The following is a 46,159-nucleotide window of genomic DNA, read 5'->3' on the forward strand; positions in this document are numbered from 1 at the left end:
ATTGAACATAAATATCACCCTCCCAATTAGTTATCTATATTATACCAAATTAACGCGGTGAAAAGTTAAAGTATTCAGATAAAAATAATAGGCTGCCGAGGTTTCTCGACAGCCTGAGAAAGGAATCCCTTTCTCTTAACGATCATCTTGTATTTGATTATGCATTTTTTTGCTCCAAATTATTTAGGTATTCAATAGCTTCATCAAACGTATCCACTGGGATTATTTCCATATCAGTCCCTATCTTTTTCCCTGTTTCAACAGCCTCGTTATAATTTGATGCTTGATCCCCCTTTTCATTTGGTGCAAAGAAAATGTCAATTCCTTCTTTATTAGCAGCAACAATTTTCTGTGATATACCACCAATAGGACCAACTACCCCTTCAGCATTTATTGTACCGGTACCAGCAATTTGATAACCTTTCGTTAAGTCACCTTCGGTTAACTGATTGTAAATTTCAAGTGACATCATGAGTCCTGCTGATGGACCGCCTATTTCCTCCGTCTCAAGCTCAATTTCAGGTTCTACATCCATTTGTCGATCTGTCACCAGTGATATTCCCAACCCTATTTTTTCTGGTTGATTTTGGAATGCAGACAAGGTTATTTTGGCTTCGTCCCGTTTTCCTTCTCGCTCAAAAGTTATAATTACTTCTTCTCCCTCTTTCTTTTTTGCTACATATTCAATAAATTCTTCAGCAGTCTGAAACTCTAATGAATCTACTTTATAAATCCGGTCTCCCACCTCTAATTTTGATGCAGCAGGCATATTTTTTATCACCCCATCTACATAAATACCATTGAATGAATATTCGACTTTTTTATTTGCTTTTTCATACGCAACAGATATAGCGGCTTCTTGAGACACTTCCATCATATGTAATTGTCTGTTCATGTAATCTTTATCTGACTCATCTTCCCTCTTTATGTCTTCTAAAGGGTGAATGTAGTAAAATTCGTTTACCTTTGCCCACACGTATGTTAAAGGATTTGCACGTCCAAACCGAACTGTTGTTAAGGAAAAGCTGCCTTTTTCATCATTAAAACCATTTTCCACCTTAATTATTGGTTCAAGCTCAGACGCCATACCAGGTTGGGTAATGTAAAAAGGAAGCTTTATGAAAGACATAATTAGCAACATAATTGCTAATACCAAACCTGAACGCAAAATTGTTCTACTCTTCATCAGAGCAATTCTCCTTCCACTTCTCAATTAAATCTTTTATTTTAGGAATATGCTGTTTAGCTTCCAATTCTCCTATCTCAATGATTTCCTTAATGTTAGTAAATGCCCGTGAGCTGTACTGTTCAACATGTGGTCTAATCATTACATCAGAAGCAATTTCTCTATGATGTACTAGTTCATCCTGCATAATATCCAGACTTTGAAGAATTACATCAAATATTGAGGTGATATCTTCATTTTTTTTAACATGTGATACATCCACTGCTATCACAATATCAGCACCCATAGATTTCACAACTGACACAGGCACCCGGTCTACTACACCACCATCCACCAATAGTTTACCATCAATTTTTTCAGGAACAAAGATCCCTGGAATAGCAATACTAGCACGAACTGCTTCTGCAACAGGGCCACTATTAAATATAACCTTTTTTCCATCATATAAATCTGTGGCCACAACGGCAACAGGTATATCTAATTCCTCAAATTTTTTTTGGTGAGTAAATAATCGAATAAGTTCTTTCACTCTGTTTCCAGAAATAAAGCCCATCTTTGGAACAGTGTAATCTAGATAATATTTTCGCTTAAATGCTAGGGCAAATTGATATAGTCTTTCCAAACTAATTCCAGCAGCATAGAAACTTCCGACTAATGCCCCCATACTACTTCCCGCAATAAGGTTAATGGGTATTCCTTCTTCTTTTAGTACCTTTAATACCCCTAAGTGTGCAAAGCCTCTTGCTCCACCTGATCCAAGCGCTAGTCCTATTTTAGGATCTCGTTCCAAGGAGAGTCCCTCCTTACTTTGTCTATGTTTATCATGATATCAAGAAATGATTGTACATTTATTTGAACCTTTTGTTAGGACTATATTATTCAAGCATGATCAAACTAATGTATAAACTGGTGCAACATTCTTATGGTCTAAAAACTACACCTATTCACGTATATTGAATTAATGAGAACTGTACAAGTACTTGAATTTTTATTTCTAAGTACTTGTTGCTTAAAAGATACTAGGGGGCGTCATATTTTGGGTTTTTCATCAAAACTAAAGACAATGTTCATCGCCATATTTATTAGTGGTTTAACGATTGCGATTATTCTCAATCCTAAGGAATCACTCGATGCTTCTCTAAGAGGCTTAACCATATGGTGGGAAGTTGTCTTTCCATCATTACTTCCCTTTTTTATTGTATCAGAACTTCTTATCGGATTTGGGGTTGTAAGATTTATAGGAGTTTTATTAGAACCATTAATGAGACCTGTATTCCGGGTTCCAGGGGTTGGTGGATTTGTATGGGCAATGGGAATGGCCTCCGGTAATCCGGCCGGTGCCAAGCTTACTGCCAGAATGAGGCAAGAAAAACAACTTACAAAAATTCAAGCGGAGCGATTAGTGTCTTTTACAAGCTCCTCAAACCCTTTATTTATCTTTGGTGCTGTGGCAGTAGGTTTCTTTGATAAACCTTCCCTTGGGATTTTATTAGCAGCTGCACACTATCTAGGAAATCTTTGTGTCGGCCTTACGATGAGGTTTTACGGTAAATCTGATGAAACATTTAAAAACGGTAAGAAGAGGTTTTTCCCCTCTCCTACACACGCATTTAAGGAGCTTCATTCAACAAGGATCAACGAAACCCGACCTCTAGGAAAAATGCTTGGAGATGCTGTTATTTCCTCCATACAAACCTTATTAATGATTGGTGGTTTTATAATCCTTTTTTCAGTATTTAATAAAATCTTAGCCATCATTCAAGTTACACAGCTGATCGCTGTTGTTTTTTCTGGTGCCTTATCACTTTTTCATATCGCTTCAGATCTTAGTGTTCCTTTAATTACCGGCATTTTTGAAATTACACTAGGTAATCAACTTGTAAGTGAGACAAACGCTAGTTTGCTTGAGAAAGTTATGATTGCAAGTTTTATCTTAGCCTTTGGAGGATTATCTATTCAAGCCCAAGTTGCAAGCATTTTAGCTGATACTGATATTCGGTTTAAACCTTTTTTTATTGCAAGAGTTTTGCAAGGTATTTATTCTTCTATTATCGCTTTTCTTCTCTTTAGGCCAATATATCTCAATCTAGAATCATTTAACACTAGTGAATTACCCGTTATGTTAATGAAACATGGCCCCGGCTTGGCTAAAGATTATTGGGAAATGATTGTACAAAGTGGTCCGCTAATAACAATTATTTCGTTACTTTTCTATATTTTTCTATATGGTAAAAGAAATGTCTTTACGAAAACGAGTTAATTGTACAACAAAAGGTGAGGGGAGGGCCTCACCTTTTATATGTTTGAAAATTTATTTTTCAATGCCATCTCCACAACCTCAGGGACTAATTCTGAAATATTCCCTTTGTATTTAGCTACTTCCTTTACAATACTTGAGCTTAAAAATGAGTATTGATTATTTGTCATCATAAAAAAAGTTTCAATATTTTCATCTAGTACACGGTTCATAGACGTAATTTGCATTTCGTATTCAAAATCTGATACTGCTCGTAAACCACGTAAAATAGCTTGAGCTTTTTTTTCACGAACATAGTCTATTAATAAACCCTTGTAAGATTCGACAATAACATTAGGGATTTCTTTTGTTACCTCCCGAATAAGTTCACACCGCTCTTCTACTGTAAAAAGAGGTTGCTTTGACGAATTATTTAGCACACAAACATAGACTTGATCAAAAACCTTTGCTCCCCTTTTTATAATGTCAAGATGTCCGAGGGTAATTGGGTCAAAACTCCCGGGACATACAGTAATACTACTCATTACGATTCCTCCCCCTTTTTATATTGATAAATTGAAATTGAACTCATTCCATATGTTTCATGCTTTACTTGTATAAAATGCCCAATTTCATGATCCAGCTGAACATCTGATCCATGTTCAGTAATAATGAAGCCATTTTCAGTCACGACATGATTATCACTGAACTTTTCAATAAGCGCTTTCAACTTTTGTTGCTTATACGGTGGGTCTAAAAAAATCAAATGAAATTGAAGGCTTCTTTTAATGATAGCCTTAAGTGCTCTTTCCGCATCATTTCGATAAACTTCGAAACTGTCTGCTTTTATCTGACATAGTTCTAAATTTTTATGTATTGTTTGAATTGCCTTTGTCTCACGATCAACAAAAACACATTTCTCAATTCCTCTACTCAGTGCTTCAATGCCTAAGCCACCACTTCCAGCAAAAAGATCTAAGGCAATACCTCCATCAAAGTAGGGGCCAACCATATTAAAAATAGCTTCTTTCACTTTATCGGTTGTTGGCCTGGTTGTCACACCTGGTACAGCTTTCAACTGGCGACCCTTAAAATTTCCTGATACAACTCTCATCTGTTTCACCACTACTTCTAATTTTTACTTTTTAATATTTGTATTATGCATCAAAAAACTTGATTTTTCCCGCTTCCTATTGAGAAGATATTTGTTTCCTTATACTCTCGTTCATAATAATTTTTACCGATCGTATAATGTGGATTGAAATTAATTAACCTAAAGAATCCACTTTTCAAGTTTCACTTTATCCTACCACAGCCATTCTATAGGATACAATCATTTCCTTTCTAGACGTACTTAGTCATTAAGCCTATAAATACCTTAGTATCTAAATAGAATTTTTTTGAAATTATCATGTATACAGATAGATGAAATGGTGATAATGAGTAGTAACAACATCGATTCGTTGATGTTGTTGCCAACCGCGGAGAAGACTTACGTTTCCCCATAAGTCTTTCCTCCGGTTTCTCCTCTCCCTTTGCCTTCAGCCTTTAGGAAAAAGGTATTGAAGGACCCTGCAGGATTTACCTGTAGGGTTTTTTTTGTATTGTTCAGCAATTCAACTAACCTAACAGATATAAATAATTGAATAGGTATTTAAATTAGAGTCCTACCCTCTTAACTTTTTAATTGGTTCATGCTATAGTGATATTCGGTAAAATGTACGGATAAAAGATCATTAGGGGGATAAATATGATTCAACGATTCATTGAACTTGGTGAAGGATATTCGGATATATATGAATTAGTAGAAACTTCCAAGGCTAATCAACATAGAGTAACTCAGTTAATAGCATTACATACGAAACGTAACACAAAAGAAGTTACTTCACTTGTTGTTATTATGAAACCAACAGAACCTGGAAATTTTCAAGCTATTTATATTTGTCGTGAGGGAATTTCTAACCCCAATTTTATTACAAACAAACGTTATGAGTTATTTAAAGAGCTTGCAGAATTATTACATAAACAAATTATTGAAATTGAAGTTAAACCTTCATCAATGTTTAACGAAATAGACTTATATTACCAATATTTAATTGGTATTCTCCGTTTAAATCACTTCTTACCACCATTACAGTGAACACTTTCATAAAATAGCTGTAAATAAAAAGAATGGTTGAAGGTGACTAACCCTCAAGCATTCTTTTTTGTTTTATAGCCCTATCTTATAATCGTATTCTTTCGCTTTATCAACCTTTGATTCAAATTCGAGCTTTAGAAATGGTTTATATGAAGGTTCAACATGTTTAACAAACGAGTACGATGACAGTCTTTGAGTCGTTTGCTCCACAACATCCATATTGCAATAAAGCACAACATATTTTAATCGCTTTGAAACATAGTGTACATTACCAAACTTCCTAAGCATTTTTAATTGCTTTAATGTATGAAGCCAAACCACAATACCTTGACGCTTTTCAAACATACTCATTCTCCCTTAATATCTAAACAGAATGTATAATTAAATCTAATCATTAAAAGTCTAGCAAAAATTTCGACTTCAAACAATATTTTGACAAAAATTAAGCAGAAAAACACGGTTACCGCCAAAAAATGGCGGTAATCGATGCATTTTCCTATACATTTATCCTTAAGTAAATAATACGAGTGCTAGACTCGCTTTATGAAACTTTACAGCCGCAGCTTCCTCCTGTACCACAACCCCCACCACAGCTTGATTCGAAAAATGGATTCCCGGTAGGAACCTTTATATGAACAGAAACAGCTTGACCTATTTGAACACTGATTTCATCTAGTAGGGACTGAACTTCGTTTTCCGCCTTTTTAAAATTTGCGACATGATCATTTAAATCCACGGTTCTTTTAACATCCCTCAACTCTTTTGTAATTTTCCGATAATCTGGATGATATTTACCGAAGCGTTGAACATCTTCATATAATTCCTTAATTTTCGTAAATTCACTAATTAGTTGCTGTGCTTCTGTATCATTTTTTAATATATGATAACAACGGCGATACTCTTTTACAATTTCTGATTGAAGTACCCAGCTCGCAAGTTGTTCTGCTTGATCTATTATCTTTGTGCTTTCAAGTGTAGCAAACATAGAGTTTTAGCACCTCCGTTACCCATTTTAACACGAATAACAGAAAATGAAAAATAAAGAGCGTCATCACATGATTGGGCTTATCTAATGTTAACGTCCAATGATTTTTTCAATTGATAATCAGATGAATCATTATGAACAACCTTTATCATAAGATGATGTTTTCCCTTCTCTAACCCCTTTATAATAAAGGCCGCTGTGAAGATCTCATCGACTTTTTTACCGTCAACATACACTTGCATATGGCCTTCTCCGTTCATATTCGCCCCACCTTTTTCCGTAAAAGTAAAGGATGGGATATAACATTCCACATAAATATTTTGACCTCGTACATGGTGATTAATAACTATGTCTTTAGGCTGTTTTAGACTAGAAACTTCAATTGCAGATTCTGATGCTTCCACAATATCAAGCGGCACAACGCTCATGCTTCCTTTCGGTCTGGGCTTATCCTCAACACACCCTGATAAAATACATAAAAAACATGCAAAAATTAAAACAAAACGATTCATATTCATTAGCCTCCTTTATTTTTATTGTTTACAGAGACTTAGAAAAACATGAATCGTTTCAGAGAACTTATTGGATAACAATACTCAACCAAGTTCTTAATCTTGTTGTCTCATAGATTGAAACATCGCGATCATCATAGATGCCATCTGAACAGAGTTAGAAAATTGTTGAACTCTGTGTGGAATTGTTTTTTGATAATAATTCATCATATTTAGCTCCATCGAATCAAGATCACTGGGATTTCTGGAAAGTTTTCGATACCAATACGGTTGTTCTCTTATAAATCTTACCCGTTCTTCATTTGCCTGAATGTATTCTTGAACATCCTTTCTCATAGCTTCCCCCTACCTTATCAATACTTACTTTATTAATCCTTTCTAAATGAAAAAGGATGTTGACTTGAGGCAGAAGAGTTCTGTCCAGATCCTTTAGAACCAAATTGATCAAACAATCCTTGTAATGTCGAAATCGTGCTACTCATATTGGTTAGATGATGATTAACGGTATTCATATCCATTTTCTTTACAGCAGTGAATAATTGATTCATGAAATCTGCTTTACTTGTTTCGTCTTTTTCCTGTGTTTCATTAGATTGTTCGTCTTTATATTGTTGCCATATCATATCGTTTTCTCCAAGTAGATACCAATCTTCAAATACTTCTTGCCAGTCTTTATTCCCTTTTCGAACTTCTTGAATAAGTTTTGGATGCTTTTTCACAAAATCTTTAAACTGTTGAACGGATGGATGGTTTTTTTTCGATGTCATTTCCTCACCTCATTGATTCATTTGCCTATAGTATCTTATTTTCTAATCAGCAAAACTGTTCGCCTAATATTTTTTAGTATTAATAAAATAATGTGGAATTGAAAATCAAATGAAATATTTGGTAAAATAATACTAACCAAAAGGAGAGGGTAAAAAGATGAAAAAAGAGAAATTGCTGCAATTAACTAAAGAAGTACTTGATCAAGCAAATGAAGAAGATCAATATGTAATTGAACTTTTATTAAAAGGGTTAAAAAAGATACAATATCATGAACAAGGATCCTACATAGGTGCTCTCCTTCACGCCACATCTGAATATAGAGATGAGCAATTTTATATAAAAATACCCAATACACCTATTATACAAAATGCATTAAATATTGTTCATGGAGGGATTACAGCTACGCTGCTTGACTCAGCAATGGGCGGACTCGTTCATCACGTACTTCCACCTGATAAGGCGGCGGTTACGACCGAAATTAAAATAAACTATGTTGCGCCAGGTGTTGGAAAAGAACTATCTTGTACCTCACGTGTGATTCATAAAGGAAATAAAACAGTTGTCACAGAAGGACAGGTATTCCGGGATGATGGAACTTTAATTGCTCATAGTACCGCTAGCTTCTTTATAATAAACAGGCAATAGTCATTTGCTATTTAAAAAAATAAGGTGTCAAACCATTCCCCTTAATGAGTTTTGGTTTTGACACCTCTTTAAAATACTTACTTAATTTGAATTCCAGGTTGTTATAAAATTTTGAGTGTAGTATAGACCATCTACACCGACCCCTAGATGAGTAAAATCTTCATTCAATAATGTATCACGGTGTCCCTTGCTATTTAACCAACCTTCGCTAGCTGCAATGCCATCAACATACTGCGCAGCAATGTTTTCTCCAGCCATTTGGTATTTTATCTCTTGCTTTGACAATCTATTGACAAGACTTCCCTCAGTTGGAGATTCGTGTGCAAAATAATTATTTTCTTTCATGTCCCTGCTGTGTAAAAATGCAACTTCTGAAGTAGCTTGATCCCATTTTACTCTTTCTAAACCATGTCTTTTACGAAGCATATTCGTAATAGATAGAATTTGTTGTTCTGCACCCTCTTCTATTCTCTCCCATTTTTCATCCGGTATTTCTTGAGGCTTAATTAACTCACCACGATAAGTCACTTCATAAGATCTCTGTTTTATAAAAGTTTCAGCGTCTAACAATCGAATACTTGATAATATACCATCAAACTTATCAATATATAATTGAACATATATATCGCCCATCTTTATCGTGGGTCTGGTATTCATATCCTCTTCTGAAAATTCAAATCGATAGGAGTTTCCTTCAAACTCTAATGACAGACTAGACGAAACAGGTTGAATTTTAAACACTTCCTGTACAGATTGTCCAATTTGAAAAGGATTCACATTAACCTCGCTACCAATTGCATAAACTGTAACAACTCTTTGATTTAATATTCCTATTTGGATATATTCGTTTTCAGATATATCGTAAATCCACCAATCATAATCATAGGCAGAAGGATCAATCCTATCAGGTTCACCAAGCAGGGCTGTAATTTCCTCTGAAGATTTTTCCATTAAAGACAAAACACCTTCATTTGGTACAGTTTCTTTACCCACATCCGAATGCTCTTCTTCCGAGTTTGTTAATTCCTCATTTGAGATTTGCACATTTTCTTCTTCATGTTGTTCATTCGGAGTATATTGGCCGTAATAAATAAATAGAGTATAACTAATAAAAATAATAACGAAAATGATAATTGTCCTACTAATCACACGCAGTTTGCCCACCTCCCTTTAATTACCTTCTGTTTTTCTATCATTATATGTGACCTTAGAATAGATATTCTGGTTATAGATTCCAACATCCTTGAACATAATTAAGCTTAACTAAGCTCTTTCTTTCATTATTACCACGACAATTAAATCTAAAACATGAACAAAAGTCTTACGAATATTGCCTTACTTCCTAATCTTTTTACTTTTATTGTACCAAAATTGTGAGTAAATGGTGATTAAAAAGCATTGTATTAAATCATAATTAAAGAGAGATTCATTAATAACTTTCTATAAAGATGTAATATTCATGTTTACTCTGTTTTTCTTTGTTTTTTTGTTCTCTTCTTCTACAACTGCTAGTAATGGTCTGGTAAGGTCAACTAACTATTATTGGGAAGGAAAACATTTCCCAATAATAGAAGTTTCACTTTGCCACACCAATAACTGGCAGTAATATTTAGTTTAATTATAATTTTTAGGACTACTCTGTTTTTCTTTGTTTTTTTGTTCTCTTCTTCTACAACTGCCAGTAATGGTCTGGGTAAGGTCAACTAACTATTATTGGGAAGGAAAACATTTCCCAATAATAGAAGTTTCACTTTGCCACACCAATAACTGGCAGTAATATTTAGTTTAATTATAATTTTTAAGACTACTCTGTTTTTCTTTGTTTTTTTGTTCTCTTCTTCTACAACTGCCAGTAATGGTCTGGTAAGGTCAACTAACTATTATTGGGAAGGAAAACATTTCCCAATAATAGAAGTTTCACTTTGCCACACCAATAACTGGCAGTAATATTTAGTTTAATTATAATTTTTAGGACTACTCTGTTTTTCTTTGTTTTTTTGTTCTCTTCTTCTACAACTGCCAGTAATGGTCTGGTAAGGTCAACTAACTATTATTGGGAAGGAAAACATTTCCCAATAATAGAAGTTTCACTTTGCCACACCAATAACTGGCAGTAATATTTAGTTTAATTATAATTTTTAAGACTACTCTGTTTTTCTTTGTTTTTTTGTTCTCTTCTTCTACAACTGCCAGTAATGGTCTGGTAAGGTCAACTAACTATTATTGGGAAGGAAAACATTTCCCAATAATAGAAGTTTCACTTTAACTTTTGCACGTATTTAAGCTATAATAAATTACGTGAAAAGGCTTTAGGAGGGAATTTAGATGAGAATGGAAGATACAGGTATAGAGGGTATTAAGATAGACTTATCACGTTTAGATGAACTTATGGATGAGATTGGTTTAGTTCGTGCAGGGCAATGGGATTATGAGCGAGTTACATATGACCGTAAGATTGAAACAAAAGGTGATATTTTCTACCTCCGTGTTCAGGCATATGCTGTTGAAGGAGATATTGGCGGAAGACATGCTGTTGTAAAATTAATGACACCGCTTTTAGGCAAACATTATTATCCACATGGTGTTGAATATGGAGAAGGGGAAGAATTTCCTGTAGCAGTAGTCAACACAAGCAAAAACTTACTTTCACAAGTAGCAGAAGAACTAAAAAAAGTTCAATCTTAATATCTACAAATACTAAATATGATAAAATAAAAAAGCAAAGGACTAGTCCCTGCTTTTTTATTTTTGTGACTCACATAATTTAATTCTAGATTTATTGTTATTACTTTTTTTGTTTTAAAAGAAAATTAAATACGTTGCATTAGAAAGGGGTTCACTTTTGACCACCATCTTAAACAGAAAAACTCTAATATTTATACTATCGGTTATTATTATTGGTGCAATCACCTTCCTTATTTTGCCGATATCAATTCCACTTATTGTTGCTTTTATAACCGCCCTTTTTCTAGAACCAGCAATTAGATTGCTTCAATACAGAGGAAAAATCAAACGACAACTGTCTGTAGTAATTGTCTTTTTATTTTTTGTGATATTGATAGGTATGATTGGTTATGTATTAACAACTAAAGTAGTTGGTGAGGTCGTTCAAATAGCAGAAAATACACCTACATATATCAATGAGATTACAAAAGTTTGGGAAAATATTGAGGACGACATTGCTAATAAAACACAAGATCTCCCACCAATTTTCGTGGAAGAAATCAGTAACCAAGTAACAAGTTTTCTTCAAAAGACTAGAACAGAATTAACTAGCTATGTCAATATAGAAAATGCCAAGGCAGTAATTACAAATATCCCCACTTATCTTGTTAATTTAATTGTCTACTTAATTGCTCTTTTTTTGTTTATGATAGAACTTCCAAGGTTGAAAACTAAAGCTTATTCATACTTGACGGACAAGACGGCAGAAAAAGTCTCATTTATGATATCAAGATTGGCTTATGTAGTGGTAGGATTTATTAAGGCTCAATTCTTAGTAAGTATAATCATATTTGTCACTTCTTTAATCGGGTTATTATTCATTACACCTGAAATTGCATTAATTATGTCCCTAATTATTTGGATAATTGATGTTATACCTTTAATTGGATCTATTATCATTATGGGACCTTGGACATTATATCACCTTATTACAGGTGATGTTGCACTTGCTGCAAAGCTAGGTATGCTAGCAGTGATATTACTAGTAATAAGAAGAACTATCGAGCCAAAAGTAATGGGCACCCATATTGGACTTTCCCCTTTAGCTCCACTTATCTCCATGTACCTTGGAATGAAGCTATTCGGTGTTTTAGGATTTTTTATTGGTCCTATGATCCTAATTATTTATAATTCTGCAAGAGAAGCAGGATTAATCAAAATCAATTTTAAAATATAGAAGTGAAAGAAAGAGAAACACATTCTCTTTCTTATTCCTCCTCTTTTTGAATTTCCCAAGTAAAGAATTCGCCATCTTTTTTTGTACAGATTAAACCTAATTTATCAAATAGTCGTATTGATTCCTTGTCCTGTACTTCACATTCCATTACAACCTTTTTCACAGCCATCTGATATGTTAACCAGTCAATAAATGCATCAATGGCCTCATATGCTATTGATCCATCTGTTGTAGCTTCTTCAATATGATAAGTTAACCTTACATTTTGTTCTTGAACTGGTTTACCTTGCATCACAATATCTCCAATTATTTTTTTCTCTTCATATAATATAATCATCCATACACCACAGTCTAAATCCTTATCATCCATTTCTAAACTTTCGATATAGTAAGGCAAGAAACCACGCACATAAGCAGACGGCCAACTAGCGGGAATTTCTATGGGAGAACGTTTATCAAGTTCCTTTCGATGGAAAACTAATGATTTGGCAATATCAAGCGAACAGGGTATTATCATTAACCGATTTGTTAAGATTTCAATCAACCCATCCTCTCCCCTCTTTGTATTTTCAGCATACTTGGGAGTAACTATATAATCCATACATATTCATCATTCCATATACAAATGAGGAATTTCACCTTGAGGTAAACTAAATAAGTTCAGAATAGAAAAATTCCTAAAGGATACCTTTTAGAGGGCAAAAAAAATGGTTTAGAATATTTTATTCTAAACCACCTTGAAAATATGTTTAAAAACCTAATATTGCTTTAATAACCGATGTTGTTTCTCCACCGTGATAAAAAACATATAAAAGTAAATACACAGCAACACCTGTTATGGCAGTGAAAAACCATACAATACTTGTTATTGGACCAAGTTTACGATGCTTTTGGTAATTTTTTTTGTAACCTGTTATTAAAGATATAATACCTAATACAGCACCGACAGTCGCTAATGTAATATGAAAAACAAGAAAAATTGTATAGTAGATTTTGATTTCATCTGGACCCCCAAATGCTGTGTTACCAATAAAAATAGTTCTTGAGGCATAGATAATAAAGAATATTATTGCCGCAATCGCAGCTCCAAACATAACTCTCATATGTGCTTCAATATTACGCTGTTTTATTAAATACCATCCAATTGCAACTAATATTGCACTAAGAACGATAAACGAAGTACTTATAGTAGGTAAAATAGGTAAAGATGTATTCATACATGAAATCCTTTCTTTTAATACAGCTTTTAATTGGTATATCATATGTAAAGACTGACGAGCATATAGTCAGCCTCATCACTTTATTTTATAGGATCAGGTGAAAATTTCTTATTTAAATCAATCTCATCTTTTTCCCTTTCTCTACGAGCCCATTGGAAGAAGATATAGGCAAGAATAGATCCATAAACAATTTCCTGGATAATTTTCATAAGGACACCACCCAGTTGTTGATCTTCGACAATTGGTAATGTGTTAAACATTTCCGGACCTGTTAAATTCAAACCTGACAGCATATCAGCGGGTACACATAACTGCAATGCATTCAACCATGCTTGTGGTTCGGAATAAGTTAGATAAAGAGGGTCACTTGCAAAAATAATAAGAGCACAAGCGGGTGTTAATAACACACCGTCAGCGAAAATATAGCCAACTTTTTTTATCCCTGTTAGTGACTTCCAATCTGGTAATGTAGTAAGTAGTGGCCACCACATGCATAATGCTCCAAAAAATATAAGCGTTGTCATGACTGAATGATAAATAGGATCAGTTTTCACAAAGTCAAATACTAATGGAACATGATAAAGAGAAAAAATACCATTAAAGAAGATAAGTGCGACAATTGGATTAGTAAAAAGTTTTATTACAGGCTTTACAATTGGTCTGTACAATATGGATTTCCATAACCAGTCAGGGATTCCTAAAATAAGTAATGGCGGTACAACCAAATATAAAACAGCCATCTGTGTCATATGTGCACTAAACATAATATGTCCCAAAAGATCAACAGGACTACCTTTACTAATATAAAGAAAAAGTATCGCTAAAACAAACAGCAACTGTTGCTTGAGCGGAACAGTTGAGCTTTCTTTAAATTTTGTTCTCCAAGGCCCTATAATCATAAAATAAAGCGCAGTGATCAATAAGATCACAACAATAAAATATGGACTCCATAAAGCACGAAATCCAAATATATCAAAGCTCATTAAAATATCAGCTCCTTAAGCTAGTCCTTCAAAGTTATTATACACTTCCATATATTTTGTAGCAATGAACGTTCTATGACAAATGTCAGTCATAAATAATGCACTAAAAAGAGCAATTGGCGTCTATTTGCCAATTGCTCTTTCAAAATAATTACCACCAAATAATAGTAACAAACGCTAGCACTGTTAAGGCAGCTACTCCTACTCCTGAGAATAAGAAAAGTGCTGGAGTCTCATGACCTTTGTGACTCATATGCATGAAATAATAAAGTTGAAATATTACCTGTATCACAGCAAGAGTAATGATAAATGGAATCTTAAACCATTCCCCAATTCCATCATAACCAACAGCGATAAAAGCAACGATTGTTAAGAAGATCATCATACCAAAAGTAACCACTTGGTGTTTCATATCTTCTGCATTTTTCTTACGACGATAGGCTAAGTCTACTTTTGGGTTTGCTGAATTGTGATTATTTGCCATCAGTTTATCCCACCATTCCCATTAAGTATACAACTGTAAAGATAAACACCCAAACTACGTCGATAAAGTGCCAATATAAACTTGCTACGTAATATTTAGGTGCATTGTATAAGCTTAGTCCACGTTTTGCGTTTCTTACAATTAGTGTAGTGATCCAAAGTAGTCCGAATGCAACGTGAAGTCCATGTGTTCCAACTAATGTATAGAAGGATGAACCAAGTGCACTGTCAGTAATTGTAAAGTGAAACTCATGAACATAGTGATTGAACTCATAAATCTCCAATATTAAGAAGGCTAATCCTAAAAGAACTGTTATGATCAACCACAATTGCATTTTTCCAAAATTAAAGTTTTTCATGTGATACATTGCGTAAACGCTTGTTAAACTTGATGTTAAAAGTAACATAGTTGCTGCAAACACAAGTGGTATCTCAAAAAGTTCTTGTGTTGTTGCTCCTCCTGCGTTTGATTCCCTTAAAGCTAAGAAAGTTGCAAAAAGAGTTGCAAACAACACAGTTTCTCCACCTAGAAATAACCAAAAGCCAATAAATTTATTTTTTCCTTCGAGGGTAGCTTTTTCAGGCGCAGCCGGATAGTTTTCAGCTGTTAATTTCTCTTCAACAGATGCCATTATGCTTTCCCTCCTTTATCTTCATTAAGTAAATCTTCTTTATGGATGTGATACCCATGATCATCAATTACTGAACGTAAGAACATACATCCAAACGTAATTAGGAAACCTACAATAATTGCAGGAAGTCCCCATCCGAAATCTTCACGGTACATTAATCCAAATGATACGATGAATAAACCAAATGACATAATAAACGGTAAGATTGAACCATTAGGCATATGAATGTCACCAAGTGGTTCTGCCGGTGTCATTTCTTTATTTCCTTCCATCTTTTCAATCCATAATGGATCTAAGCCACGGACAAGAGGAGTTTGTTTAAAGTTATACTCAGGTGGCGGTGAAGAAATTGCCCACTCTAGAGTTCGGCCGTCTCCCCAAGGATCTCTTCCAACCTTTTTACCTTTGACAGCAGTAATAACAATGTTAATTAGTAATAGAATTGTTGCTGCCGCCATTAAGAAAGCACCTATTGTACTTATAAAGTTCCCCATATCTAAACCTTGACCTGGCAGGAAAGTAAATACACGACGAGGCATACCCATTAGTCCAAGGAAATGTTGAATAAAGAATGTTAAATGGAAACCTGTAAAGAATAGCACAAAGATGACCATATTTAACTTTTCATTTAACATCTTACCAAACATTGTTGGCCACCAGTAAATAGCACCAGCGAATAATGAGAATACTACCCCACCTACAATTACATAGTGGAAGTGAGCTACTACGAAGTAACTATCGTGATATTGATAGTCTGCTGCAGCTGCTGCAAGCATTACCCCTGTAACCCCACCCATTACAAATGTAGGTATAAATGCTACTGACCATACCATAGGAGATGTAAATCGAATTGATCCACCCCAAATAGTAAATAACCAGTTGAAAATTTTAATACCTGTAGGAACGGCTATAGCCATTGTAGCCACTGCAAAAATAGCGTTAGCAATTGGTCCTAATCCAGTTGTAAACATGTGGTGAGCCCAAACCATGAATCCTAGGAATCCAATTAATACAGTTGCAAATACCATGGATGAATATCCAAACAAGCGTTTTCTAGCAAATACCGGAAGAATATCTGAAAAGATACCGAATGCTGGTAAAACTAAGATATATACTTCAGGGTGTCCGAAAATCCAGAAGATATGTTCGAATATTACTGTATTACCACCTAATGCAGGATCAAAAAATGCTGTACCAAATAGTCGATCAAACATTAAGAATGCTAAACCTACTGTTAATGCAGGGAAAGCAAATAAAATAAGTGCAGATGCAACAAATGTAGTCCATGTAAATAATGGCATACGCATATATGTCATACCAGGCGCACGCATATTGATAATTGTAACAAGGAAGTTAATCCCTGCAATCAATGTACCTAAACCTGAAACCTGTAAACCTAATAGGTAAAAATCAACACCATGCCCAGGTGAATCTAATGCAAGTGAAGCATAAGAAGTCCAACCAGCATCAGGAGCTCCACCTAAAAACCAACTTAAGTTTAAGAAAACCCCTCCAAAGAAAAATAACCAAAAACCTAAAGAGTTTAAAAATGGAAACGCTACATCACGAGCACCAATTTGTAATGGTACAACCGCATTCATTAATGCGAATAATAACGGCATTGCAGCTAGAAATATCATCGTTGTTCCGTGCATTGTTAATACTTCGTTATATAAACCTGCACTAACAAAATCATTATTCGGAACAGCTAGCTGAATGCGGATCAGCATTGCTTCTAATCCACCAACAAGGAAGAAGAAGCCACCGGATATCAGGTAAAGGATGGCGATTTTCTTGTGGTCTACTGTTGTTAAGTAGTCCCAAATCGTCGCACCGACCCCTTTTTTCTGAGTTAACGTGCTCACAGTGTTACCTCCCTTTTCATTTTGCTCAATAATTAATTACTAGAGACTTTTAATCCCATTAAGTATTCAGTAAGAGCATCAAGCTCTTGATCCGTTAATTCATCATATGTTCCTGTCATATTATTAGCAGGCTTATATGTCTCAGGATCTTCTAACCATTTTCGAACATTTTCTTCATTATGTTCTAGTACACCTGCTACACGGGCGCGTTCTCCAAACGTAGCTAAGTTAGGAGCAGTTCTTGCTGCAGCTGGTCTTTCATCTGTTGGAGAAACTGCATGACATGCGATGCAACCTTTTTCTTCAAACAGTTGCTCACCTTGAACAGCTAAATCTGTTGAAGCAACGGATTTTGCATTTTCCATATCAGAGATCCATTGGTCAAACTCATCTCTTGAAACAGCTTTCACTTTAAAATCCATTAGTCCGTGTGAAGGGCCACATAGCTCAGCACATTTACCGTAGAAATACTCTCCAGCTTGGTCAGCTCTTTCTGAGTCAAATGTTAACCACATTTTGTTTACATTGTCTACGTTAGTATCCATTTTCCCACCTGCAGATGGAATCCAAAATGAATGCTTTACATCTGATGCAATCAAGTTAAAGTAAACTTTCTCATCAGTTGGAACAATCAAATCTTGACTTGTAATTACTCCGTAGTCAGGATATTCAAATTCCCACCAATAAAGATTTGCACGAACGTTAACTACGATCGCTTCTTCAGGCTTACGGTTCTCATCATCAATTGCATCTACTTCTGCAAGTTTAAATGTTGCAGAAACAACTGGAACAGACAAGACAAGCAGTAAAAGAATAGGAATAACAGTCCAAATGATTTCAAGCTTATGATTCCCTTCAACTTGTACAGGAATGTTGTTCTCTTCCCCTTTACGTCTACGGAATCTAACGACAACGTAAATGAAGATTACTGTTACGACTGCAATGACAACAACCATAATAAGTGTACTTAACACCATCAGGTCATACTGCATATCCGCTACTTCACCAGCAGGCTTAAGCGTGGAAAGAAACGGTTCACCACAGCCGGCCAAGACAAGCGTCAATAATGCAAATAGTGAAAATAGACGCCACTTTGTCAGCCATTTTCTCATAGCCAAATCAAACCCCTCTTTCAGTAATTTAAAATTCCTATCACTTTAACATACAGGAACTTTTTATAAGTAAATTCTTATTAAGAAAGAATTTATAAATTAAACAATGGTAAAAAGCACCATTGATACAAACAAGATTGTTAAGTAATTAATAGAGTAAACAAACATTTTTGTCGCCCATTTTAATTCCAGGTCTTTATTATTAAACCCTTTTATTCCAAGTATAATCCAGCCCAAATTCAACAAAGTAGCTAGGACTAAAAAGCCAATCCCAAGTTCATATAAATAGAAAGGTAATGGCAGTAGACATACAATCCATACCATGATTTGACGTTTTGTAATATCAAATCCATGAACAACAGGAAGCATAGGAATGTTTGCAGCACGGTACTCGTCAGTCCTTCTCATTGCTAATGCTAAAAAATGAGGTGGCTGCCATATAAACATAATTAAAAAAAGCACCCATGCCATAACACTTAGATTTGAATCAATTGCCGCCCATCCAATTAAAGGTGGAACAGCACCTGATATACTACCAATTACTGTATTAATTGTATAAAGACGTTTTGACCACATTGTATAAAGGAATACGTAGGTGACAACTCCAACCATTGAAATGATAGTAGCGGTTATTGTTGTCATAAGCATAAAAGCAAGTCCTACTGTTAATAGAAATATCCCTACCCATAACGCATAGAAAGGATTCATTTTTCCTGTGACAGTTGGTCTTTCTTTCGTTCTCTCCATCAAATAATCAATATCTCGGTCATAGTAATTGTTAATTGCACATGATCCAGCAATAACCAGCGAAGAACCGATTAAAGTAAATAAGACAACGTCTATATTGGCTAAAAATCCTTTATCACTAAAATAAAGAGCTAGCCAGAGACCAGTAAATGTAGTGATTGCATTGGAATTTACAATCCCTACTTTTATTAGTGCAAGGAAATCTTTCCACAAAGTTGTTTCTTGTATATCATTTGAATGGTGCGTAACTGTTGCATCATTCAACGCTTTTGTTTCGGCCAACTATATACCTCCTTCCCCCTTCATTACATTAGGAATTCGTATATTCCTCTGTAAATCACTTTCCTATTTTATTTTAGAGTAATTCTGATAATGACATCTTAGAAAACACTATATGAAGGCGGTTCCAACATATAAATTTTCTACATCTTATGATACTAAAAAAATGATAATTTAAAAACGGTCTACTTGATATTAAAACATAATTCTTCCATCAATTGTGAATAATTTATGAAGTATTTTTGTCGAAATTGTGAAAGGGTATTTCATAATTTCATACGAAAGAAATTACTATACGCTTAGGTTACCCTATTTATCATAATTTCTTAGTGATTTCTTTTTTAAACAAGGTGTTTATGTATAAAATCGAACACATATCTAGTTCTAGCAAAATCCTTCTGAATATTCAACCCTTTCTATCCAAATAAGAAAAATTTTTTATAAATTTTCATTATGTTTTCCATTTCGTGTTACGTTCGTATCCATAAGGAGTAAAGCGCTTTACAAAAATATCTAATAACTTTGTGAACTTTTCCTTCATTTTATTGTCTTTTTCTTCTACATTGTGTACTATACGATGAGTATTTACTATTATTTATATCAATTATATAAGTAGGTGAACATTTTGCAACGTGCTCTTAAATGGTTCTCAATTTTCACAACCATTATTATGTTATTCGTGTTAATTGGTGGAGCCCTTGTGACAAAAACTGAGTCAGGTGCAGGATGTGGAGATTCTTGGCCATTATGTCATGGTGAGCTTGTTCCGAGCCAAATTACTTTTGAACTTGTAGTAGAATTAAGTCATCGACTTGTTAGTGGACTTGCTGGAATAGCTGTTCTCATACTTTCAATTTGGTCATGGAAAAAAATCGGCCATATAAGAGAAACGAAATTTTTAGCTATTCTTTCTATGTTTTTCTTAATACTACAGGCTTTGATTGGAGCAGCGGCTGTTAAATGGGGACAATCTGACGCTGTACTTGCTCTCCATTTCGGGATTTCACTTATATCCTTTGCATCAGTGTTGCTTTTGACATTACTAATTTTTGAAGTGGATAAAAAATTTGATTCGAAAGCGCTTATAATTGACAAAACAATGAAATTCCATATGGTCGGTATTATAGTCTATTCGTATATCGTTGTATATACAGGTGCCTATGTGAGGCATAAAGGCGCAAGTCTCGCATGTCCTAAATGGCCAATATGTAGCACTAGAGCTAACGGTCTCCCTACTACATTACACGAGTGGATCCAAATGGGACACCGAATGGCAGCAGCTATTATTTTTATTTGGATCACCTATACAGCTTGGCGAGCTCTAAAATATCATAAAAATCAAAAGGTCATTTATTGGGGTTGGATAATTGCGTTTATATTAGTTTCAATGCAAGTGACCTCCGGTGCATTGGTGGTCCTTACCGGGTTAAACTTATATGTATCTTTAGCACATGCCCTTATTATTTCGTGTTTATTTGGACTACTTAGCTACTTCCTGCTACTAGTGAGCAGGAGTAATATTAACGCTGAAATAAGTTCTACAAATGATCAAAACTTTTCCTAATAAAATATGGAATACATAAAAAGCAAAAATGAACATAAAAAAATCGCTCTGGTGATTATGTACATTTTTGTTTTTTATTTTTTTGTCAAACTATCAATTCAATCTCCTTTCAAGCATTTACCCTTCATATGCTAATGCTAAACACCTCATGCTTTTCTTTCCTTCCGAATACTCCTGTATAAAACATTCCAAACAAAAAATCATATTATCATTCAAATTTATATAATAGAACAAAAATAAAAAGGCTAACTAAATAGTTAGCCTTAAACAGGTTAGAAGCTTTTAAATACCGATTTTTCTCTTGGTTGGACAGCCTTGATATCAGGTACATCTGTTTGTTCAGATCGAGTAGGCTTTTTATATATTTCTCTGTAATTCGTAAACATTGAGACATTTACTAAAAGCCCCATTGAAATTAGCAATAACAGTATTGAAGATCCTCCATAACTAATAAAAGGTAAAGGCACCCCCGTTATTGGAATAAGCCCTGTTAAACCACCTAAATTTATCATGGTCTGTATAGCAATCATACTTGAGATCCCTACAGCTAAAAGTGTACCGAAAGGATCCTGACATTTACGCGCTACAGCAAACCCTTTTAATACAACAAAAGCCAACAGAATTATTACAAAAAGCACACCTAAAATCCCAAGTTCTTCAGCAATAATTGCCATAATAAAGTCTGTATGAGATTCAGGCAAATAACCATACTTTTGAACACTTTGTCCTAAACCAAGACCTTTAAGCCCGCCAGATCCGATTGCATAGAAAGAGTTCACTAATTGATAACCTGCTCCCCCTTCGTTCCCGAACGGATCAGAAACACCTGTAAAACGACTAAGCTGTTCATCACTGAAAAATCCTTTTATAAAAATATACGGAGTCATTAGCAATGCAAATAAAAGTAAAAAAGAAATAAGTTTTAACATACTTTTAACTGCCATACCAGATGAAACTATCATACAAACAGCTATCATTCCAATGATAAAAGCAGTACCAAAATCAGGCTGAATGACAACAAAAAAACATATTAAACCTGTAAAAATAAGGGGTGGTAAAACACCTCGACCAAATTCATCAATATATGTCTGCTTTTTATCATACACTGCAGCTAAATAGATAATAACACTCAACTTAACAAATTCACCAGGCTGTAGACTCATTCCGCCTACTTTAATCCAACTTTGTGCATTACCGGCAACATGTCCAATAAAAAACAAAGAAATTAAAAGACCAATTGAACCAAACACAATAAACTTTAAAATTCGACCGTCTAAAAATGCTCTATATGGAAGAATCATCATGACCAAAAAAGCTAATCCGCCTGCAATAAGTGCAAGCTTTTGCCTTTGAAAAAAATGATCCGGTTCAAATCCATAACGGGCAACTGCTGTTATCATACTTGAACTGTATACCATTACAAGCCCGAATGAACAAAGTAATATAACAGCTAATATTAAAGAATAATCATATGATTTAATTATTTTTTTCACCATTTTTATCTCTTCCTTACTTAGAAACATGAAGTCAATCTAGTTGTTTTCATTTTACTATAACTTCGACTGAAAATGAGTAAAAACCTTTAAAAACATTACTTTATTCATATTTTTGAATAAATGATTAAAAAAACCCAAACTAATTAAATTAGCTTGAGTTTTTAGTCATTATTTTGTTGTAAATGCATCATGTAATGCAGACAACTCTCGCTCCAATGTATCGAGCAGTTCTTTACCCTCATGTTCCTCTACAAGGCCAAGTCTTACAGCAAAGTCTATTTCTCTAGATAAACCAAACATTTGTGTATCTAAAACCTCTTCATAAAGTGGACATTGAGGCATTGTTAAATTATCCATTTGAACCTTGATCAGTCTCATGATCTTATCAGCATCTGCCTTAAGTACCGCAAGTGCTTTATCTCGATGATTAACAGCAATCTCAGACGCCAATTTAATCCCTCCGTTTCCGAGCGATTACCCTATTATATATTTTAATATTAAGCCCATTAAGAGAAAAAAGCAAGGACAAACCGCCTAAAGAAAAAGTTTTGCTCAAAAAGAAAAGAGATAGTTAAGTAATTGTGTTCAAACATCCCAATATATGTGACAAAATTTACATAAAAGCTTATACTTATTTTGATGAAAAGGGGTGTACATTGATGAATTCAATTATTTTAATAAAAGGCAAGGTGGATTATCAAATCACTTTAGATCCTGGTGTTTGGATATTTGATGATAGAAAAATTGATCTAACAACTTATTTTCAACAAGACCAAGTAGAAAAAGATGAACTAGAAGAGTATACAAAGGCTGTTTCTAAACATTGGGAAAGGGAAATTAGAGAAGGTGCTGTTTTTCCTCCAACACTTAAAACTGAACAAAAATACGAAAAAATAAAAGTTTTAACTGGAACTTTTGGAATACCGTTTAAGCCTTTCCTATTGAATGCTGAGGTTCACGATGATGCTACAGAGGTAAAATTAATAACAGAAGATCAAGAAATTACAGTACCTCTTTCCGATGCTCACCAATTAATTTTCGGATTTAGCAAAGAAGGTAAACCATTAACAAATGATGGACCAATCCATGTCTATTTTGGAGATGGGTCAAATTTAAAAAATCCGATTAAAAACGTAAAAGAAATTATTATCCAATAACATCCATCGGAAAATGAGCCAACTATGATAGTTAGCTCATTTTCTTTTCTTTTACTAGAAATGATAGTCGTCAGAGCAAATCTGCTGCTAATTGAGCTAACCCTGAACGCTCACCCTTCACTAATTTTACATGTCCTGCAATTGGTTGATCTTTGAATTTTTCCACCACATAGGTTAGTCCATTGTTATACTCGTCTAAATACGGGTGGTCTATTTGCTCCGGATCTCCCATTAAAACAATTTTACTACGTTCCCCTACTCGAGTTAAGATTGTCTTCACTTCATGTTTTGTTAAATTTTGAGCTTCATCAATAATAATGATTTGGTCAGGAATACTTCTTCCCCTAATATAAGTTAATGCCTCTACTTCAATAGACCCCATACCTGCCAAAATGGCATCTAGTTCACCTGGTTTTTTCGTATTAAAAAGGTATTCTAAATTATCAAATATAGGTTGCATCCAAGGTCTGAGCTTCTCCTCTTTTTCTCCGGGAAGAAAACCTATATCTTTGCCGACTGGAACAATAGGCCGGGCAACAAGCAACTTTTTATAAGTGCCTAAATCTTCTGTTTGCATAAGTCCAGCCGCTAAAGCAAGCAATGTCTTTCCGGTACCGGCTTTTCCAATTAAAGTGACTAAAGGCAAGTCCGTTCTTAGCAAAAGTTCCAATGCCATAGTTTGCTGAACATTCCTTGGTCTTATCCCCCAGATATGATCATGGTCAAAAACAAGACGTTGGATTTTTTTCCCTGTATGATCTACCTTGCCAATTGCTGATGAAGATCCACCTAAAGCATCTTTCATAATGACAAATTGATTGGGATAGAAAGGGTGATTTGTAATTTCAGATAAAATCAGTTCATTTTTTTCGTAAAATCGATTTAAATTCTCCCCACTTATATATAAGTCGAGAAAACCTGAATAAATATGATCAATCTCAACCACTCGATCACTTAGAAAATCCTCAGCTATTAATCCAATAGCATCCGCTTTGACACGAACCAACGTATCTTTACTAACTAAAATTACTGTTCGTCCATCTTCCTTCGTTTGCTCCTCTAACGACAAGTTCTTTGCTACAGCTAATATTCGGTTATCATTCGTTTTCTCAACAAAAATCTCCTGCAACTGATGAAATGACCGATGGTTAAGTTCTATTCTTAATGAGCCACCATTCGTCAATGGGATCTTTTCATGTAATTTCCCTGTTTCTCTAAGTTGATCAATCAGCTTTGAAACTTGTCTAGCATTTCTGCCGATCTCATCCATATAGCGTTTTTTTGAATCCACCTCTTCCAAAACGACTGCTGGAATAACAACCTCATTTTCCTCAAATGAAAAAATGGAATTCGGATCTTGCAATAATACATTTGTGTCTAGAACATAAATCTTCCTCAAACCTCCGCCTCCTACTCCGTTGCTATTTTTTTATGGAGTGAAACAATTAGGGTAAAAAAAGTCAAGCTGTGAATGAAGCGTTGCTAAAATATATGAAAGAATGAATAAAGATAGAAGGTTTATTAGACAATAAAAATTAAAAAGCAGGAAAAAACCTCTTTCAGCACTTTCATATTGTTCATTCTAGAAACAAAAGTGTTATTTCAAAAATATTCCTGCAAGACTTAACACCATATTCTACCACTTAGTTCTTCATTAGAATAAAGGAGTGATGACATGAAATTTTTACTTACGATATTGTTAATTTTGACCCTCGCCGGATGTACTACTAATCAAGGTGCTCCAAAAACAGATCAAGAAAAAGATAATGGCAGCGAGCCGATTAACGTTAAAAATAGTGTAGAAGAACATGTAGATCGTAAGTCCGGGCAGGAAATTTCAAAACATCTTGTAGATCTTGCAAATGAAATTCCTGAAGTAAATGATGCGACAGCTGTAGTTCTGGGACCCTATGCTGTAGTCGGCATAGATGTTAATTCCAAACTGGACCGTAATAAAGTGGAGACAATTAAATATACAGTAGCTGAAAGTCTTATGCATGATCCATACGGAGCTAGAGCAATTGTAATCGCTGATGCTGATACAAACGTTAGATTACGTGAAATGGCCAATGATATACAAGAAGGGCGACCGGTTGTTGGAATACTTGATGAATTAGCCGCAATTGTCGGTAGAATAGTTCCGGAAATACCAAGTGAAATTCTTGATAATCAACAAAAACAACCTACCAACCAAAATAATGATCAGTTAAATGAAAAAGAACAACAAAAATTGGAAAAAGAACAACAAGATCAGTCCAACAATCATCTAAATCAGTGACGATAAAAAGACTGCCTATTTCCTATCTTAAGACCTTTTATCATCTTCTTGGGTAAAGTGATCTCTTGATGGTGATCATATGGCAGTCTTAGTTTTATATATAATTCTTCAATGCATCTAAAACTTGTTTATCAAGTTTTGCAGCTGCTTTTTCGTCATAGGTTTTTTCATATTGGGGTACGGTCGAAATTTTTGAACCATAGAACATAACATCTCTTACTTCTATAATAGATAGTTCTACCAATACTAGTTTTAATGGAACATTCTTTAATTTTTCAATATTTAGATGTGCATTTCCATTAATCGAGTATGTTGATTCGTTAGCGATTAAAGTTAAAACAACAGCAGGATGTTTCTTTATATTCTCAACAATTCTCGACTTTTGATCTATCGCAATTAATATACGATTTTGATCTGGTGCAAATACCCATGAAAGTGCACTTACATTTGGTGAGCCTGTTTCATGATCGATTGTAGATATTGTTACAAAACGTTCTTTTTGTAACTCCTGAAATAATGGATCGATGAGTGCTGTTTCTACTCTATTTGCCATTTCAACCCTTCCTTTCCACTTTATACAAATATCATACCTGTTTTTTTCACATTGTCCAACAAAATATATTCAACTAAATCTTTTCATCCTTCTGTGGTATAATAATTTTGTATAATCAACCAAAAAAGAAAATCCCTTATTTAATTTCATACAGAAACAAACTAGGCAGATTATCTAATAGAGGTGTTTTATGAGAGTGAAATGTGTTATATGTGACCTTGTAGAATCAATAGTGGATGAAACTTTAGTCGCAAAAAGATTAAGAAATCGCCCCATTCATACATATATGTGTACTACATGCCAGGATCGAATTACAGAGAAAACAAAAGCCAGAGTGGCAACTGGTAAGTTTCGCTTTTACCGTGATAAAAAGAATGACGACAATTGGTAAGAAATCGATTTGAATTCTTTCAGGATTCATCAGTGGTGTTGCTTTAGGTTTATGATTAAAAGTTACTCAATTAACAAATAAAAAGAGTAAGACCAGGTTTTGATTGCAAATCCTGGCCTTACTCTTTTTTAATTAACGAACATCTTCCGCTTCTTGATTTTTAGATTGATGAAGACGGATCTTGTAAATAATTAGAATTAGAGCTGCTACTACCAACCCTTCTGCAACAGGTAAAAAAATTCCTAAAAATGTCAGTACCGTACAGCCAAGCGCTAAAAATGTATATATAACAGCTGACTTTAATATCGGTAATTTTTTAGCAAATCCCAGCTTATAAACTAAAATTGATAGAAACAAAATTGTCAAGTACAACATCCACATTCCTACCTCTGGATGATCAATTACTCGATATAAGCTTGGAAAAAAAGACAATCTTTCTGAAACATCCATCAACTTGTCCTCCTTTATAAATAAAACGCAAGGCGCTTGGGCTAGACACCAAAAATAAGCACAAAATTTCTTATATCAATACACCTTAAAGAAATAGGCTGATTCAAAACCAAAGAATCCTCCAGTAGAATCAGCCTTATTACTTCAAATTATTACATACCAGCTAATTTCTTTTTCTTAGCTGCTTTTTCACGCTCATTTTTATCAAGAATTTTCTTTCTTAATCGAATGGATTCTGGAGTTAGTTCACAATATTCATCATCATTTAAATACTCTAATGCTTCTTCCAATGACATTATACGTGGTTTTTTCATCGTACTCGTTTGGTCTTTTGTAGCAGAACGAATATTTGTCTGTTGTTTCATTTTACAAATATTAACAACTAGATCATTTTCACGAGTATGCTCTCCCACGATCATTCCTTCGTATACATCAACACCCGCTTCAACGAATATGATTCCTCTGTCTTCAACACCTTGGATACCGTATGTTGTTGATTTTCCATTCTCCATTGAAACAAGTACACCTTGGCGACGACCGCCAACTTTACCTGGCTGCATAGGCTGGTAGCTATCAAAAGTGTGGTTAATAATACCAAAACCACGAGTTAAAGACATAAACTCTGTAGAATAACCAATTAGGCCACGTGCAGGAACATTAAAGATTAAACGAACTTGACCATTACCGTTGTTGATCATATCAATCATTTCACCTTTACGTGCCCCAATTGATTCCATAACACCGCCTGTATGTTCTTCAGGGACATCAATTTGCACTCGCTCAACAGGTTCACATCTTACACCGTCAATTTCCTTAATGATTACTTCCGGCTTAGATACTTGTAATTCATAACCTTCGCGACGCATATTTTCAATTAATATTGAAAGATGCAACTCACCACGTCCTGAAACAACCCAAGCATCAGGAGAATCAGTTGGGTCAACTCGCAAACTAACATCCGTTTGAAGCTGAGATAATAAACGTTCCTCTATTTTACGAGCAGTAACAAACTTACCTTCACGACCAGCAAATGGACTGTTGTTAACAGCAAATGTCATTTGTAAAGTTGGTTCATCAATACGTAGAATCGGAAGAGCTTCTTGATGTTCAACCGGACAAACTGTCTCTCCGACATTGATGTCTTCCATACCAGATACTGCAACTAGGTCTCCAGCTATTGCTTGCTCAACTTCAACACGCTTTAATCCTTGGAAACCAAATATTTTCGATACACGGAAGTTCTTAATTGAACCATCAATTTTCATAAGTGAAACTTGTTGTCCTACTTTCATTGTTCCTCGGAACACACGACCAATTCCAATACGACCAACATAATCATTATAGTCAAGTAATGCTACTTGGAATTGAAGAGGTTCTTCTTGATTGTCGACTGGTGCTGGAATATGATCGACAATTGCATCGAATAAAGAAGCCATATTTTCCTCTTGATCAGCAGGATCCGGACTAGTACTAGCTGTTCCATTGATCGCAGAAGCAAATACAACCGGGAATTCTAATTGATCTTCATTCGCATCAAGTTCAATAAATAAATCTAAAACTTCATCAACTACTTCTGATGGACGAGCAAAGTCACGGTCAATCTTATTAACTACAACGATTGGTGTTAAATTTTGTTCTAATGCTTTCTTCAATACGAATCTTGTTTGTGGCATACAGCCTTCATATGCATCAACAACAAGTAAAACACCATCAACCATTTTCATGATACGTTCTACTTCTCCGCCAAAATCAGCATGCCCTGGAGTGTCCATGATGTTAATGCGACTGTCTTTATAATTAATTGCTGTATTTTTTGCTAATATTGTAATTCCACGTTCACGCTCTAGATCATTTGAATCCATTGCACGTTCAGCAACTTGCTCATTTGTACGGAATGTTCCAGATTGGTGTAACAATTGGTCAACCAAAGTTGTTTTCCCATGGTCAACGTGGGCAATAATTGCAATGTTGCGAATATCATTTCGAAGTTTCACTATTTCATCTCCTAAAAATGTATAATAACAAGAAAAAGCAATCTAAAACCTATTCTTGCTGTATTCTGAGGTAATATATTCATTATTTCAAAATCACCTTCGATATTATACCATAAACAATCTAGAAAAGCTGAAAGTTTTTAAGTAAACTGTAGAAAGATGTAAAAATATCTGTTTTAAGGTTGGGAGATGTCTGTATAATGAAACCAGGAAAATGGATTTTTCTCGTATTAGCTATTTTAGCAGCTGTATGTATGGCTGGTATTGGAATTGCCATTGGCGAACGAAGCATTGTTGGGATCCTTTTAGCTATTATCGGTTTAAACGGAGTAATGGCTACAGGTTTTATTTTCAAAAGAAAAATGCGTGAAAAAGGTTTAATTTAAAACAAAAAGAAGGGATCAATTAGATTCCTTCTTTTTTGTTCAAAGAGGTAAAACTGAAATCATGTATTCCTTTTGTGTTCCTTCATCTTTCTCCACTTTAAATTGTTCAAAACCACATTTCCCTAAAAATTGCATCCAAGAATTCCGCTGAATTGGACAACCTGCAAACAATACTCTATAACCTTTTTTCGATAATACTTCCTTATAATGAGCTATTATCATCTTTCCAAAACCTTTGTGATGTTTTGAAGGATGAATTAAGATGGTTCCAATCCAAGGCTTTTCATTCGACGGTGACCACTCAATCATAAAGCTGACACCTACATTTTTGTCAGACTCATCACACCAGATTCTCCACTGTCCTTTATACATAGAGTAAGAAAGCAAATAAGTCTCCAGCTCGACACTCACACATTCCTCTTCCTGCCACTCCGGACTAGCATCTATTAATTCCTGAAAAAATGGGAGGTCTTTTGACTGAAGTTCCCGTGCCTTAATTTTCGTCACTTATTTAAATATTCCTTCAAAATATGTTGATGCAAATGCTTTTCACCGATAAAGAAGCTGTTTTTAGAGATTAGGTCTAGCGGCTCTCCATCTAGTGTAGACACGCTACCACCAACTTCCTCAATTAAGATAATACCCGCGGCGAAATCCCATGGAGCCAATCTCATTGTTATGTATGCATCTAATCTCCCTGCTGCAACATATGCACATTCAATTGCAGCGGAACCATAGGAGCGTGTTCCCCGTACTTTTTTTACAATTGGTACAATAACGTTATGATCAAATCGTTTATTTTCTGTTACCCAAACCGGATTTATACTTATAACAGCTTCCTCGATTTTAACTTGATCAAGCTTTGGCAGTGGCACTTCATTCATATAGGCACCATTCCCCTTAAACGCATGATAAAGCTCTTCATGTACAACATCATAAATGAGTCCTATGTATCCGACACCATCACCATAAATACCAATTGATATCGCAAAATTACGCTGTTGGTGAACAAAATTCATCGTTCCATCAATTGGATCAATAATCCATATAACTCCATTCAGATCCGTTACCTCATCACCATAGCCTTCTTCTCCAAGAATCCGATGATCGGGATATGTTTCTTGTATTTTGCCAATAAGAAACTGCTCTACTTCCTTATCCATATTTGTTACCAAATCATTTGGATTTGATTTATATTGAATAGAAAGTGTTGATTCAAATGATGATCTAATGTTCTCTCCGGCTTCTTTTATCCATTTTTTTGCGTGTTGATCAATTTCATGCCAATTCGTCATTTTGCTACCTCTTTTCTATGTATCAATCCTACTTACTATTTTTAGGATACTGTAATGAATTAACTGAAATCAAGTAAGAGTACCTTTATCGCGCAGATAAAAACGAACCTATTCGCGAGGTTCGTTTGCAGATAAACTTATCTCCATCTAGGCCTGGAGCTTCATCCACTCTTTTCTTAACTTCTCTAATTTTTGTTTACACTCTATTTTCTTCTTTTGATCTTTATTTTGCATTGCCTCATAAAGGGTGGCTAATTCGTAATCAAGTTCGAGTCTTAACACCCCAATACGATTATTCATCATTTTCTGACCACTCGTCTTTACAATTTGTTTCATTTTTACCGCCCCTTTCATTCTCTTGATTTTATAAGTAATAACTAAGCGATTTCAAAGAGTCAATTTAGGTTTTTAATAGTTTTTTTATATAATATGTGTTTATAAAAAAAGTTGGAACTGCTTAGACGAAATTGTGTATATACCTAGTAAATACCACCTAATTGAATGTTCAAAACGTCGTTTACGGTTCATAAATAGTAGGTCTTAACAAAGGATATGAACACTATTCATTGTGAAAAAGCCATTCATTGTATATAATTAATAATTATTATAAAAAGAGAATTTATCTAACCAGGAGGACACATACGATGAAAAAATTTAATGGTTTTACTACAGAGGACTTTAAGTCATTTACTATAGATGGTCTTGAACATAGGATGGATGCTATTCGTGAGAGAATACAACCAAAATTTAAAGAACTTGGACAAGCCTTAACAGATGATCTATCCGCCAGCCTTCAGACTGAAATGTTTTTGCATATTGCCAAGCACGCAAGAAGATCAGTTAATCCACCAAAAGACACCTGGTTAGCGATTGCAGGAAATAAACGGGGATATAAACAACATCCTCACTTTCAAGTTGGTTTATTTGATGACCATTTATTTATTTGGTTGGCCTTTATTTATGAGTTACCAAATAAAGATGGAATTGCTAAAACATTTATAACACATATCAATGAATTCAATAAGTTTTCTTCAAAAGATTACGTCATTTCTCTCGACCATACAAAAAAAGATGCAAAACCTTTTGAAGAAATTGACTTGAATCGTTCTTTGGAACGTTTTAGAGATGTTAAGAAAGCAGAATTTCTTATCGGCCGCCACTTTCGAGCAGATGATCCAGTGGTTCGAAACGGTGAAAAACTATATGAAATCATCAGGGAAACCTTTAAAGAGTTAACACCTTTATATAGACTTTCATTTAAGTAATTATTTTGGATAGATAAAAACCAGTTTTTCAAGAAAAAGGTACCATGTTACTAGAGTTTTTAAAACTAAAAAGTCTGATCCAAAATGATGGATCAGACTTTTTAACGTGTTATGACATTCTAATTGTATGTTCATTGCTATCTTTTGCCTTTTTTATAGCTTTGTATGACGAATATCCGCTGACTTCTTCAAACTCGTTGCAAATTGTTTTTTCTTCAGCTTTACTTGGAACAATTACTTTAAACCTTCTATAAACAGTAAGCAACTCGTTACGTTCAATTCCTTTTTCATACGCCTTTTCGATACATTCAAAAAACTTTATCACATCTACTATTTCCTCTGTACTCCAATCAAGGGAGATAGGATATTGATAATCCATTACATAACCTCTTTCTTATGTTTTCTAACAAAAAATAATAATGTTCCCGGATGCTTTGCATTCTGTTTATTCCTTCACATAACTGAACAGATAGGCTATTTTACTGACCATATAACTTGTCCCGCCATTAAGAAATCCACCATCAATCTTACCATTATTTATATATTTTATGGCAACATCCCTTTTAAAATTTTTCATTTCACCATTTTATAGGAAATAGTATCTATTTTAAATTATTTTTGTATACCTTTGATCATTTTAGACTTAGTATAAAAAATGTTGACTGGGCTAATTGATAACGATATAATTCATTTGTTTTATGTTAAATAAATAGTCAGATTTCGACACAAACTCTTCATAATAGAAAATGTTACCGAAACTGAAATAATTCGTTTAGCAGCATATATACAAAATTAAAATTTCATCGTGTCCTACACGTGATAAACATTAAAATTAAAAAGAAAAGAAGGTGGAAATACGTTGTCACAATATGAAACACCATTGTTTACAGGTCTAATAGAACACGCAAAAAAGAATCCAATTCAATTCCACATACCAGGTCATAAAAAAGGTGCAGGTATTGACCCCGAATTTAGGACTTTCATTGGTGATAATGCACTATCTATTGATTTAATCAATATTGGACCATTAGATGACTTACATGCACCTAAAGGTATAATAAAAAAAGCTCAGGACTTAGCTGCAGACGCATTCGGAGCCGACCATACCTTTTTCTCTGTACAAGGAACAAGTGGAGCTATTATGACTATGGTCATGGCTGTATGTGGCCCTGGAGATAAAATTATTGTCCCTAGAAATGTACATAAATCTGTTATGTCGGCTATTGTCTTCTCCGGAGCTACACCGATTTTTATCCATCCGGAAATTGATAAAAGATTAGGAATCTCACATGGCATTACGACAGATGCAGTTGAAAAAGCACTTGAACAACATCCCGATGCAAAAGGAGTATTAGTTATCAATCCAACATATTTTGGTATTTCCGCAGATTTACAGAAAATTGTTGAGATTGCTCATTCATACTCTGTACCTGTATTAGTAGATGAAGCACATGGTGTACACATTCATTTTCATGAAGACCTGCCTTTGAGTGCTATGCAAGCCGGAGCAGATATGGCCGCAACAAGCGTTCATAAGCTTGGTGGTTCCATGACTCAAAGCTCAGTTTTAAACGTAAGAGAAGGGCTTGTATCGCCTCAGCGGGTGCAATCTATTTTAAGTATGATGACTACAACCTCAACTTCCTATTTATTATTAGGGTCACTCGATGTTGCAAGGAAAAGGCTGGCAACAGAAGGTCATGAATTGATTCAAAAAACAATTGAATTAGCTAATTACACAAGAGACCAAATAAATGAAATACCAAACATATCTTGTATAGGAAAAGAGATTATCGGGACAAAAGCTACCTTTGATTATGACCCTACCAAATTAATTATTCCTATTTATGAGCTCGGGATTACAGGCTATGATGTTGAAAAATGGTTACGGGAAAATTATCATATTGAAGTGGAATTATCTGATTTATATAATATTCTTTGTATTATTACACCGGGCGACACGAAAGAAGATGTAGATATGTTAATTCTCGCATTAAAAGAATTATCACATCAAATTCAAGCAACCCAAGATCAGGCTAAATCTAAGGAACGAATCTTTTTACCGGATATACCAGTTCTTGCATTAACCCCTCGTGATGCATTTTATGCTGAAACAGAAGTAATTCCCTTTAACGAATCTGCCGGAAGAATTATTGCTGAGTTTATTATGGTGTACCCACCCGGTATCCCAATCTTTATTCCCGGTGAAATCATAACAGAAGAAAATTTAACATACATTAAGAAAAACTTAGAAGTGGGTTTACCTGTACAAGGACCAGAAGACCCTACATTAGATACTTTAAGAGTCATTAAAGAACACCGTGCTATCAGGTAAATGAAAAAAACAAGGACAGACTCCCAAGAATATAAAGCCCTTTTCTTTTAAAAGAACTATTATATTCAAACTTTGGAGACTGTCCCTTTATTTTACTTTACTATATATTTATGTTGAACCTGTTTAATTGATCTTTACGTTTACTACTTTTTGGTTTTGGTTACAACAATCTTGATGACTACATTTTCCATACAAAGTTGTCACTTTTTCACCTTCAATATGACCAATTGTAGAGTTGCAGTGCTGACATACGATTGTTCCCATCTCCATACCCCTTTTCAATCAATTTTGCACTCTCAAATCCTCTAATTCTATGAAAGCGTATAACATTTCTTGAATTTATAATAATATAACATAATTAATTCGTCAATACCCAATTTGTATAACTTATTTAATTAATAAGTCATAACATTTCTGAAAACATCAGATTATTTCAGAGGTATGAGGATCAAATAGTAAGTAAAAATAGCCATTAAATACATTTTATACGTTCGTTAAGTTAGACATGTTCTTACATGAACTAAAAATTTTTCATATCATAATTCCTCTATTTCCTCCATTGTGTCATACTCATACGATAACAAAGAGCAATAGCACTCTGTATGAGATAACATATGTAATAAGAGATGAAATAGAAAAAATTATCGCAGCTTTTCTTTTTTCCATAAATGTCATAGCAATCAAATAGGAGAGATAGAAAAACATCAGCAGCAAAATGGACTTAGCTAACAAACTGTCTTTATTAGATAACCATTCAATTACACTGTATCCACTCCATAATATTATATGTATACAGGATAGTAAGCCTAAAGTAAATTTCATTTCACTACACCTCTTCAATATGTATGAAAACGGACTACATTATAGAATACCCTACATTAAAATAGGTCATTCAATTGGAAATTTTAAGTATTTGTATAGGTAAAACGTAATATTTTTCATTTATGTAACAAATAGATGACAAGAGAAGGTTAAACACATATATATGATAAAATAGTTATAATTTAGTCTTATTGTACGTATCTAGTTAAATATAACCTTGCATACATACTATTTTGGAACTATTTAAATTTTTTAGAAGAGGTGGACATGGATGAAAAGATCAATACTTATTATTTTCATTATTCCAGTCGTTGTTCTTTCCTCCTGCAAAAACATTATAAATTCAGATGTGCCCACAGATTTCACTCTTAATAGAGATAAACAAATTGTGTTTTTTTCTGATGATAAAAATATTGATAGAGAAGCGATTTACTATGATGCATTATTAGTCATTAAAGAAGATTTTCCGGAAGAGTTTGAGAATATGAGAGTGATTTCTGAAAATATGGATAAACATTTATATGAGGTCGATACATACCCTTCCCTTTTAGTTGTATCAAAAAAGGAAATTCTTGTACAAATTGAAGGCACAGTTTTATCGAAGGAAGAAATTTTAGAGCCAGTTTCTAATGCATTATTAGAGTGAGAAAAGGTTGGCTCATTTCCCTCTCTTGTTAATTGAACAATAAAAAGATGCTAACTTTGAAGTTAGCATCTTCTTTTTTTGATTATTTTACAATATGGATTGGACTACCAATTGCAACTTCAGCAGCTTCCATTGTAATTTCACCTAGTGTAGGGTGAGCATGAATTGTCATAGCAATATCTTCAGCTGTCATTCCAGCTTCGATCGCTAAACCTAGTTCTGAGATCATATCAGAAGCACTTGGCCCAGCAATTTGCGCACCAATGACTAATCCATCTTCTTTACGAGTAATAAGCTTTAAGAATCCATCTGTATCATTTAATGATAATGCACGACCATTAGCAGCAAATGGGAACTTCGCAGCAGTTACTTCGATTCCATCCTCTTTAGCCTCTGCTTCTGTGTAACCTACAGATGCAAGTTCAGGCTCAGAGAAGACAACAGCTGGAATACCAAGGTAGTCGATTTCAGCTTTTTCTCCTGCAATTGCTTCTGCAGCAATTTTTCCTTCATATGAAGCTTTATGTGCTAATTGAGGACCTTCAACAATATCACCAATTGCATAAATATTAGAGATATTAGTGCGGCATTGCTTATCAATTTTGATAATTCCTCTATCAGTCATTTCCACCCCAACTTGCTCTAAACCAAGTTCATCAGTGTTTGGACGACGTCCAACAGAAACTAATAAATAATCAGCCTCAATTGTTTTTTCTTCACCATTCACTTCAAATGTAACTTTTACGCCATTTTCATTTTCTTCAACACTTTTAGCTGACGCTTTTGTGTGAATTTCAGCACCTTTTTTCTTAAGGTTGCGTTTTACAATAGCGCTCATTTGTTTTTCAAACCCTGCTAGGATTTCATCTGCAGCTTCAATGAACGTAACTTCTGTTCCAAAGTTAGCATATGCAGAACCAAGTTCGATTCCAATTACCCCGCCACCGATGACAACTAGCTTTTTAGGAATTTCCTGAAGATTTAATGCGCCTGTTGAATTGATTACTCGCTTCGTATATTTGAAAGTTGGAATCTCAACTGGGCGAGAACCTGTTGCAATGATACAATTTTTAAATTTATACGTTTGTGAAGATGTTTCATCCATCACTTTAACTGTTTCATTATCAACGAAGTACGCTTCACCAGAAACGACATCAACTTTATTACCTTTAAGTAATCCGGCTACACCGCCAGTTAATTTTTTTACAACACCTTGCTTGAATTCTTGAACTTTAGAAAAATCAACTGTTACGTTATCAGCTTTAATCCCCATTTCTTCAGAGTGTTTAGCTGTTTCATAACGATGACCGGCAGCGATCAACGCTTTTGAAGGAATACAACCTACATTTAAGCATACTCCTCCAAGTGTTGCTTTTTCTACTACTGTTACCTTTTGCCCTAATTGAGCAGCGCGGATCGCTGCAACGTATCCGCCTGGGCCTGCTCCAATGACAAGAGTATCTGTTTCAATCGGGAAATCTCCAACTACCATCGATTACGCCTCCATTAAGATTAATTGTGGATCGTTTAGTAAACGCTTGATGTGGTTAAGAGCATTTTGAGCTGTAGCACCATCGATCATTCTGTGGTCGAAACTTAAAGATAATGCTAGAACCGGAGCTACAACAATCTCTCCATCACGAACAATAGGTTTATCAGCAATACGACCAATACCTAAGATTGCAACCTCAGGATGGTTGATAACAGGTGTAAACCATTGTCCACCAGCCGAACCAATGTTTGTAATTGTGCATGAAGCACCTTTCATTTCATTCGGTGCAAGCTTACCTTCACGTGCTTTTGTAGCTAGTCCATTAATTTCATCTGAAATTTCAAAAACAGATTTGCGTTCTGCATTTTTTACAACCGGTACAAGAAGACCTTTTTCAGTGTCAGCAGCAATACCGATATTGTAATAATGTTTTTGTACCACTTCTTCTGTTTTATCATCAAGAGATGTATTAAGAACAGGATACTTTTTAAGCGCTGAAGTAAGTGCTTTTACTACGTACGGTAAATATGTTAACTTAATTCCCTGCTCTGCCGCAACATTTTTGAATTGTTTTCTGTGAGCAACTAAGTTTGTTACATCAACTTCATCCATTAATGTTACATGTGGAGCTGTATGTTTGGAATTAACCATTGCTTTTGCAATTGCTTTACGAATAGGGCTCATTTTTTCTCGAGTCTCTGGGAAATCTCCCTCTGGAATCGCTTGAGCTGCTGGCTTCGCTTGTTTTTCTTCTTTAGCAGATGGCGCTTCTTCAGTAGCAGGTTTTGCTTCAGCTACTCCTCCACCTTGCAGGAATGAATCAACATCTTCTTTTAGCACGCGACCATTTTTACCGCTGCCGGATACTTGACGAATATCAACATCTTTCTCACGAGCATATTTACGAACTGACGGCATAGCAATAACGCGTTTGTTCGGATCTACTTCAACCTCTGGTTGTACACCTGCTTGTTTTTCTTGTTTAGGTGCTTCTTCTTTTTTCACATCTTGACCAGCTTCCGCAGTAGATTGAACCTGTGCTTCTGTTTTTTCTTCAGCTTTCGGCTCATCATCACCATGATCACCTTTGAATTTCAAATCCTCATAACCAGGTGCATCAAAGGTAATAATTGTTTGACCTACAGTCGCAACTGTACCTTCTTCAACGTTTACTTCTGTTACTGTCCCTTTTACTGGTGATGGGATTTCTACAACCGCTTTATCATTTTGTACTTCAGCTAGGACATCATCTTCTTCAACTTTGTCGCCTGCTTTTACAAACCACTTTACGATTTCACCTTCATGGATACCTTCACCGATATCAGGCAGTTTAAATTCGAATGCCAAATCATTCTACCTCCTAAGTAATTGTATTATGTCAATTATGATTTATAGTTCAAATTAAAAATTGATTACTTTTTTAGCTGTTTCAAGGATATCTTTATAAATTGGAAGCCATACATTTTCAGCCTCTGTAAATGCATATACTGTATCAGGTGCTGTTACTCGTAATACAGGAGCCTCTAGGCTTAAAATAGCACGCTCATTAATTTCAGCTACAACGTTTGCCGCGATACCAGCTTGTTTTTGTGCTTCTTGAACAACGATTGCACGACCTGTCTTTTCCACAGATGCGATGATTGTGTCAATATCTAATGGGCTGATAGTACGTAAGTCAACAACCTCAACTGAAACGCCATCTTTCTCTAATTCTTCCGCTGCTTTTAATGATTCGTGCACCATTGCACCGTAAGTGATGATAGAAAGATCTGTACCTTCACGTTTTACGTCTGCTTTTCCAATTTCAATTGTATATTCCTCTTCTGGAACTTCTTGACGGAATGAACGATATAATTTCATGTGCTCTAAGAAAACAACTGGGTCGTTGTCACGAATAGCAGAAATTAATAAACCTTTTGCGTCATAAGGAGTTGAAGGAATTACTACTTTTAATCCTGGTTGTTGAGCAACAAGACCTTCTAAGCTATCTGCATGAAGTTCTGGTGTATGTACAAATCCACCAAATGGAGAACGGATTGTAACCGGTGCTGTCCAACGACCGCCTGAACGGTAGCGCATACGTGCTAATTGACCACTTAAAGAATCCATTACTTCGTATACAAAACCGAAAAATTGAATTTCCATTACTGGACGGAATCCAGTTAAACCAAAACCAACTGTTAAACCACCGATACCTGATTCAGCAAGTGGAGTATCGAACACACGATCTTCACCAAATTCTTTTTGAAGTCCTTCCGTTGCACGGAATACGCCACCATTTACACCAACGTCTTCCCCATAAACAAGGACGTTTTCATCGTTTTTCAATTCGGTGCGTAATGCATCAGTGATGGCTTGAATCATTGTCATTTGTGCCATGGCTTACTTCGACTCCTTTGCTTTGTATATTTCATATTGCTCTTTTAAGTTATAAGGCATTTCTTCGTACATGATTTCCATCAAGTCCGTTACCTTTTGTTTTGGATATTTATCCGCTTTTTGGATTGCATCTTTAATATCTTCTTTTGCTTGTTCGATTGTTTTGTTTTCTTCTTCTTCGTTCCAAATACCTTTGTCTTCTAAGAACTTACGGAAACGAACCAATGGATCTTTTTCTTCCCACTCATTTTCCGTTTCTTTTGTACGATAACGTGTTGGATCATCTCCGGCCATTGTATGTGGACCATAACGGAAAGTTAACGTCTCGATTAAAGTAGGACCTTCGCCATTGACAGCACGTTCACGAGCATCACGAACAGCAGCATATACTGCTAAAGGATCCATACCGTCCACTTGTACACCTACGATACCAGCTGCAACAGCTTTTTGTGCGATAGTTTGTGCAGCAGATTGTTTCTCAACTGGAGTTGAAATCGCATAACGGTTGTTTTGAACAACGAAGATAGCAGGAGCTTTATAAGCACCAGCAAAGTTAATTCCTTCATAGAAATCACCTTGAGATGCACCACCGTCACCTGTGTAAGTGATCGCAACTGCTTGTTTCCCTTTCTTTTTAAGTCCAAGAGCAACACCAGCAGTTTGGATATATTGTGCACCAATAATGATTTGTGGTGAAAGACAATTTACTCCTTCTGGCATTTGGTTACCATGGAAATGTCCGCGTGAGAATAAGAACGCTTGATACAACGGAAGACCATGCCAAATAATTTGTGGAACATCACGATATCCCGGTAAAATCCAGTCTTCTTTTTCTAAAGCAAATTGTGATGCAATTTGTGAAGCTTCTTGTCCTGCTGTAGGAGCATAGAAACCTAAACGTCCTTGACGGTTTAAAGAGATAGAACGTTGATCAAGGATACGAGTATAAACCATGCGACGCATAAGTTCTTTTAATTGCTCGTCACTAATTTCCGGCATTGCCGCTTCGTTTACGACTTTACCTTCTTCATTTAAAATTTGGAATGTTTCAAACTGCTTCGAAATAGCTTCAAACTGTTTCTTACTGTCAACAACAGCGCTTTTTGTTTTTGCAGCCATTTTATAACCTCTTCCTTTCCGTTTTAAGAGTTGCCCAAATTTGAATGACTTTACATCATTTCAACTTTGAACATATTTAGTATTAGTAAGAGAATTCCATTATTCACAGCAATAGGTTACCCTAAAATCATTTGGATGACACAATTTTTTTGAATTCAACTCTTCTTACCGTTAATACCACTCATGAGATGTATAAAACGTTCTCTATGTATGGTCTATGAACTTTATAAAGTCCATACTGTATTAGTTAAAATTTTATATAAACTAATACACGTTAACAATTCATTTACAAGTTTACACTAATATTTTCTCCTCCGTCAATTAGTTTGTATAAGGATTTCAAAAGACAATTCTTTCTGAAAACTTAAATCAAATAAAACTGTATTATTACAAATATATTATCTGTAACAGTGTTGTTGGTACAGTTGCTTAGAGGTCAACCTTTTTTACAAATATATTCCATAGTAAATCTGTTCAAAAAAAAGAGAATGACTCTTCGTAAAAGTCATTCTCTACTCCATTTCATTTAGTTTAACATCCAGTTCTGCTTGTTCATAAAAGGTCATTTTCTGTTCATTATATTGCTCTGTATATTTATTGAATTCCTCATTTTGCTCCATAACGCTTTTATAAGTTGCATTAATTTTTGAAATTTGCGCATCTAATTCTTCAATAGTCAAATCCTCTTTTTGTAACATTGTATATAATTCCTTATCTAGTGTAAGAGAAGTTTCATACTTCTTGTAAAGCGTTTCATAGGATTTATATCGATCTTCCATTGTTTTTTTTAGCTGATTTGCAGATTCTCTTAATGCTTCATCTTTAATATTAGCTATATCATCAGTAATTTCTTCAAATTTTTTCTTTGATGACATAATACTATCATTCTCAGCTTCAATTTTGCTCTCACGGTCTTCAACAACGGTTATCGCTTCTTTTGATAAGGTTACAACTTGATCAAATTCGGTCATTCCTAAGTCCATAATTTTGTTATAGAGTTCAGATTCCTTCTTTTCAAGCTCAAGTAGTGGTTCCTGTTGTTCTTTAAATGTATCTTCCAGTGAGGCAACCTCTTCTAAAGTTTGATAGATATTTTCTTCCGGTGAGGGACCAAAACAACCTGATAGTAAAATAATACATAAAAATAGCATTAAAACCGTTTGTTTTTCCATCATATTTAATAAATTCCCCCTAATCATTCAGACAGTTTCTACTATAATCTGTTCCATTTATTTGCACAATCTTTTTTTGATATTTTTGGAATTAAATGGAGAGATTTGAATTCATCTTCTATTATTATCAAATATATGAATACCTGTCTTTTCGTTAGACCACCTTTTTAACAAAAGCTTCTTTGGGCATCTGTCTATACACTTTTACCTAAGTGACATAATGTGTACTATACGTATTGGCATGGCGTAATGATTTGAAGGAGGTACTTACATTGCATTATTACGACTTTGGAACTTACGAAGGATGCGGAAATTATGACTACGGTTTTGCAGCCCCTGTTGGCTATGGCAGTGGCTTTGCCTTATTCGTTGTATTGTTTATCCTGTTAATAATTGTTGGGGCAGTATATCTAGGTTGTTACTAATTGTAAAACGTGGTTACCTACATTTTTGATCATCCACGTTTTCCTTTTCGTTTTTTATCCGTTCATTTATAATCTAATTATATATATTATTGTGATATGCAGACTTTCTACATACAAAGAATAACTTGTAAAAACAATAAATTTGTCACCGTGTTAAAAGGAGTGTTACACCATGATTACAATGGAAGATATTATTAGAGAAGGGCATCCAACGTTAAAAGAAGTAGCAAAAGGGGTTTCTCTACCTGCATCTGATGAGGATAAAGAAATATTAACGAAGATGCTTGAATATGTAAAAAATAGTCAAGATTCTGAGATAGCTGAAAAATATGGACTACGACCTGGGATTGGTCTAGCAGCTCCCCAAATAAATGTGTCAAAACGTATGATTGCTATTCATACCTTGGACGAAAAAGGAAACCAACACAGCTATGCACTCTTTAACCCTAAAATTGTTAGTCATTCTATTGAAAAAAGTTATTTAACTTCAGGAGAAGGCTGCTTATCAGTGGATCGTGCTGTTCCTGGTATTGTCCCTCGTTTTGCTCGTATTCGTGTAAAAGCAACTACCCTCGAAGGTGAACAAATAGATGTTCGTTTGAAGGGACTTCTTGCTATCGTCTTTCAACATGAAATTGATCATTTGAATGGCGTTATGTTTTATGACCATATTGATAAAAACAACCCATTTCAAGAACCTGAAAATGCGATACCAATTGAAAGGTAAGCAAGGACAATATGTCCTTGCTTTTTTTGTACACCTAATTATGAAACTTATCCTTTCTTACCTTTAAAAGGATTGAAGAACAGTAAATAATTCCCACTAATCAAAATGCAAAAGAAATGTCCCTTCTCCATATACTATAACTGCAATAATATGGGACGGCTCTAGAAGAAATAAGAAAAGGTGGTAATCAATTTGCTGAAAAAATTAAAAAAGTCACTCCGCGAACATATGAACCAGTTACTTAAAAGAAAATTGATCGCATAAATCCTTGTCATATATGGTTTTAAAGGATAAAAACAAAAATTAAAAAGGGTTCAATTATATATTCGATAAAAAAGAACTCCCTACACTTTTCTTGATATACTTGGCTTGAATAAGAATATCGAATATAATAGTAAAAGTTAGTCTAACATTCGGAAGTTAAGGAGAGATTTGGTAAATGATTTTTAAAGTGTACTATCAAGATAAAATTACTGAGGTGCCTGTTCGAGAAAGAACAAACACTCTATATATTGAAGCAACATCTGAAGAGGATGTTCGATCCAAATTAAAAGAGCGCGGGTTTAATATCGAATTTATCACTCCAGTTGATGGGGCATATTTAGAATATGAAAAGCAAAGTGAAAACTATAAAGTATTGGAGAATTGATCGTTATGAAATTTGTAAAAAATGACCAAGTTGCAGTTTTTGCATTAGGCGGACTTGGTGAAATTGGTAAAAACACGTACGGTGTTCAGTTTCAAGATGAAATCATTCTTATCGATGCCGGAATAAAGTTCCCGGAGGATGAACTTCTTGGTATTGATTATGTTATTCCTGATTATTCGTACCTAGTTAAAAATGAAGATAAAATTAAGGGATTATTTATTACGCACGGACATGAAGATCATATTGGGGGTATTCCATATTTACTTCGTCAAGTTAATATCCCTGTTTATGGTGGAAAATTAGCGCTTGGTTTACTTCGAAATAAATTAGAAGAGCACGGCCTTTTACGTCAATCAAAATTAATTGAATTTCAAGAAGACGATATTATTAAATTCAGAAAAACATCTGTTACATTTTTTAGAACAACACATAGTATCCCTGACTCCTATGGAATTGTTGTCAAGACACCTCCTGGTAACATCGTACATACTGGTGACTTCAAATTTGATTTTACTCCTGTAGGTGAACCAGCTAACTTAACAAAAATGGCTGAAATTGGCCGAGACGGTGTATTGTGTTTACTCTCAGATAGTACAAATAGTGAAATCCCTAACTTTACAATGTCTGAAAGACGTGTTGGGGACAGCATCCATGAAATATTCCGGAAAGTAGATGGACGAATTATATTTGCAACATTCGCATCAAATATTCACCGACTACAGCAAGTAGTAGAAGCAGCGGTATCTCATGGGCGTAAAATCGCAGTGTTCGGTCGTAGTATGGAAGCAGCTATTCAAATCGGACAAGATTTAGGTTATATCAGTTGCCCTAAAGACACATTTGTTGATGCTCATGAAATCAATCGAATGCCTGCTCACAGAGTAACTATACTTTGTACAGGTAGCCAGGGTGAACCAATGGCAGCTTTATCACGTATCGCTAATGGAACTCATCGCCAAATACAAATTATCCCTGGAGATAATGTTGTTTTCTCTTCTTCACCAATTCCAGGGAATGCACTTAGTGTAAGTAAGACAATTAATCAACTTTTCAGAGCCGGTGCTGAGGTAATCCACGGACCATTTAATGATATCCATACATCAGGTCATGGTGGTCAAGAAGAGCAAAAACTAATGCTTCGTTTAATGAAACCGAAGTATTTTATGCCAATTCACGGTGAATACCGTATGCAAAAAATGCATGCTAAACACGCTGTTGATTGTGGTGTGGAAGAAGAAAATTGCTTCATCATGGATAATGGAGAAGTTTTAGCTATCGGTGATCGTGAAGTTGGAATAGCTGGAAAAATCCCTTCAGGAAATGTATATATTGACGGAAGCGGTATTGGTGATATCGGAAATATCGTGCTTCGTGACCGTCGTATCCTTTCTGAGGAGGGCCTTGTAATCGTTGTTGTGAGCATTAACATGAAAGACTTCAAAATTGCAGCTGGACCTGACATTATTTCAAGAGGATTTGTGTATATGCGTGAATCAGGCGATTTAATCAATGATGCTCAAACACTAATTACTAAACACTTAAATAAAATTATGGAACGTCGTACAAGTCAATGGTCTGAAATTAAAAACGAAATAACAGATACCCTTTCACCATTCTTATACGAAAAAACAAAACGTCGTCCTATGATCCTTCCTATTATTATGGAAGTTTAACTAAAAAACAAAAGCCGTCACCTAAGTGACGGCTCAGGCTGTCGAGAAACCTCGGCAGCCTATTATTTTATCTGATTGCTTTAACTTTTCACCGCGTTAATTTGGTATAATATAGATAACTAATTGGGAGGGTGATATTTATGTTCAATACAAGAGAAAACACACAAAATGAAGTTGAATTTATAGTAATAGATGAC

The 46,159-nt window shown here is 34.8% G+C and carries 51 protein-coding genes and 1 pseudogene; 17 read left to right on the plus strand and 35 right to left on the minus strand.

From position 1 onward, the window contains the following. Positions 1 to 157: 157 nt before the first annotated feature. A complete protein-coding gene (locus LC095_RS24380; RefSeq protein ID WP_226530566.1) occupies positions 158 to 1,186 on the minus strand; it encodes a SepM family pheromone-processing serine protease in 1,029 nt (342 codons plus the stop codon). Continuing rightward, positions 1,176 to 1,976: a patatin-like phospholipase family protein gene (locus LC095_RS24385; protein WP_226530567.1), complete on the minus strand. Its 801-nt coding sequence runs from the start codon at positions 1,974 to 1,976 to the stop codon at positions 1,176 to 1,178. Before LC095_RS24385 ends, LC095_RS24380 begins: the two co-directional genes overlap by 11 nt. A 273-nt stretch (positions 1,977 to 2,249) precedes the next feature. Between LC095_RS24385 and ylbJ the strand changes: the two genes are divergently transcribed. Beyond that, on the plus strand, positions 2,250 to 3,446 hold the full coding sequence (gene ylbJ, locus LC095_RS24390) for a sporulation integral membrane protein YlbJ (RefSeq protein WP_226530598.1): 1,197 nt from the start codon (positions 2,250 to 2,252) through the stop codon (positions 3,444 to 3,446). Positions 3,447 to 3,481: 35 nt separating this feature from the next. Here ylbJ and coaD read toward each other — a convergent pair whose 3' ends face one another. Both coaD and rsmD read right to left on the minus strand, forming a co-directional pair. Beyond that, entirely contained in the window at positions 3,482 to 3,967 is a 486-nt protein-coding gene (coaD, locus tag LC095_RS24395; protein ID WP_226530568.1) for a pantetheine-phosphate adenylyltransferase, read from the minus strand. Further along, positions 3,967 to 4,536, minus strand: coding sequence for a 16S rRNA (guanine(966)-N(2))-methyltransferase RsmD (gene rsmD, locus LC095_RS24400; RefSeq protein ID WP_226530599.1), 570 nt, complete (start codon positions 4,534 to 4,536; stop codon positions 3,967 to 3,969). The genes coaD and rsmD overlap by 1 nt, the downstream gene beginning before the upstream one ends. 636 nt (positions 4,537 to 5,172) lie before the next feature. Here rsmD and LC095_RS24405 point away from each other — a divergent pair. Then, a complete protein-coding gene (locus LC095_RS24405; protein ID WP_226530569.1) occupies positions 5,173 to 5,562 on the plus strand; it encodes a methylthioribose kinase in 390 nt (129 codons plus the stop codon). Positions 5,563 to 5,634: 72 nt separating this feature from the next. Here the strand turns inward: LC095_RS24405 and LC095_RS24410 are convergent, their stop codons facing one another. From LC095_RS24410 to LC095_RS24430, 5 genes are all read right to left on the minus strand, one after another. After that, on the minus strand, positions 5,635 to 5,907 hold the full coding sequence (locus LC095_RS24410) for a YlbG family protein (RefSeq protein WP_026560488.1): 273 nt from the start codon (positions 5,905 to 5,907) through the stop codon (positions 5,635 to 5,637). Positions 5,908 to 6,103: 196 nt separating this feature from the next. Then, positions 6,104 to 6,547, minus strand: coding sequence for a YlbF family regulator (locus LC095_RS24415; RefSeq protein WP_226530570.1), 444 nt, complete (start codon positions 6,545 to 6,547; stop codon positions 6,104 to 6,106). An 80-nt stretch (positions 6,548 to 6,627) separates the two neighbouring features. Beyond that, a complete protein-coding gene (locus tag LC095_RS24420; RefSeq protein ID WP_226530571.1) occupies positions 6,628 to 7,059 on the minus strand; it encodes a hypothetical protein in 432 nt (143 codons plus the stop codon). 96 nt (positions 7,060 to 7,155) lie between these two features. Continuing rightward, complete coding sequence (locus LC095_RS24425) at positions 7,156 to 7,395, minus strand: YlbE-like family protein (RefSeq protein WP_226530572.1); 240 nt, start codon at positions 7,393 to 7,395, stop codon at positions 7,156 to 7,158. Positions 7,396 to 7,427: 32 nt separating this feature from the next. After that, the gene (locus LC095_RS24430; RefSeq protein ID WP_226530573.1) at positions 7,428 to 7,826 is read right to left on the minus strand and encodes a YlbD family protein; all 399 of its coding nucleotides are present in this window, start codon (positions 7,824 to 7,826) and stop codon (positions 7,428 to 7,430) included. 157 nt (positions 7,827 to 7,983) lie between these two features. Here LC095_RS24430 and LC095_RS24435 point away from each other — a divergent pair, with 157 nt between their 5' ends. Continuing rightward, on the plus strand, positions 7,984 to 8,472 hold the full coding sequence (locus tag LC095_RS24435; RefSeq protein ID WP_226530574.1) for a PaaI family thioesterase: 489 nt from the start codon (positions 7,984 to 7,986) through the stop codon (positions 8,470 to 8,472). Between the two features lie 81 nt (positions 8,473 to 8,553). Here the strand turns inward: LC095_RS24435 and LC095_RS24440 are convergent, their stop codons facing one another. Continuing rightward, a complete protein-coding gene (locus tag LC095_RS24440) occupies positions 8,554 to 9,627 on the minus strand; it encodes a CAP domain-containing protein (RefSeq protein ID WP_226530600.1) in 1,074 nt (357 codons plus the stop codon). A gap of 1,170 nt (positions 9,628 to 10,797) precedes the next feature. Here LC095_RS24440 and LC095_RS24445 point away from each other — a divergent pair. Both LC095_RS24445 and ytvI read left to right on the plus strand, forming a co-directional pair. Next, positions 10,798 to 11,157 (plus strand): YugN family protein, encoded by a 360-nt coding sequence (locus tag LC095_RS24445; RefSeq protein WP_226530575.1) that lies wholly within the window; start codon positions 10,798 to 10,800, stop codon positions 11,155 to 11,157. 157 nt (positions 11,158 to 11,314) lie between these two features. After that, positions 11,315 to 12,373 carry a sporulation integral membrane protein YtvI gene (ytvI, locus tag LC095_RS24450; protein WP_226530576.1) on the plus strand — a complete coding sequence of 353 codons (1,059 nt, stop codon included), beginning with the start codon at positions 11,315 to 11,317 and terminating at the stop codon, positions 12,371 to 12,373. 31 nt (positions 12,374 to 12,404) lie between these two features. On the opposite strand, the gene LC095_RS24455 is transcribed toward ytvI, so the two are convergent. The 8 genes from LC095_RS24455 to cyoE form a co-directional block, all read right to left on the minus strand. Then, a complete protein-coding gene (locus tag LC095_RS24455; RefSeq protein WP_226530577.1) occupies positions 12,405 to 12,917 on the minus strand; it encodes a GNAT family N-acetyltransferase in 513 nt (170 codons plus the stop codon). A gap of 205 nt (positions 12,918 to 13,122) precedes the next feature. After that, on the minus strand, positions 13,123 to 13,590 hold the full coding sequence (locus LC095_RS24460) for a DUF420 domain-containing protein (RefSeq protein WP_226530601.1): 468 nt from the start codon (positions 13,588 to 13,590) through the stop codon (positions 13,123 to 13,125). 83 nt (positions 13,591 to 13,673) lie between these two features. Further along, positions 13,674 to 14,582: a cytochrome c oxidase assembly factor CtaG gene (ctaG, locus tag LC095_RS24465; RefSeq protein ID WP_226530602.1), complete on the minus strand. Its 909-nt coding sequence runs from the start codon at positions 14,580 to 14,582 to the stop codon at positions 13,674 to 13,676. 145 nt (positions 14,583 to 14,727) lie between these two features. Beyond that, positions 14,728 to 15,060, minus strand: a complete 333-nt coding sequence (ctaF, locus tag LC095_RS24470; protein WP_216773055.1) for a cytochrome c oxidase subunit IVB — start codon at positions 15,058 to 15,060, stop codon at positions 14,728 to 14,730. Positions 15,061 to 15,064: 4 nt separating this feature from the next. Further along, positions 15,065 to 15,691, minus strand: coding sequence for a cytochrome c oxidase subunit III (ctaE, locus tag LC095_RS24475; protein WP_034332400.1), 627 nt, complete (start codon positions 15,689 to 15,691; stop codon positions 15,065 to 15,067). Further along, on the minus strand, positions 15,691 to 17,556 hold the full coding sequence (ctaD, locus tag LC095_RS24480) for a cytochrome c oxidase subunit I (protein WP_226530578.1): 1,866 nt from the start codon (positions 17,554 to 17,556) through the stop codon (positions 15,691 to 15,693). Before ctaD ends, ctaE begins: the two co-directional genes overlap by 1 nt. Before the next feature lie 32 nt (positions 17,557 to 17,588). Then, positions 17,589 to 18,668, minus strand: coding sequence for a cytochrome c oxidase subunit II (gene coxB, locus LC095_RS24485; protein WP_226530603.1), 1,080 nt, complete (start codon positions 18,666 to 18,668; stop codon positions 17,589 to 17,591). A gap of 99 nt (positions 18,669 to 18,767) precedes the next feature. After that, a complete protein-coding gene (cyoE, locus tag LC095_RS24490) occupies positions 18,768 to 19,697 on the minus strand; it encodes a heme o synthase (protein WP_413467546.1) in 930 nt (309 codons plus the stop codon). 622 nt (positions 19,698 to 20,319) lie between these two features. Here cyoE and LC095_RS24495 point away from each other — a divergent pair. Next, positions 20,320 to 21,258, plus strand: a complete 939-nt coding sequence (locus LC095_RS24495; protein ID WP_226530579.1) for a COX15/CtaA family protein — start codon at positions 20,320 to 20,322, stop codon at positions 21,256 to 21,258. Positions 21,259 to 21,530: 272 nt separating this feature from the next. Here the strand turns inward: LC095_RS24495 and LC095_RS24500 are convergent, their stop codons facing one another. Both LC095_RS24500 and LC095_RS24505 read right to left on the minus strand, forming a co-directional pair. Then, a complete protein-coding gene (locus LC095_RS24500; RefSeq protein WP_226530580.1) occupies positions 21,531 to 22,754 on the minus strand; it encodes an FtsW/RodA/SpoVE family cell cycle protein in 1,224 nt (407 codons plus the stop codon). A gap of 168 nt (positions 22,755 to 22,922) precedes the next feature. Then, entirely contained in the window at positions 22,923 to 23,204 is a 282-nt protein-coding gene (locus tag LC095_RS24505) for a YlaN family protein (RefSeq protein WP_026560504.1), read from the minus strand. A gap of 209 nt (positions 23,205 to 23,413) precedes the next feature. Between LC095_RS24505 and LC095_RS24510 the strand changes: the two genes are divergently transcribed. Then, the gene (locus LC095_RS24510; protein ID WP_226530581.1) at positions 23,414 to 23,911 is read left to right on the plus strand and encodes a peptidyl-prolyl cis-trans isomerase; all 498 of its coding nucleotides are present in this window, start codon (positions 23,414 to 23,416) and stop codon (positions 23,909 to 23,911) included. A gap of 70 nt (positions 23,912 to 23,981) precedes the next feature. On the opposite strand, the gene LC095_RS24515 is transcribed toward LC095_RS24510, so the two are convergent. Further along, complete coding sequence (locus LC095_RS24515) at positions 23,982 to 25,310, minus strand: PhoH family protein (RefSeq protein WP_026560506.1); 1,329 nt, start codon at positions 25,308 to 25,310, stop codon at positions 23,982 to 23,984. Positions 25,311 to 25,586: 276 nt separating this feature from the next. Here LC095_RS24515 and LC095_RS24520 point away from each other — a divergent pair, with 276 nt between their 5' ends. Beyond that, a complete protein-coding gene (locus LC095_RS24520; RefSeq protein ID WP_226530582.1) occupies positions 25,587 to 26,189 on the plus strand; it encodes a YhcN/YlaJ family sporulation lipoprotein in 603 nt (200 codons plus the stop codon). 94 nt (positions 26,190 to 26,283) lie between these two features. On the opposite strand, the gene LC095_RS24525 is transcribed toward LC095_RS24520, so the two are convergent. Then, the gene (locus LC095_RS24525) at positions 26,284 to 26,742 is read right to left on the minus strand and encodes a pyridoxamine 5'-phosphate oxidase family protein (protein WP_226530583.1); all 459 of its coding nucleotides are present in this window, start codon (positions 26,740 to 26,742) and stop codon (positions 26,284 to 26,286) included. Positions 26,743 to 26,932: 190 nt separating this feature from the next. Here LC095_RS24525 and LC095_RS24530 point away from each other — a divergent pair, with 190 nt between their 5' ends. Then, positions 26,933 to 27,133: a YlaI family protein gene (locus LC095_RS24530; protein WP_078434466.1), complete on the plus strand. Its 201-nt coding sequence runs from the start codon at positions 26,933 to 26,935 to the stop codon at positions 27,131 to 27,133. A gap of 132 nt (positions 27,134 to 27,265) precedes the next feature. On the opposite strand, the gene LC095_RS24535 is transcribed toward LC095_RS24530, so the two are convergent. Both LC095_RS24535 and typA read right to left on the minus strand, forming a co-directional pair. Then, positions 27,266 to 27,583, minus strand: a complete 318-nt coding sequence (locus LC095_RS24535; protein WP_078434467.1) for a YlaH-like family protein — start codon at positions 27,581 to 27,583, stop codon at positions 27,266 to 27,268. 152 nt (positions 27,584 to 27,735) lie between these two features. Then, a complete protein-coding gene (gene typA, locus LC095_RS24540) occupies positions 27,736 to 29,577 on the minus strand; it encodes a translational GTPase TypA (RefSeq protein ID WP_226530584.1) in 1,842 nt (613 codons plus the stop codon). Positions 29,578 to 29,777: 200 nt separating this feature from the next. Here typA and LC095_RS24545 point away from each other — a divergent pair, with 200 nt between their 5' ends. Beyond that, positions 29,778 to 29,963, plus strand: coding sequence for a YlaF family protein (locus LC095_RS24545; RefSeq protein ID WP_078434469.1), 186 nt, complete (start codon positions 29,778 to 29,780; stop codon positions 29,961 to 29,963). Between the two features lie 39 nt (positions 29,964 to 30,002). Here the strand turns inward: LC095_RS24545 and LC095_RS24550 are convergent, their stop codons facing one another. The 3 genes from LC095_RS24550 to LC095_RS24560 all read right to left on the minus strand — a co-directional run bounded on the left by LC095_RS24550 (position 30,003) and on the right by LC095_RS24560 (position 31,594). Then, a complete protein-coding gene (locus tag LC095_RS24550) occupies positions 30,003 to 30,470 on the minus strand; it encodes a GNAT family N-acetyltransferase (protein ID WP_226530585.1) in 468 nt (155 codons plus the stop codon). Continuing rightward, the gene (locus tag LC095_RS24555; protein WP_226530586.1) at positions 30,467 to 31,258 is read right to left on the minus strand and encodes an inositol monophosphatase family protein; all 792 of its coding nucleotides are present in this window, start codon (positions 31,256 to 31,258) and stop codon (positions 30,467 to 30,469) included. The genes LC095_RS24550 and LC095_RS24555 overlap by 4 nt, the downstream gene beginning before the upstream one ends. Before the next feature lie 147 nt (positions 31,259 to 31,405). Further along, a complete protein-coding gene (locus LC095_RS24560; RefSeq protein ID WP_026560515.1) occupies positions 31,406 to 31,594 on the minus strand; it encodes a hypothetical protein in 189 nt (62 codons plus the stop codon). A gap of 308 nt (positions 31,595 to 31,902) precedes the next feature. Here LC095_RS24560 and LC095_RS24565 point away from each other — a divergent pair, with 308 nt between their 5' ends. Continuing rightward, positions 31,903 to 32,523, plus strand: coding sequence for a YktB family protein (locus LC095_RS24565; RefSeq protein WP_226530587.1), 621 nt, complete (start codon positions 31,903 to 31,905; stop codon positions 32,521 to 32,523). A 109-nt stretch (positions 32,524 to 32,632) separates the two neighbouring features. On the opposite strand, the gene LC095_RS24570 is transcribed toward LC095_RS24565, so the two are convergent. Continuing rightward, on the minus strand, positions 32,633 to 32,902 hold the full coding sequence (locus tag LC095_RS24570) for a UPF0223 family protein (protein ID WP_226530588.1): 270 nt from the start codon (positions 32,900 to 32,902) through the stop codon (positions 32,633 to 32,635). Positions 32,903 to 32,968: 66 nt separating this feature from the next. Further along, a complete protein-coding gene (locus tag LC095_RS26990) occupies positions 32,969 to 33,100 on the minus strand; it encodes a hypothetical protein (RefSeq protein WP_264196192.1) in 132 nt (43 codons plus the stop codon). A 282-nt stretch (positions 33,101 to 33,382) separates the two neighbouring features. Here LC095_RS26990 and LC095_RS24575 point away from each other — a divergent pair, with 282 nt between their 5' ends. Then, on the plus strand, positions 33,383 to 34,858 hold the full coding sequence (locus tag LC095_RS24575) for an aminotransferase class I/II-fold pyridoxal phosphate-dependent enzyme (protein WP_226530589.1): 1,476 nt from the start codon (positions 33,383 to 33,385) through the stop codon (positions 34,856 to 34,858). Between the two features lie 123 nt (positions 34,859 to 34,981). Here the strand turns inward: LC095_RS24575 and LC095_RS24580 are convergent, their stop codons facing one another. Continuing rightward, complete coding sequence (locus LC095_RS24580; RefSeq protein WP_226530590.1) at positions 34,982 to 35,122, minus strand: GapA-binding peptide SR1P; 141 nt, start codon at positions 35,120 to 35,122, stop codon at positions 34,982 to 34,984. Positions 35,123 to 35,951: 829 nt separating this feature from the next. On the opposite strand from LC095_RS24580, the gene LC095_RS24585 reads away from it, so the two are divergent. Continuing rightward, positions 35,952 to 36,326, plus strand: a complete 375-nt coding sequence (locus LC095_RS24585; RefSeq protein ID WP_051475548.1) for a hypothetical protein — start codon at positions 35,952 to 35,954, stop codon at positions 36,324 to 36,326. Positions 36,327 to 36,408: 82 nt separating this feature from the next. On the opposite strand, the gene lpdA is transcribed toward LC095_RS24585, so the two are convergent. From lpdA to LC095_RS24610, 5 genes are all read right to left on the minus strand, one after another. Beyond that, the gene (lpdA, locus tag LC095_RS24590) at positions 36,409 to 37,818 is read right to left on the minus strand and encodes a dihydrolipoyl dehydrogenase (RefSeq protein ID WP_226530591.1); all 1,410 of its coding nucleotides are present in this window, start codon (positions 37,816 to 37,818) and stop codon (positions 36,409 to 36,411) included. Positions 37,819 to 37,821: 3 nt separating this feature from the next. Continuing rightward, positions 37,822 to 39,165, minus strand: coding sequence for a dihydrolipoamide acetyltransferase family protein (locus LC095_RS24595; protein ID WP_226530592.1), 1,344 nt, complete (start codon positions 39,163 to 39,165; stop codon positions 37,822 to 37,824). Positions 39,166 to 39,219: 54 nt separating this feature from the next. Beyond that, positions 39,220 to 40,197 carry an alpha-ketoacid dehydrogenase subunit beta gene (locus tag LC095_RS24600; RefSeq protein WP_226530593.1) on the minus strand — a complete coding sequence of 326 codons (978 nt, stop codon included), beginning with the start codon at positions 40,195 to 40,197 and terminating at the stop codon, positions 39,220 to 39,222. Positions 40,198 to 40,200: 3 nt separating this feature from the next. After that, the gene (gene pdhA, locus LC095_RS24605) at positions 40,201 to 41,316 is read right to left on the minus strand and encodes a pyruvate dehydrogenase (acetyl-transferring) E1 component subunit alpha (RefSeq protein ID WP_226530594.1); all 1,116 of its coding nucleotides are present in this window, start codon (positions 41,314 to 41,316) and stop codon (positions 40,201 to 40,203) included. 512 nt (positions 41,317 to 41,828) lie between these two features. Further along, entirely contained in the window at positions 41,829 to 42,491 is a 663-nt protein-coding gene (locus LC095_RS24610) for a YkyA family protein (protein WP_226530595.1), read from the minus strand. 338 nt (positions 42,492 to 42,829) lie between these two features. Between LC095_RS24610 and LC095_RS27325 the strand changes: the two are divergent. The 4 genes and pseudogenes from LC095_RS27325 to rnjA form a co-directional block, all read left to right on the plus strand. Next, positions 42,830 to 42,913 (plus strand): annotated as a pseudogene (locus tag LC095_RS27325) (YjcZ family sporulation protein); the annotation flags it as partial. Between the two features lie 172 nt (positions 42,914 to 43,085). Beyond that, positions 43,086 to 43,640 (plus strand): peptide deformylase, encoded by a 555-nt coding sequence (gene def, locus LC095_RS24620; RefSeq protein ID WP_226530597.1) that lies wholly within the window; start codon positions 43,086 to 43,088, stop codon positions 43,638 to 43,640. A 439-nt stretch (positions 43,641 to 44,079) separates the two neighbouring features. Then, positions 44,080 to 44,289 (plus strand): DNA-dependent RNA polymerase subunit epsilon, encoded by a 210-nt coding sequence (locus LC095_RS24625; protein ID WP_026560527.1) that lies wholly within the window; start codon positions 44,080 to 44,082, stop codon positions 44,287 to 44,289. Positions 44,290 to 44,294: 5 nt separating this feature from the next. After that, positions 44,295 to 45,962: a ribonuclease J1 gene (gene rnjA, locus LC095_RS24630; RefSeq protein ID WP_078434482.1), complete on the plus strand. Its 1,668-nt coding sequence runs from the start codon at positions 44,295 to 44,297 to the stop codon at positions 45,960 to 45,962. The last annotated feature ends 197 nt before the right edge of the window (positions 45,963 to 46,159 follow it).

This window comes from Metabacillus niabensis (assembly GCF_020524345.1).
Lineage (GTDB): Bacteria > Bacillota > Bacilli > Bacillales > Bacillaceae > Metabacillus > Metabacillus niabensis_B.

What these genes read in the sequence shown, in the direction of transcription:
- LC095_RS24405 (WP_226530569.1), top strand. Translation starts at nt 5,173, where the DNA reads ATGATTCAACGATTCATTGAACTTGGTGAAGGATATTCGGATATATAT.
- LC095_RS24425 (WP_226530572.1), bottom strand. Translation starts at nt 7,395, where the DNA reads ATGAGAAAGGATGTTCAAGAATACATTCAGGCAAATGAAGAACGGGTA.
- LC095_RS24420 (WP_226530571.1), bottom strand. Translation starts at nt 7,059, where the DNA reads ATGAATCGTTTTGTTTTAATTTTTGCATGTTTTTTATGTATTTTATCA.
- LC095_RS24445 (WP_226530575.1), top strand. Translation starts at nt 10,798, where the DNA reads ATGAGAATGGAAGATACAGGTATAGAGGGTATTAAGATAGACTTATCA.
- ylbJ (WP_226530598.1), top strand. Translation starts at nt 2,250, where the DNA reads ATGTTCATCGCCATATTTATTAGTGGTTTAACGATTGCGATTATTCTC.
- def (WP_226530597.1), top strand. Translation starts at nt 43,086, where the DNA reads ATGATTACAATGGAAGATATTATTAGAGAAGGGCATCCAACGTTAAAA.
- LC095_RS24460 (WP_226530601.1), bottom strand. Translation starts at nt 13,590, where the DNA reads ATGAATACATCTTTACCTATTTTACCTACTATAAGTACTTCGTTTATC.
- LC095_RS24580 (WP_226530590.1), bottom strand. Translation starts at nt 35,122, where the DNA reads ATGGGAACAATCGTATGTCAGCACTGCAACTCTACAATTGGTCATATT.
- rsmD (WP_226530599.1), bottom strand. Translation starts at nt 4,536, where the DNA reads ATGAGAGTTGTATCAGGAAATTTTAAGGGTCGCCAGTTGAAAGCTGTA.
- pdhA (WP_226530594.1), bottom strand. Translation starts at nt 41,316, where the DNA reads ATGGCTGCAAAAACAAAAAGCGCTGTTGTTGACAGTAAGAAACAGTTT.
- coaD (WP_226530568.1), bottom strand. Translation starts at nt 3,967, where the DNA reads ATGAGTAGTATTACTGTATGTCCCGGGAGTTTTGACCCAATTACCCTC.
- coxB (WP_226530603.1), bottom strand. Translation starts at nt 18,668, where the DNA reads ATGAGAAAATGGCTGACAAAGTGGCGTCTATTTTCACTATTTGCATTA.
- LC095_RS24410 (WP_026560488.1), bottom strand. Translation starts at nt 5,907, where the DNA reads ATGTTTGAAAAGCGTCAAGGTATTGTGGTTTGGCTTCATACATTAAAG.
- LC095_RS24520 (WP_226530582.1), top strand. Translation starts at nt 25,587, where the DNA reads ATGAAATTTTTACTTACGATATTGTTAATTTTGACCCTCGCCGGATGT.
- LC095_RS24545 (WP_078434469.1), top strand. Translation starts at nt 29,778, where the DNA reads ATGAAACCAGGAAAATGGATTTTTCTCGTATTAGCTATTTTAGCAGCT.
- LC095_RS24435 (WP_226530574.1), top strand. Translation starts at nt 7,984, where the DNA reads ATGAAAAAAGAGAAATTGCTGCAATTAACTAAAGAAGTACTTGATCAA.
- LC095_RS24525 (WP_226530583.1), bottom strand. Translation starts at nt 26,742, where the DNA reads ATGGCAAATAGAGTAGAAACAGCACTCATCGATCCATTATTTCAGGAG.
- ctaE (WP_034332400.1), bottom strand. Translation starts at nt 15,691, where the DNA reads ATGGCATCTGTTGAAGAGAAATTAACAGCTGAAAACTATCCGGCTGCG.
- LC095_RS26990 (WP_264196192.1), bottom strand. Translation starts at nt 33,100, where the DNA reads ATGAAAAATTTTAAAAGGGATGTTGCCATAAAATATATAAATAATGGT.
- LC095_RS24530 (WP_078434466.1), top strand. Translation starts at nt 26,933, where the DNA reads ATGAGAGTGAAATGTGTTATATGTGACCTTGTAGAATCAATAGTGGAT.
- LC095_RS24565 (WP_226530587.1), top strand. Translation starts at nt 31,903, where the DNA reads ATGAAAAAATTTAATGGTTTTACTACAGAGGACTTTAAGTCATTTACT.
- LC095_RS24600 (WP_226530593.1), bottom strand. Translation starts at nt 40,197, where the DNA reads ATGGCACAAATGACAATGATTCAAGCCATCACTGATGCATTACGCACC.
- LC095_RS24380 (WP_226530566.1), bottom strand. Translation starts at nt 1,186, where the DNA reads ATGAAGAGTAGAACAATTTTGCGTTCAGGTTTGGTATTAGCAATTATG.
- LC095_RS24625 (WP_026560527.1), top strand. Translation starts at nt 44,080, where the DNA reads ATGATTTTTAAAGTGTACTATCAAGATAAAATTACTGAGGTGCCTGTT.
- lpdA (WP_226530591.1), bottom strand. Translation starts at nt 37,818, where the DNA reads ATGGTAGTTGGAGATTTCCCGATTGAAACAGATACTCTTGTCATTGGA.
- LC095_RS24585 (WP_051475548.1), top strand. Translation starts at nt 35,952, where the DNA reads ATGAAAAGATCAATACTTATTATTTTCATTATTCCAGTCGTTGTTCTT.
- LC095_RS24510 (WP_226530581.1), top strand. Translation starts at nt 23,414, where the DNA reads ATGAATTCAATTATTTTAATAAAAGGCAAGGTGGATTATCAAATCACT.
- LC095_RS24570 (WP_226530588.1), bottom strand. Translation starts at nt 32,902, where the DNA reads ATGGATTATCAATATCCTATCTCCCTTGATTGGAGTACAGAGGAAATA.
- LC095_RS24560 (WP_026560515.1), bottom strand. Translation starts at nt 31,594, where the DNA reads ATGAAACAAATTGTAAAGACGAGTGGTCAGAAAATGATGAATAATCGT.
- LC095_RS24415 (WP_226530570.1), bottom strand. Translation starts at nt 6,547, where the DNA reads ATGTTTGCTACACTTGAAAGCACAAAGATAATAGATCAAGCAGAACAA.
- LC095_RS24610 (WP_226530595.1), bottom strand. Translation starts at nt 42,491, where the DNA reads ATGATGGAAAAACAAACGGTTTTAATGCTATTTTTATGTATTATTTTA.
- LC095_RS24430 (WP_226530573.1), bottom strand. Translation starts at nt 7,826, where the DNA reads ATGACATCGAAAAAAAACCATCCATCCGTTCAACAGTTTAAAGATTTT.
- LC095_RS24555 (WP_226530586.1), bottom strand. Translation starts at nt 31,258, where the DNA reads ATGACGAATTGGCATGAAATTGATCAACACGCAAAAAAATGGATAAAA.
- LC095_RS24535 (WP_078434467.1), bottom strand. Translation starts at nt 27,583, where the DNA reads ATGGATGTTTCAGAAAGATTGTCTTTTTTTCCAAGCTTATATCGAGTA.
- rnjA (WP_078434482.1), top strand. Translation starts at nt 44,295, where the DNA reads ATGAAATTTGTAAAAAATGACCAAGTTGCAGTTTTTGCATTAGGCGGA.
- LC095_RS24500 (WP_226530580.1), bottom strand. Translation starts at nt 22,754, where the DNA reads ATGGTGAAAAAAATAATTAAATCATATGATTATTCTTTAATATTAGCT.
- ctaF (WP_216773055.1), bottom strand. Translation starts at nt 15,060, where the DNA reads ATGGCAAATAATCACAATTCAGCAAACCCAAAAGTAGACTTAGCCTAT.